Annotated in this window: 57 protein-coding genes and 1 tRNA gene; 23 read left to right on the top strand and 35 right to left on the bottom strand. The window is 30.2% G+C overall.

Annotated features, from left to right (window positions below; translation table 11 throughout):
- Window positions 1-279: 279 nt before the first annotated feature.
- The 18 genes from cas2 to BUB65_RS08010 all read right to left on the bottom strand — a co-directional run bounded on the left by cas2 (window position 280) and on the right by BUB65_RS08010 (window position 18,168).
- Window positions 280-555 (bottom strand): CRISPR-associated endonuclease Cas2, encoded by a 276-nt coding sequence (gene cas2 / locus BUB65_RS07925; RefSeq protein WP_073073941.1) that lies wholly within the window; start codon window positions 553-555, stop codon window positions 280-282.
- A gap of 5 nt (window positions 556-560) precedes the next feature.
- Window positions 561-1,541, bottom strand: coding sequence for a type I-B CRISPR-associated endonuclease Cas1b (gene cas1b / locus BUB65_RS07930; RefSeq protein WP_073073942.1), 981 nt, complete (start codon window positions 1,539-1,541; stop codon window positions 561-563).
- Between the two features lie 3 nt (window positions 1,542-1,544).
- Entirely contained in the window at window positions 1,545-2,045 is a 501-nt protein-coding gene (cas4, locus tag BUB65_RS07935; protein WP_073073943.1) for a CRISPR-associated protein Cas4, read from the bottom strand.
- Window positions 2,042-4,240: a CRISPR-associated helicase/endonuclease Cas3 gene (locus tag BUB65_RS07940; RefSeq protein ID WP_084728084.1), complete on the bottom strand. Its 2,199-nt coding sequence runs from the start codon at window positions 4,238-4,240 to the stop codon at window positions 2,042-2,044. The genes cas4 and BUB65_RS07940 overlap by 4 nt, the downstream gene beginning before the upstream one ends.
- Before the next feature lie 7 nt (window positions 4,241-4,247).
- On the bottom strand, window positions 4,248-5,000 hold the full coding sequence (gene cas5b / locus BUB65_RS07945; protein ID WP_073073945.1) for a type I-B CRISPR-associated protein Cas5b: 753 nt from the start codon (window positions 4,998-5,000) through the stop codon (window positions 4,248-4,250).
- Window positions 4,981-5,859, bottom strand: a complete 879-nt coding sequence (gene cas7i / locus BUB65_RS07950) for a type I-B CRISPR-associated protein Cas7/Cst2/DevR (RefSeq protein ID WP_073073946.1) — start codon at window positions 5,857-5,859, stop codon at window positions 4,981-4,983. The genes cas5b and cas7i overlap by 20 nt, the downstream gene beginning before the upstream one ends.
- Complete coding sequence (gene cas8a1, locus BUB65_RS07955) at window positions 5,856-7,484, bottom strand: type I-B CRISPR-associated protein Cas8b1/Cst1 (protein WP_073073948.1); 1,629 nt, start codon at window positions 7,482-7,484, stop codon at window positions 5,856-5,858. The genes cas7i and cas8a1 overlap by 4 nt, the downstream gene beginning before the upstream one ends.
- Before the next feature lie 9 nt (window positions 7,485-7,493).
- Complete coding sequence (gene cas6 / locus BUB65_RS07960; RefSeq protein WP_073073951.1) at window positions 7,494-8,201, bottom strand: CRISPR-associated endoribonuclease Cas6; 708 nt, start codon at window positions 8,199-8,201, stop codon at window positions 7,494-7,496.
- A 387-nt stretch (window positions 8,202-8,588) separates the two neighbouring features.
- Window positions 8,589-10,121 carry a ribonuclease Y gene (rny, locus tag BUB65_RS07965; protein WP_073073953.1) on the bottom strand — a complete coding sequence of 511 codons (1,533 nt, stop codon included), beginning with the start codon at window positions 10,119-10,121 and terminating at the stop codon, window positions 8,589-8,591.
- Between the two features lie 2 nt (window positions 10,122-10,123).
- Entirely contained in the window at window positions 10,124-10,525 is a 402-nt protein-coding gene (locus tag BUB65_RS07970; protein WP_073073955.1) for a regulatory protein RecX, read from the bottom strand.
- Entirely contained in the window at window positions 10,491-11,549 is a 1,059-nt protein-coding gene (gene recA / locus BUB65_RS07975) for a recombinase RecA (RefSeq protein ID WP_073073957.1), read from the bottom strand. Before recA ends, BUB65_RS07970 begins: the two co-directional genes overlap by 35 nt.
- On the bottom strand, window positions 11,539-12,111 hold the full coding sequence (thpR, locus tag BUB65_RS07980; protein WP_073073960.1) for an RNA 2',3'-cyclic phosphodiesterase: 573 nt from the start codon (window positions 12,109-12,111) through the stop codon (window positions 11,539-11,541). The genes recA and thpR overlap by 11 nt, the downstream gene beginning before the upstream one ends.
- A gap of 4 nt (window positions 12,112-12,115) precedes the next feature.
- The gene (gene pgsA / locus BUB65_RS07985; protein WP_073073962.1) at window positions 12,116-12,640 is read right to left on the bottom strand and encodes a CDP-diacylglycerol--glycerol-3-phosphate 3-phosphatidyltransferase; all 525 of its coding nucleotides are present in this window, start codon (window positions 12,638-12,640) and stop codon (window positions 12,116-12,118) included.
- 4 nt (window positions 12,641-12,644) lie between these two features.
- Entirely contained in the window at window positions 12,645-13,934 is a 1,290-nt protein-coding gene (gene rimO / locus BUB65_RS07990) for a 30S ribosomal protein S12 methylthiotransferase RimO (RefSeq protein WP_073073964.1), read from the bottom strand.
- Window positions 13,931-14,491 carry a DUF4416 family protein gene (locus tag BUB65_RS07995; RefSeq protein WP_073073965.1) on the bottom strand — a complete coding sequence of 187 codons (561 nt, stop codon included), beginning with the start codon at window positions 14,489-14,491 and terminating at the stop codon, window positions 13,931-13,933. Before BUB65_RS07995 ends, rimO begins: the two co-directional genes overlap by 4 nt.
- Window positions 14,479-15,045 (bottom strand): helix-turn-helix domain-containing protein, encoded by a 567-nt coding sequence (locus tag BUB65_RS08000; RefSeq protein WP_084728085.1) that lies wholly within the window; start codon window positions 15,043-15,045, stop codon window positions 14,479-14,481. The genes BUB65_RS07995 and BUB65_RS08000 overlap by 13 nt, the downstream gene beginning before the upstream one ends.
- A 43-nt stretch (window positions 15,046-15,088) precedes the next feature.
- A complete protein-coding gene (locus BUB65_RS08005; protein WP_073073966.1) occupies window positions 15,089-17,194 on the bottom strand; it encodes an efflux RND transporter permease subunit in 2,106 nt (701 codons plus the stop codon).
- Window positions 17,195-17,196: 2 nt separating this feature from the next.
- Entirely contained in the window at window positions 17,197-18,168 is a 972-nt protein-coding gene (locus tag BUB65_RS08010) for a DNA polymerase III subunit delta (protein WP_073073967.1), read from the bottom strand.
- Between the two features lie 134 nt (window positions 18,169-18,302).
- On the opposite strand from BUB65_RS08010, the gene BUB65_RS08015 reads away from it, so the two are divergent.
- The 14 genes from BUB65_RS08015 (at window position 18,303) to BUB65_RS08080 (ending at window position 31,676) form a co-directional block, all read left to right on the top strand.
- Entirely contained in the window at window positions 18,303-19,163 is an 861-nt protein-coding gene (locus tag BUB65_RS08015) for a radical SAM protein (RefSeq protein ID WP_073073968.1), read from the top strand.
- The gene (locus BUB65_RS08020) at window positions 19,154-19,942 is read left to right on the top strand and encodes a radical SAM protein (protein ID WP_234946854.1); all 789 of its coding nucleotides are present in this window, start codon (window positions 19,154-19,156) and stop codon (window positions 19,940-19,942) included. The genes BUB65_RS08015 and BUB65_RS08020 overlap by 10 nt, the downstream gene beginning before the upstream one ends.
- Complete coding sequence (locus BUB65_RS08025) at window positions 19,939-20,877, top strand: ROK family protein (RefSeq protein WP_073073969.1); 939 nt, start codon at window positions 19,939-19,941, stop codon at window positions 20,875-20,877. The genes BUB65_RS08020 and BUB65_RS08025 overlap by 4 nt, the downstream gene beginning before the upstream one ends.
- Window positions 20,849-21,700: a carbohydrate kinase family protein gene (locus tag BUB65_RS08030; RefSeq protein WP_234946858.1), complete on the top strand. Its 852-nt coding sequence runs from the start codon at window positions 20,849-20,851 to the stop codon at window positions 21,698-21,700. Before BUB65_RS08025 ends, BUB65_RS08030 begins: the two co-directional genes overlap by 29 nt.
- Window positions 21,701-21,712: 12 nt before the next feature.
- A complete protein-coding gene (locus BUB65_RS08035; protein WP_073073971.1) occupies window positions 21,713-22,555 on the top strand; it encodes a sulfide/dihydroorotate dehydrogenase-like FAD/NAD-binding protein in 843 nt (280 codons plus the stop codon).
- Window positions 22,546-23,919 (top strand): NADPH-dependent glutamate synthase, encoded by a 1,374-nt coding sequence (gene gltA / locus BUB65_RS08040; RefSeq protein WP_073073973.1) that lies wholly within the window; start codon window positions 22,546-22,548, stop codon window positions 23,917-23,919. Before BUB65_RS08035 ends, gltA begins: the two co-directional genes overlap by 10 nt.
- A 141-nt stretch (window positions 23,920-24,060) precedes the next feature.
- Window positions 24,061-24,885, top strand: coding sequence for a DUF4382 domain-containing protein (locus tag BUB65_RS08045; RefSeq protein WP_073073975.1), 825 nt, complete (start codon window positions 24,061-24,063; stop codon window positions 24,883-24,885).
- A 246-nt stretch (window positions 24,886-25,131) separates the two neighbouring features.
- Complete coding sequence (locus tag BUB65_RS08050; RefSeq protein WP_073073978.1) at window positions 25,132-25,512, top strand: GntR family transcriptional regulator; 381 nt, start codon at window positions 25,132-25,134, stop codon at window positions 25,510-25,512.
- A complete protein-coding gene (locus tag BUB65_RS08055) occupies window positions 25,496-26,278 on the top strand; it encodes an ABC transporter ATP-binding protein (RefSeq protein WP_073073980.1) in 783 nt (260 codons plus the stop codon). The genes BUB65_RS08050 and BUB65_RS08055 overlap by 17 nt, the downstream gene beginning before the upstream one ends.
- Entirely contained in the window at window positions 26,275-27,018 is a 744-nt protein-coding gene (locus BUB65_RS08060) for an ABC transporter permease subunit (RefSeq protein WP_073073983.1), read from the top strand. Before BUB65_RS08055 ends, BUB65_RS08060 begins: the two co-directional genes overlap by 4 nt.
- Window positions 27,019-27,073: 55 nt before the next feature.
- Complete coding sequence (locus BUB65_RS08065) at window positions 27,074-27,397, top strand: YbjQ family protein (protein ID WP_073073985.1); 324 nt, start codon at window positions 27,074-27,076, stop codon at window positions 27,395-27,397.
- Between the two features lie 159 nt (window positions 27,398-27,556).
- Complete coding sequence (dnaK, locus tag BUB65_RS08070) at window positions 27,557-29,356, top strand: molecular chaperone DnaK (RefSeq protein ID WP_073073987.1); 1,800 nt, start codon at window positions 27,557-27,559, stop codon at window positions 29,354-29,356.
- A gap of 44 nt (window positions 29,357-29,400) precedes the next feature.
- Complete coding sequence (locus BUB65_RS08075; RefSeq protein ID WP_073073990.1) at window positions 29,401-29,829, top strand: Hsp20/alpha crystallin family protein; 429 nt, start codon at window positions 29,401-29,403, stop codon at window positions 29,827-29,829.
- Window positions 29,830-30,035: 206 nt separating this feature from the next.
- On the top strand, window positions 30,036-31,676 hold the full coding sequence (locus tag BUB65_RS08080) for a phosphoenolpyruvate carboxykinase (ATP) (protein ID WP_073073992.1): 1,641 nt from the start codon (window positions 30,036-30,038) through the stop codon (window positions 31,674-31,676).
- Window positions 31,677-31,685: 9 nt separating this feature from the next.
- Here BUB65_RS08080 and BUB65_RS08085 read toward each other — a convergent pair whose 3' ends face one another.
- The gene (locus tag BUB65_RS08085; protein ID WP_073073994.1) at window positions 31,686-33,320 is read right to left on the bottom strand and encodes an alpha-amylase family glycosyl hydrolase; all 1,635 of its coding nucleotides are present in this window, start codon (window positions 33,318-33,320) and stop codon (window positions 31,686-31,688) included.
- 121 nt (window positions 33,321-33,441) lie between these two features.
- Between BUB65_RS08085 and BUB65_RS08090 the strand changes: the two genes are divergently transcribed.
- The 7 genes from BUB65_RS08090 to BUB65_RS08120 all read left to right on the top strand — a co-directional run bounded on the left by BUB65_RS08090 (window position 33,442) and on the right by BUB65_RS08120 (window position 39,443).
- Complete coding sequence (locus tag BUB65_RS08090; RefSeq protein WP_073073996.1) at window positions 33,442-34,182, top strand: protease complex subunit PrcB family protein; 741 nt, start codon at window positions 33,442-33,444, stop codon at window positions 34,180-34,182.
- A 14-nt stretch (window positions 34,183-34,196) separates the two neighbouring features.
- A complete protein-coding gene (locus BUB65_RS08095) occupies window positions 34,197-35,072 on the top strand; it encodes a pseudouridine-5'-phosphate glycosidase (protein WP_073073999.1) in 876 nt (291 codons plus the stop codon).
- Between the two features lie 86 nt (window positions 35,073-35,158).
- Complete coding sequence (gene yfcE, locus BUB65_RS08100; RefSeq protein ID WP_073074002.1) at window positions 35,159-35,713, top strand: phosphodiesterase; 555 nt, start codon at window positions 35,159-35,161, stop codon at window positions 35,711-35,713.
- Window positions 35,710-36,306, top strand: a complete 597-nt coding sequence (locus BUB65_RS08105) for an IMPACT family protein (RefSeq protein WP_073074004.1) — start codon at window positions 35,710-35,712, stop codon at window positions 36,304-36,306. The genes yfcE and BUB65_RS08105 overlap by 4 nt, the downstream gene beginning before the upstream one ends.
- Window positions 36,307-37,500, top strand: coding sequence for a pyridoxal phosphate-dependent aminotransferase (locus BUB65_RS08110; protein WP_073074006.1), 1,194 nt, complete (start codon window positions 36,307-36,309; stop codon window positions 37,498-37,500).
- A 14-nt stretch (window positions 37,501-37,514) separates the two neighbouring features.
- Complete coding sequence (locus BUB65_RS08115; protein ID WP_073074009.1) at window positions 37,515-39,026, top strand: sensor domain-containing diguanylate cyclase; 1,512 nt, start codon at window positions 37,515-37,517, stop codon at window positions 39,024-39,026.
- 340 nt (window positions 39,027-39,366) lie between these two features.
- Window positions 39,367-39,443 (top strand) — tRNA-Pro (locus BUB65_RS08120).
- A 120-nt stretch (window positions 39,444-39,563) separates the two neighbouring features.
- Here BUB65_RS08120 and BUB65_RS08125 read toward each other — a convergent pair.
- The 6 genes from BUB65_RS08125 to BUB65_RS08150 all read right to left on the bottom strand — a co-directional run bounded on the left by BUB65_RS08125 (window position 39,564) and on the right by BUB65_RS08150 (window position 45,027).
- Entirely contained in the window at window positions 39,564-39,896 is a 333-nt protein-coding gene (locus BUB65_RS08125) for a hypothetical protein (RefSeq protein WP_073074011.1), read from the bottom strand.
- Between the two features lie 38 nt (window positions 39,897-39,934).
- A complete protein-coding gene (locus BUB65_RS08130; protein ID WP_073074014.1) occupies window positions 39,935-41,257 on the bottom strand; it encodes a hypothetical protein in 1,323 nt (440 codons plus the stop codon).
- A complete protein-coding gene (locus BUB65_RS08135; protein WP_073074016.1) occupies window positions 41,254-42,378 on the bottom strand; it encodes a type II secretion system protein GspD in 1,125 nt (374 codons plus the stop codon). Before BUB65_RS08135 ends, BUB65_RS08130 begins: the two co-directional genes overlap by 4 nt.
- Complete coding sequence (locus BUB65_RS08140; protein WP_073074019.1) at window positions 42,375-43,784, bottom strand: hypothetical protein; 1,410 nt, start codon at window positions 43,782-43,784, stop codon at window positions 42,375-42,377. The genes BUB65_RS08135 and BUB65_RS08140 overlap by 4 nt, the downstream gene beginning before the upstream one ends.
- 150 nt (window positions 43,785-43,934) lie before the next feature.
- Window positions 43,935-44,402: a hypothetical protein gene (locus tag BUB65_RS08145; protein ID WP_073074021.1), complete on the bottom strand. Its 468-nt coding sequence runs from the start codon at window positions 44,400-44,402 to the stop codon at window positions 43,935-43,937.
- Between the two features lie 40 nt (window positions 44,403-44,442).
- Window positions 44,443-45,027, bottom strand: a complete 585-nt coding sequence (locus BUB65_RS08150) for a hypothetical protein (RefSeq protein ID WP_073074023.1) — start codon at window positions 45,025-45,027, stop codon at window positions 44,443-44,445.
- Window positions 45,028-45,620: 593 nt separating this feature from the next.
- Here BUB65_RS08150 and queD point away from each other — a divergent pair.
- Together queD and BUB65_RS08160 are read left to right on the top strand one after the other, a co-directional pair.
- Window positions 45,621-45,992 (top strand): 6-carboxytetrahydropterin synthase QueD, encoded by a 372-nt coding sequence (gene queD / locus BUB65_RS08155; protein ID WP_073074025.1) that lies wholly within the window; start codon window positions 45,621-45,623, stop codon window positions 45,990-45,992.
- Window positions 45,985-47,130 (top strand): MalY/PatB family protein, encoded by a 1,146-nt coding sequence (locus BUB65_RS08160; protein ID WP_073074027.1) that lies wholly within the window; start codon window positions 45,985-45,987, stop codon window positions 47,128-47,130. The genes queD and BUB65_RS08160 overlap by 8 nt, the downstream gene beginning before the upstream one ends.
- 2 nt (window positions 47,131-47,132) lie before the next feature.
- Here the strand turns inward: BUB65_RS08160 and BUB65_RS08165 are convergent, their stop codons facing one another.
- From BUB65_RS08165 to BUB65_RS08215, 10 genes are all read right to left on the bottom strand, one after another.
- Entirely contained in the window at window positions 47,133-48,644 is a 1,512-nt protein-coding gene (locus BUB65_RS08165; protein ID WP_073074030.1) for a TrkH family potassium uptake protein, read from the bottom strand.
- A 1-nt stretch (window position 48,645) separates the two neighbouring features.
- Window positions 48,646-49,305 carry a potassium channel family protein gene (locus BUB65_RS08170; RefSeq protein WP_073074033.1) on the bottom strand — a complete coding sequence of 220 codons (660 nt, stop codon included), beginning with the start codon at window positions 49,303-49,305 and terminating at the stop codon, window positions 48,646-48,648.
- On the bottom strand, window positions 49,302-49,742 hold the full coding sequence (locus tag BUB65_RS08175) for a potassium channel family protein (RefSeq protein WP_073074035.1): 441 nt from the start codon (window positions 49,740-49,742) through the stop codon (window positions 49,302-49,304). The genes BUB65_RS08170 and BUB65_RS08175 overlap by 4 nt, the downstream gene beginning before the upstream one ends.
- Window positions 49,723-50,331, bottom strand: a complete 609-nt coding sequence (locus tag BUB65_RS08180) for a response regulator (RefSeq protein ID WP_073074038.1) — start codon at window positions 50,329-50,331, stop codon at window positions 49,723-49,725. The genes BUB65_RS08175 and BUB65_RS08180 overlap by 20 nt, the downstream gene beginning before the upstream one ends.
- A 47-nt stretch (window positions 50,332-50,378) precedes the next feature.
- On the bottom strand, window positions 50,379-51,125 hold the full coding sequence (tpiA, locus tag BUB65_RS08185) for a triose-phosphate isomerase (RefSeq protein ID WP_327192021.1): 747 nt from the start codon (window positions 51,123-51,125) through the stop codon (window positions 50,379-50,381).
- The gene (locus tag BUB65_RS08190; RefSeq protein WP_073074040.1) at window positions 51,122-52,330 is read right to left on the bottom strand and encodes a phosphoglycerate kinase; all 1,209 of its coding nucleotides are present in this window, start codon (window positions 52,328-52,330) and stop codon (window positions 51,122-51,124) included. The genes tpiA and BUB65_RS08190 overlap by 4 nt, the downstream gene beginning before the upstream one ends.
- A gap of 65 nt (window positions 52,331-52,395) precedes the next feature.
- Window positions 52,396-53,394: a type I glyceraldehyde-3-phosphate dehydrogenase gene (gene gap / locus BUB65_RS08195; protein WP_073074042.1), complete on the bottom strand. Its 999-nt coding sequence runs from the start codon at window positions 53,392-53,394 to the stop codon at window positions 52,396-52,398.
- A gap of 113 nt (window positions 53,395-53,507) precedes the next feature.
- The gene (locus BUB65_RS08200; protein WP_073074045.1) at window positions 53,508-54,836 is read right to left on the bottom strand and encodes a hypothetical protein; all 1,329 of its coding nucleotides are present in this window, start codon (window positions 54,834-54,836) and stop codon (window positions 53,508-53,510) included.
- A gap of 89 nt (window positions 54,837-54,925) precedes the next feature.
- Entirely contained in the window at window positions 54,926-55,219 is a 294-nt protein-coding gene (locus tag BUB65_RS08205) for a DUF4405 domain-containing protein (protein ID WP_073074048.1), read from the bottom strand.
- A 205-nt stretch (window positions 55,220-55,424) separates the two neighbouring features.
- On the bottom strand, window positions 55,425-55,991 hold the full coding sequence (locus BUB65_RS08215) for a hypothetical protein (protein ID WP_073073020.1): 567 nt from the start codon (window positions 55,989-55,991) through the stop codon (window positions 55,425-55,427).
- Window positions 55,992-56,013 lie beyond the last annotated feature (22 nt).

Here is a 56,013-nt window from a genome sequence, read left to right on the forward strand (position 1 = left end):
GGGCTTTACATTCCACTATGGATAATTAATAACGAAGAGTGGGGGCGAAGAGACCAGCTTGGTATTGAAGCTTTACATTCCACTATGGATAATTAATAACCCCATTAAACTCTAAAATAAGAAAAATGTGTAAAACTTAAACATGTTTTGTCTATCTCAAATATTGTAATTCAAATTTTTTAAAAAATGGAACAAAATTCCGTGTTAAAGTTTTCGAAGTTATTTTAAATATGCTGTTTGTCTATCTCTAATTATTATTTTGTAAATAAACATCGACAATTATAATAAATTATCAGTTGAGGTTTCAGATTTTCCTAAAAAATCTTTGCTCAACCATTTTTCATTTCTGCTTTTAAAAATTATTATTGAATCAACATCTTTTCTAATAGTGTTTTCTAATTCTTTTTTTAATTTGAAAAGTTGTGATTTTGTTAACTCCCCTTCAAATACTGATTTTTGAACATGGAATAAGTACTTTTTACAAATTTTGAAAACTTTTGATAAAACTTTTTGATTTTTTTCAGTATTGATATCGTAAATTAGTATTACATACATGTTTTTCACCACCAAAGTTTAAAAGCTTCATATTTTTTCTCTTCTAAAAGGTGTTTAACCAGCTTATAGCATTCTAATCTGATCAATTGCTTATAAGAAACATTCTTTTTCAAGGTTTTATGGTAAACCTTATTTTTCAATCTTTCATCATACATTCTTACAATTGTTTTCTTTGCATCTTCTTTAATGTGCGTATAATCAAGTTCCTTTTTTAAATCTTTTTCTGTTATTATATTTTTGTTTAGAAGTGTAAATATAAGCCTATCAACTATCAATGGTTTGAAAACTTCTGAAATATCCAAACTTAAAGAAAATCTTTTTTTACCAGGTTCGTGTAAGTAACTTATTGTAGGATTTAAATATGTTTTGTAAATTTCAGTGAGAGTGGTAGTATACATAATCGAATTAAGAAAAGAAATAAGCGTATTGACAAGATTGCTTGGAGGTCTTTTTACACGTTTTTCAAAAGTGTATTTTGTAATTTTTTCCCAAGATTTGTAGTATGTTTCTCTTATATTACCTTCGATTCCCATAAGCGCTTGTATGTTTTTTTGAAAACTTATTTTATTACGAAAATTTTCAATTTCTAAAAGGAATTCTTTTAATCCTTTTTTTCTGGAATTATAATATCTTAGATTTCTAAACATGTTATAAGCTGCTGAATCAACTAGTTCTTTTGCTATTTCTATTCTTTTCTGAGAGTTTATGTAATGTTCTACTTGTTTTACAAGTAAATTTCCTGATACGTATTTTTCACGAGGATAAAAACTTCCACTGTAAAAACCATAATAATTAAAAAAATGAATAGGTATACCATTTTGTGATAAAAAATCTATTAATTTGGAGTTTATTTCTAATTCTCCAAAAACAAAAATATCGTATACATTTTCAATTGGGATATACGATTTATTTTTAGATTCAAAAATTAAACTGTTATCTTTCCTTCTTAACTTACCACTTGAGAACAAATAAAATGATTTTTTCATAGTTTATACATAACAAAACTCGTAATATGCACACTTTTTACAAAATTTTGCATTAAGAACTTCTGGAATGATCTTTGAGTTTTTTATCTTTTTTATTTCATCAATTACAAATGTTATGTATTCATCATCACTCTTTTCATATTCTATCAATGTTCTTATTCTTAAATTTGGATAATTTATTATTCCTTGTTTTATATCCACACCTAATTTCCTCAAATAGTAAATATAGTACTTTATCTGCCAAATATTTGCATTTTCAAACGTTTTTGATTTTTTTATTTCATATACTATCTTATTTTTCTTTACAAAGTCTATTCGAATGTCATTTATTAAAATGCCTTTTTCAACATTTCTATAAGAGAATTTTTCAAGATTTTTTCCGATTTGTACATCCTCGTTTTCCTCTTCCAACCCTATTTCATGTACAAAAAACCATAGCTTTCTTTTGCAGATGTGGTAATAATAAAATTCTATACCACTAACCAATTTAAGACCTCTCTTCATATAATGTTATCTAAATCTTCATTTGTTTTAGTAGCTGTAATGGCTCCAAGCTCGGAGGAATATTCACAGTCCACTATCGTAATGGTTTCTCGATCGTTTAATTCTATATATTCCTTTTTGTATTTTCCTATTTCATAAATTCCAAGAGAAGTAGTGTATTTGTATAAATTCATTTTGTTTAAATATATCTCTTTTAGAATGTTTTTTCTTTCTTCATTATCTTTTGACTCTTTAATAGATTTTGTCAATAATTTGTATTTTTCTATTATATTTTTTATTTTATCCTTGAATTTATTATATACTGGTTTAGGAATTATGGTTATACTGTCAATATCTCTGAATATTTTTCTGATTTCATTTTTATCTGCCTCATATTCTTTAAACGATTTGACATAATTTAGGTTTTTTTCAAGATTTTCAAGATATTTTGTTTCTTTTAATTTAGCTTTTGAATATACTTTTTTTACTAAATTCATTTTATCCATTTCATGCAAATATCCATCTATTTTTTTTATTTCTGATCTTGATAATTTAAATATATCTTCATCTATTATTGTTCCAACTCCTGAGGGATTGTTGGATTCGTCTCCGATAAATATGAATGCGTTATAATCCCCCTTGAATGCCCTTTTTCTATAAACTCTTCCTAACCTTTGAAAAAGACTGTTTATATCTGAGAGTTCAGTTACTAAAATATCAAAATCAATATCAAGAGAAGCTTCTACTATTGGTGTAGTAATCCAAATACCTTTTCCATTATAATTTTTCCCTAACTTTATAATTTCATTTTCTTTGCTGTCCCTATCCATCTTTATAAATTTGCTATGCAGTAATTTTACTTCACATTCTGGAATTCTTTGTCTTAACTCATTATAAATTTGCTGAGCTTTTCTCACTGTGTTACAAATAACTAGTATTCTATTTCGGTTGTACAATTTTAAAATTAAATCTGGATTTAATACATCCTCTATAACTTTTACACTATGCCTTAGCAGGTTATTAGTGAAAGGAGGTGAAAGTTCGTATTCTATTTTGTATTTGTTTAAGTAATCCAACAAAACTTCTGGTAGAGTAGCAGTTAATATTGCAAATTTTCCACCAAAATCCGTTATCATTTTTAATCCAATAATCAAATATGCTAAAAGCTGTGAAGAGTACATTTGAACTTCATCAATTATGATTTTTGAATACGATAATGTAGCTAATTTCACCTCAAATCCTCGATATCTATAAACTATGTCAAAAAGTTGATCAAGAGTGGAGATTGTCAAGGCAAGTGATAGTTGTTTGGTTTTAGTGTAGTAGACATCTAAAGGCGTATTTTCAAATAAATTTTCCCTTTTAACATACTCAAAAAAACTATCTGAATGCAGGATGCCTACTTTTTCTTTATTTTCTCCTTTTAATATCTTTTGAATAATTCTATCGTATATTGCATTGATTGATACTTTCAAAGGTAATGTGTAGAATCCCTTGTTGTCTCCTATCCAAAGTAATCCAGCTTCTGTCTTTCCCATGCCAGTTTGTGCTGTAACAATAATATTCTTATTTTCATTTTCTATTGCAAATTTTTGTAAATCATTCCACTTATAACCCAGGTTATTTAAGGATGTCCGTAAAAAATCATTTTTTTGTTCAACTTCTATATGAGCACTTGCAGCATAGTCCAATTTATTTAATAATCCTTTTACTAAGACATAATTCTTGAAAGTTTTTTGTTCTCTCTTATAAATTCTATCTCCTAACGTGAAATAATAATCTTCTATTGATTCTTGTACTTCTAACTTAGGAAGTTTATCATATACAAATTTATCGATATTTCTCTTAAGTGATTCCACTTCATTTTCTATATCTTCAATTTCAATGTCAGAAAAATCTCTTTCATGATGGTAAGCTATAGAATGAAATAAAATTACAATTTCTTCTTCTGAAAGATCTAATTTATCAGGATCTATAAAGAGTAAACTTAAAAGAGAATGCGGAATTTCTTTTGGATCTCTTTTCCCAAATTTTATTTTTTTCTGAAATTTTTCATTAATTTTTCCTAGATCATGCAAAACACATGCATACTCTAAAAGCTTCCAATTTATCGGTATGTTAGGATATAAAGTTCTTAAGGTATTTAGTTGTTTTAATAGATTATCAGTATGTTCTTGAATAGTTTCTTTTGGGTTTGATTTAGCTAAGAATTCCATAATATCACTATACTAAAAATACAGGATTTTCATCTTGATCAATTAAAAATTCATACCCTTTTAATAACGACAATATATTAGAGCTGTATAATACTTTTACTTTTTTCCATTTTCTATAAAATTTATTTTTTCCAAATTTTTCTAAGATATAGTTTTTATTTAAATCATAATAAGTCCCAACTATACTATATTCTTCCAGTTTGTTTCTAAATTTTATTGCATTAACATAATTTGTAGGAATATAATATGAATAATTTTTTAACTCATCTTTTAATCTTAATGATTTTTCCAACATTACTTTTTCTATATCTACTATTTTAACTTCTCTTATTATAGCTAAGTCTTCCCTTCTTCCTAATGAAGGATACTCTTTAGGAAACTTTAAAGCAGTTTCAATCACGCTTAAAAGAGTATCATCCTCAGGAACTATATGAATGATTAATTCGACATTAACTAGAACTTCTGTTGTCCCTATTCCTTTTGTTATACCGTATCCATTGACGATTAATTGATGCCTCTTTTCTTCGAATCTATTTTCAGGAGAAAATTCGTATCTTGTGAACATATCGTAGAATTTCGAATAGTGCCTTCCACAAATACTTAATTTCATTTTTTTGTATTCTTCAAAATTACATAGATTGTGAATCATTCCGATTACTGTTGAGTATGGTGGAAGTGGATACGATTCTCTTAGAGAAAATGCTACTGGTATCTTGTAATTTGCTGTTTCTTGTTCAATTTTAACTCGCACTGCTTTCATAATATTTCTTTACCCTCTCTTTCAAAAATTCAAAAAATTCTTTAATACTTACAGCATTTAATTTTTCAAAAATTTCATGTTCGTTTTCAAATATTCCACGCATAAGTCCACTTTTTGTATTTTCTTTTATATTTTCATTAAGATTTAAAATCTCCAGAATAGGCTCCAATTTTAATTTTCGATTTTCGATCATTACAATATTCTGAAAAAACGGATTTTTTATATCATAAACCCCACCTATTACAAATAGTGGCGCCAAAGATTCCCGTCTTCCTTTAATATCTCTATACAAAAACATTATTACATCAAACAATTTATGTATCCTTCTAATTTTTTCATCGGGCGAAAGGTTTACATTGTCATTTTCATCAATGCCTATTTGATCTAAATCAATATTAACAGTATATCTATAAAATGCTCTGTGCATTTCTGATTGTGCAATGTTAGGATCTGCATTTATTCTATCAGCAAGTCCCTTATTTGTGAGAAAATCTATATCTCCTTTAAATTCTTCTAAAGAAATTGCGTTTGAAATTCTTACCTTTGCACTTCTTGTTAAGGCTTGCTTACTTTTCTTAGTTTTCATATAACCAAAAAAGTCTATCTCAGGATATTTTTCAATAGTTGCATCTGGTTTGAATTGAATAACACTTTTGTTACCTTTCTCTTTTTCCACTGGTGTTAGTTCTTCACCAAATTGATTAACTATATTGTATCTAATTGCTTGTCTAGAAATATAGCTTAATTGTTTACCCTCTCTAGACAATTTTTTTAGCGTTGTTACATTACCAATTCCTTCTCCATAATTAAGACTTTCAGCTTCAAAAATAATTGTCATCGTTACCCCTTTTACTTTCATACTATTTCCTCCTTTTCAACTTTTTCATTTATCATACCGGCTATAAATGAATAAGCTACTATTTTGAATAATTCTTTATCATATAGGGTATCTATTATAAGCTTTGGTATATCTTTGTTTACATATAAATAACAATTTAGAAGGATATCCAAAAACTGATCGAACTTTTCAACTTTCAAACTGTTTAAAAGCCTGTAAGCAATTCCAGGAATTTTGTTTACTGAATCTCTTTTTTTGTATTCTTCCCAAAGTTTATAACCTGCATAATTAGCTTTTCTAACTAATTCTTCTTTACCATTCAATTTTCTCACCTCGCTTGTTATGTAATACATAATGTTTAACAGATTATTTATAGTATTATAATTAAAACCTTCATTTTCCGAATTTATTCTTAAATACAAAAGTTTATAAATCAATGGCTCTAAAGGACTTTTATTAATTATTTTGTATAAAGCCTCTTCGTATATTGAATTGGTAATTTTTTTGTTATCACTGTTTGAAATTACATAATAATTATTTAGAAGAGCATTTAATCTTTTCTCGTTATTTTTAAGGATTTTCAAAGTTTCTTTAGAAATAAAATTAAATTTGTAAGCGTCATTATCAAGTTTAACAATTTGAATTTCTGAATACTCTAGCCTAGCTGTTTTATTTAAATTTTGATAAATATTTTTCAACAGCGCAAGGTATGAAGCCTCAAACCTTTCTCTATATTCTGAAAATACTTCCATCTTGATTCTTAAATTTGTCGTATACATATCTTCTATTGATGTGTTTATATTAACAAATATGCCTTTTCCTAAAGTATATATAAAACCAGCAGGTATATTTGAATACACAAAAGTACAAACAGGGCATAAAAATATGTCGTTATTAAAATTCCAAACATTTGATGTTTTTCTTGTAATATCAAAACCAATATTATTTATAAACGAAATTGAATTGGAAAATTGTTTATTTATCTTATTGTTGCAAACAAAACAGTTATGTTTATACCCTGATTTATCACTTTTTATGTACTCAAAAAGAGGTTCTATAAAATACTCTTTATAAGCTTTGTAAAAATCCAATTCTTTGTTGTTTTTGTTTAAAAAACTTACATTAGACCAAAATTTATTTATAACATTATAACTTACATCAGCTACTGGTAAATATTTTTTCACAATATCATTATCGAGAAATTCAAAAATAAATTTTAAAATACTGAGATTTTCTTCTTTACTTACTTTTAAATCTAACTTATCTAAGTGTTCTTCAATAAAAAACTTTTTACCAGTTTTTTCTTCTATAAGAGGTAAAAGTTTTCGATAACTACTTCTTAGCAAACCACTGTTCTTATCTTTAATAAGTCTTATAAATTCGTTAATTTCACTTGCGCTGATTTCAGCAGCGTCTTTTTTTTCAATTATTTTTTTCTTTTCAATTAACCTGTTAAAAAATAAGTTTTTATAAGTATTTATAAAATAATTAAAGTATAATTCATCATAATTTTCCAGCTTATCTAAATCAATAATTAGCTCTTCATCATTTAATTCAACATTATCTCTTCCTAAAACATTTATTATCCCTACCAACCCTGCATTATATAACCAATTCGAGAGTTTTAACGTAATTGTTTTTGCCATTTTATCACCTCATAATATCTCTATCATTCCAAAGCCTGAACTTCTTTTACTTCCAATGCCTGATCTATATAAAAATTCTAATACTTTTTTCTCGCTCTTTATTCTGAAAATTCCTAAATTTGCTCTCAACTTTTTATTGTAATTCATAACTGTCACTTTTTTCAGTTTTAAAATTTCTATATCAAACTCTGAATTATCCATCACAAAGATTTTTTTCAGCTGATAATGTGTGTTTTTTTTCAATATATCAATTGCTCCTTCTTCTGAAAAATATAAATATTCGTCACTTTGTCTTGTGTGATTTCTAATTAAAATTGGTGATAATGTTTTTACAGTTATAAGATTACTTTCTATATTTTTACTTGGAATTTTTAGAATATTATAAAGTTCAAGCCTTGTTTCTTTATAATTAAATTCATGACTTATCATATTTACAAATGCATTGTAAAAATAGATTAATGTTTCATAACTGTATGTTGAAAAAAATAAATTTATAAAATTAGTTTCAAGCTGAATAAAATTTTTATGAAATTCACAATTCTTCATGAACACAGAAAAAGTAAAATCCTTTAGTATTGGATCTTTCTTTTTGTAATATTTTTCTAAAACTTCTTTATCGTAGTTTCCTAAAGAATATTTAAAGAAACTTATAAACATTCTTCTATAATCTAATGGAATTATTTTTGAATTAACTTTAAACATTAACTTTAATCTCATAAGACATCCTCCCCAACGTTTTTAGTATATTATAATAAAATTAATCTTAATTAACAAAATATTAAAACCTACAATTTTTTCTGTTTTTTCAGATTTATCTAATTTTAATTGCAAAATAGTTAGGTTTTTAAATGTTATTACATAAATAATAATTTTTCATGATTACCTTAAAATTTTTCTAATTAACTGACAAAAGCCCAACATTAATTGCGATATAAAAATAAAGCGATGTTATTAATTAGGAATATTTTTCCATTTTAAATTTATAATAATCTATAGCTCTTTTTTACCTAATTACAAAGTATTAAAAAAATGAAAAACCCTCCTCAAATATTTTGAGGAGGGTTAAAGCTAATAACAAATTTTTATTATTATTATTTTCAATCCTTATTTTGCATATGCAACACTTCTCTTTTCTCTTATCACTACCACTTTTAAAACTCCCGGGTATTGTAATTCTTCTTCTATTTTCATTGCTATATCATGCGAAAGTTTCTCTGCCAAAGTATCATCAACTTTATCAGGTTGAACTATTACTCTTACTTCTCTACCAGCTTGAATAGCGTAAGCATTTTCAACATATTTAAAGCTTTTCGCAATTTCTTCAAGTTTAAATAATCTCTTGATATAATTTTCTACATCTTCACGCCTTGCACCTGGTCGAGCAGCAGATAAGGCATCTGCAGCTGCAACTATAACTGCTTCTGGAGTTATTGGTTCTTCTTCGCCGTGGTGTGCCATAACCATATTGATAATTTCTTTACTTTCACCATATCTTTTTAAAATTTCTGCACCAATTACCGTATGTGAACCTTCAACTTCATGATCTAAAGCCTTTCCTATGTCATGTAATAATGCTCCTCTTTTTGTTTTTTCAACATTCAAACCTAATTCAGAAGCAATTAACCCTGCAATCAAAGCTACTTCTATAGAATGTGCCAAAACATTTTGACCATAACTTGTCCTAAATTTAAGTCTACCAAGCAATTTAATTATTTCAGGGTGTAATCCTCCCACACCTGTGACAAAAGTAGCCTCTTGACCTGCTTCCTTAATAATCTTTTCTACTTCCGCCTTAGATTTTTCATACATTTCTTCTATACGTGTTGGATGAATCCTTCCATCAGCAACTAACTTTTCAATTGTTCTTCTTGCAATTTCCCTTCTTAAAGGATTAAAACAACTGACCGTAACCATTTCAGGTGTATCATCAATAATCAAGTCAACACCTGTAACTTTTTCAAATGCTCTAATATTTCTACCTTCTCTTCCAATTAATCTTCCTTTCATATCATCGTTTGGAAGCATCACAGTGCTAATTGTAATTTCACCAGAATATTCTGGTGCATATCTCTGAATTGCATCAGCAATTACTTTTTTAGCATATTTTTCGGAATCTTCATCATATCTTGCCTTTATTTGAGAATAAACCTTTGCAATTTCGTATTCATATTTCTCTCTCGCTTCTTCTAGAACCATTTCTTTAGCTTGTTCTGAAGTTATTCCCGCAAGTTTTTGGAATTTTTCTTCAAGCTCCTTCTCTTTTTCTAATATATTTCTTTGCTTTAATTCAAGTTCATGTCTCAATTCTTCAATATAAGTTTCTTTTTTGTCAAGAAGCTCTTCTCTCTTTGCAACCATTTCTTCTCTCTTTATCAATCTCTCTTCGGAATGTCTGATTTCTTCTTCTCTTGCTCTTCTTTCTCTTTCCCATTCTTCCCTTAACTTATGAATCTCTTCCCTTGATTCTATAATCGCTTTCTTTTTTATTTCATTTGCTTCTTTCTCTGCTTCTTTTATTATATGTTCTGCATCCTTTTTAGCTTTAAATAGATCTTTTTCTATTTTCCTTTTTGAAATTACATATCCTAAAGTTAAACCAAATAGAAAAGCAATGCCACTAATAATATATGTCAACATTACTATTCACCTCCAAATCCTTTTCTATAAAGTAGTTCTCGTGCTTTTTTTTCATCCATACCTTTTGTAATTTCCTTCTTTATTTCTTCCAGATCAACTTCCTCTAAAACTTTTTTTATTGCATCTTCTATAATATACTCATCAACTCCAAGCTTTTTCAACTCTAACTTGATCCTAAAAGGACCTTTTTTGTGTAAAGTCAATGAATCGTAAACATATAGATATGCAAATTTTTCGTCGTCTATAAATCCTTTTTCTTTTAAATAACTTATCGTTTTTTCTATTTCCTCACTCTCGTATCCTTTTTCCTTCAATCTAAATCTAAGCTCATTTTCAGATCTAATACGATACTTCAAAAGCCTTAAAGCATCATTTATTGGATTTCTTTGTTTCTTTCTTTTCACTTGATTCTTCTCCTTTAATTAATCCATGTTTTTCTCTAATCCTTATCTCAATTTCATTTAACAATTCTGAATGATTAACAAGATACTCAATCGAATTATTCTTCCCCTGACCTAAGGAATGTTCAGTACCATTCAAGTCAACATAAGAGAACCAACTCCCACGTCTCGTAACTAAACCTTCATCAACCGCTAGATTGAATAATTCGTATTCTCTTACTATTCCTTTTCCATAAATGATATCTACAATTGCTTCTTTAAATGGTGGGGCAACTTTATTTTTCACAAATTTTACTCTTACTTCATTTCCTATATGATTCTGTCCTTCAGTCAACTTCCCTATGTTTCTAACTTCAAGACGCATTGTTGAATAGAATTTTAATGCTACTCCACCTGTTGTTGTTTCCGGATTTCCATACATTACCCCAATTTTCATACGAGTTTGATTTATAAAAATAACAACAGATTTCGATTTATTAATATTCCCTGCAAGTTTTCTTAAAGCTTGAGACATTAATCTTGCTTGAAGCCCCACCTGTACATCCCCCATAGCACCTTCTATTTCAGCTCTTGGTACCAATGCCGCAACAGAATCAATAACTACTAAATCAACAGCATTACTTCTTACTAAATCATCCACTATCTCAAGAGCTTGCTCTCCATAATCTGGTTGAGCAATTAATAAATTCGATACATCAACACCTAAATTTTGAGCATAAACTGGATCAAGAGCATGCTCTGCGTCAATGAAAGCAGCTATTCCTCCATTTTTTTGTGCAGACGCTATTGCATGGAGCGCTATTGTGGTTTTACCACTTGATTCTGGACCGTATATTTCAATAATTCTTCCTCGAGGATAGCCACCTACTCCTGAAGCAATATCAATAGCTACCGAACCACTTGGAATAACTTCTATATTTTGTACATGCGAATCCTCACCTAAAAGCATTATAGCACCTTTCCCATAAGTTTTTTCAATTTTATTAATCGCTTTTTTAAGAACCTCCATCTTTTCATTATTGCTCATTTTTCATCAAACCTCCTTCAAATTTAATCCTGTAAAGCCATTTATAAATAGGTCCAGCGGGTGTTAAAGTTGATGAATAAATAGTCACACTATCAACCGGTACTGTGATCTTAGGTGTTGTAATGCCTTCAACCAAACTCTCCCATTTTTCCGGGCTAAATTTAACTCTTCCAAGAGTTATATGAGGAACAAAATTTCCTTGATCTTCAAAAGACATTCTAAGTTTCTTCATTTCAGATCTCATTTCAAGATACAATGTCTGCAATGCTTTATTTTGAACAACTTTCAGAAAAAAGACCCTTGGTCTATTTTTAAACCTAAAATAACCAAAACCCGAAACGTCAAAAGAAAAAGAAGGAAATCCAGCAAGCCTTTTTTGCAAACGATTTGCAAGAGTTTCAACCAACGCTTCTTTTACATCTCCCAAAAAAAACAGTGTTAGATGCATATTTTCAGGCTTCACCCATGAAGCTTTGAAACCCATTCTCATAAGCTTTGAAATTGTTTCATTAGCAATTTCATTAACCTCCGAATTTATATCTAAAGCAATAAAAGTTCGCATTCACTCACCCCTTTAAAACTTCCCTATTCTGCACCATATAAATTAACCCAGAAAGGATTGTCACAATTACCACCAAATACCCTATAACATTATTAAAACTCTCAAGATTTTTGAAATACAGTACCTGCAAAAACAAACTAATAACCCATACTATTTGAGAAACTGTTTTCAATTTTCCAAAATAATTTGCTGCTACAACTGTGCCCAAATTCACTGCAGCCATTCGTATTGTAGTCACAAGAGTATCGCGAAAAACAATAACAACTAATATCCAACTTGGTATGAGATTTTGCTGAACAAATACAATTAAAATACTAGTAATCAAAATTTTGTCACTCATTTGATCAAATATCTTTCCAAAATTACTAACCTGATTTAATTTTCTTGCAAAATAACCATCCAAATAATCGCTGAAAGAAGCAATTAAAAATAAAATAAACGCAACTATATAATTCTGCTGGATAAGAAAAGCAACCAGAATCGCCGTTAAAACAACCCTAATCCAAGTAATAATATTGGGAATATTCACAAGATCACTCCTCTATTAATTCCCCTTCAAGATCATACAAATCGGCAAAGGTGATTCTCACTCTATGAAATCCCTTTTTAAACTTTCCTTTTACAAAAACATTACCATCAATTTCTGGACTATCCATATAAGTTCTACCCACTAACACCCCATATTCCTCGTCGTCAAACAAAACATCAAAAACCTTTCCTATAAGTTTATTATTTTTCTCAAAAGAGATTGTTGATTGAATTTCCATTAGTAAATCTAATCTCTCCTGCGCCACATCTTCGGCTACCTTGTTTGGTAAATTATACGATATAGCTTCCTCTTCATCTGAATACAAGAATGCTCCTAATCTGTCAAACCTCACCTCCTGAACAAATTTAATTAACTTTTCAAAATCTTTTTCCGTCTCTCCTGGAAAGCCAACAATAATACTTGTTCTAATAACAGCATTTGGATATTTATCTCTTATTTTTAATATTAACTTTTTTAACTCTTTCGAATCTTTTGTTCTGTTCATCAACTTCAAAATTCTATCGCTTCCATGTTGTACAGGAATATCGAAATATTTTAAAACTTTTGAATAAGAAAAAGCTTCAATGATTTCGTCAGTAATATGATCCGGATGCATGTACAATACTCTAAGCCAAAAATCACCTTCGATATCATTTAAAGATTTTAACAGTTTTGAAAGTGCTTGTTCACCATACAAATCTACTCCATATCCTGTAGTATCTTGTGCAACTAAAATAATTTCCTTTTTTCCACGTTTTACTAAAGTTTCTACTTCTTTTACTATATCTTCAATCTTCCTACTTTTAAAACTCCCCTTAAATAAAGGAATAGTACAGAATGCGCATGCCCTATCACAACCATCAGCTATTTTCACATATGCGTATTGGACGTCCTCATCAATCCTATCTTCAAATTCATATACTGGTTCTGGATTTTTTGATATTAAACTTCTCTTCCCAATGTTTTTTGCAATTTCTTCAGGAGTGACTACTCCAAACCATCCGTCAACTTCTGGTATTTCTTTCTCTAATTCCTTGCCATATCTTTGAACCAAACAACCTTTTACAAAAACTTTGAATTCTTTGTCGAATTTTTTTCTTTCAATATTTACAAGTATTTCTTCTATTGATTCTTTTTTAGATTCTAATATAAAACCACACGTATCAATAATAATCGCATCAGCACGTTCTATATCCTCCACCACGTTATGACCATATTTTTTTAACTTTGCCTTTAAAATAGCACAATCGGCAATATTTTTCGGACACCCTAAAACTTCTACGTAGAAATTCATTTATTTTTTCCCTCACTTAGTTTTAAATACCTTTTTCTTTTTTCCAAGTACATTGTTCTTATTTTCTCCAGTTCTTCTTTATATTCCTTTTCTTTGTAATTGGGATAAGTAAAATCATAATCTTTCCATACGCCGTTGATATACATGAGTGTTGGTTCAGCATAGATTCCTTTCCCTATATAAATTCTATGTGGCCACATTTTCGTAGTCGCAAGAACAAACTGCATATGATGTATATAACCCGGATCAATGTTAAATCTTCTATTTCCATTTACCGCAAACTTTTGTTCGATGTCGTTTGTGATATTTTTTATATCAGCTAATTGATATGGATGAATAAGTCTTTCAAAACTTATTAATATCCCTTTTACTCCTTCTCCCATCTCTTTGTTGTAGTATAAAGTATATTTTTCAAAATCTAAAATATCAGAAATATAATCAATAGGGCCAAAATTTCCTATCAAAGTATCTTTCACTTCATCAAACCAATATTCCACCTGAGATGAAAAAAAGAACATCACCAAATTTACCAAGTCTACTCGTCTTATTTTCCCCATTTTATCACCACCCGGTACTCGTCCATTAAAACCTTCTTTATTTTTTTATCAATTTTTTCAAATAAAGCAGGACCTTTTATATAATACTCTCCTATATCTAAACTGGTTTCTTTTAAAGGGGTTCCATTTATTTCAACATAATTTTTAATTGCTTTTACTTTGACAATTGGAGTATTCTGCACTTTAAAAAATATAACTAATGACAGAACAAACAAAAATACAGAAATGAAAAATATTAAATAAGGAACTAAATAAAAACTTACAACTTTCTTTTTCTTCTCATCATCTTTTGCTACATTCTCGCTCTTTTCTTTTTTTCCAGCTAGATATAAAGACTCTAAATTCTCTTCAATTCCCAAAAATTTTTTCAACTTTCTCAAGTGATTCTTGACATATATTTCTGGTCCAGAAAAGTCTCCACTTAAATACTTAGCTAAGGTATTTTTATCTATACCTAGTTTTATAGAAATATGCAATAAAGATAAATTAGAGGATTCTACCTCTTTTTTTAAAATACTTGATAAAATTTCCCATTCACTTTTTTCCATAATCAATTTATATTATACTCTAAATATACAACTATATGCAAGTAATTAATTATTCTCTATAAATATACTTTAGTAAAGTTGGGAGAAGACTCAAACTTAAAAACGAACTTGAAATCATCGTAACCCACATAATCATGACAAGATATTCATGTATTTTAAATGGCGATAAAACGAGTACAGATAACCCTATTGCAAGTCCCAATGCATTTGCAAGTATAGGTTTAGATGTAGTTTTATACGTTTCTTCTATCACAATATTAATATCTTTAAATTTTTTCAGATTATAACCAAAGCTTTCGACAAAATGTATTGCATAATCTATACCAACTCCTACAACAATACTCCCCATAGTTGCTGTTATAATACTCAATTTTATTCCCGTAAATCCCATAAAACCAAATAATATAACTAATGTCAAACTAATGGGTATAATTGAAACAAAAGCTTTCACAAAATTCTTGAACCTTAAAAGAACAATTAGAAATACTATCAGAACCGCAACAAATAAAGATAAAATTTGTTGGGGTACAATGATTTCATTCATCTCCTTCATTATATAAGGAACTCCTGTAACTTTAATAGGAGGTTCCATTACTTCTTCTATTTCATTTAATTTCTCTTTTGTAATTTCGTTTGGAAATATCAAAATTCTTCCAGCTTTTTCGTCTCTGTTTAGAAAATTCGTATATATATTTGGAATTAAATTTAATAAGATTTTAACTTGTGCAATATTTTCAGGATAACCTTTTCTTTTCAAAATTTTTTCATTAATGTTTGTAACAAAATCATAAAAAGAAACCACTTTGTTTCCATCTTCCCTTAATTGTTCTTCAATTCTTAAAACTTTATCAGCAAATTCCGGAGTGATAGGATCAAAATCCGTTTCGAAATAAGCAAAAACTGGCACAGTCATACCATAAACATCCTGCACAACATCTATGTTTTTCTTTACTTGAGTCCTATCTTTGTACATATCTATCATATAAAACTCTGTATTAATTCTAAATATTCCTGGGAAAAATACTAAGAACAACAATAGTGAAATTACTACAGATTTTTTTCCAAGAAATCCTTCAAAAAACATTGCTATTTTACTTCCCTTTTGTTCAACTTTAATCTCACTGTGCAATAAAATTATCGGAATGAAAAGCCAAGTAGCTATCCCTGCAAATGCTATACCTATACTACTCAAAATCGCAAGTTCCGCAAGTGCTTCAGAATTTATAAATGCTAAAGACAAAAATCCGGCAATAGTTGTGACTGTTGTCAAAATCATAGCAACACCTGTACTCAATAAAGTTTCTGCAAGTGCCTCGTCTTTTGTACGATTCTTTTTTAAATCTATATAGTGTGAAACAAAATGTAATCCATCAGCACTTCCCATTACTATAGTAAAAATAGGTGCCAAAATAGTTAGAATAGATATCTCGCCTTTATACCAACCAATAAAGCCCATTGTCCATAAAGCACCTATTCCCGCGGGAAAGACGGAAAAAAACGTTGCCTTCAAACTACCCAATCGCCATCTAAAAACCAAAAATACAGTCAAAATTGCAAGTGGAGGCAAAGAAAAGATAAAATATAACATATAATCAAATATTTTTTCTTCAAGGTATTTCGTTCCTGCAAAATAGTGGGGAGTATCTTTTAAAATATTTTCTAAACTTTCGATTATTTTCCCATTCTTGGGGATCACATAAAACATTACATAATACTTTCCATTCTTTTCCACGATATTTTCAGTATTTATTTGCTTTAAAAAATTCAAAACGTACTTATAGTTATCTTCATTGATTTCCGAAACATTAATTTTTCTAAATCCCACAGGGATCTCATCTGGTATTGGGGAAATAACACTTAAAACATTAGATAACTTTCTGATTTGCTTTTCTATTTCTTTAATTCTTTTTAACCCATCTATTGAATATGGATTAGTATTTAGCTCTAATACGACATTGACCTGATCATTTGATTGAAATACTTTTTCCATTCTGTTCAGAATTTCCATATATTCTGAATTTTTAGACATAAACAAAGTAAAATCTGGATTTATTTTGACTCTAAAAAGACCTATAAAAAAGAAAACATTAAGTAAAACTAGGACAATCATTAAAATCCTGCCATATTTTTTAAAAAAATCTACATAGGTTTTCATGACTATTCCTCCCTAATGTATTTTATAAATTCAATTAATTCAACTTTAAATATCCCTCCACTTTTTAGTGACCTCTCCATTACGTACAGTTTTTTAATTATATCCTTTAAAGTAGTTACACCGTAAATTTTAAGGTGATTTTTTGGTTGAAAATCTTGTCCGGAAAATTTAAATCCTAAAAATCTAGAAACTTTTGATAAACTTATTCCAAGTTTTTTTGAAATACTTTTTATTTCAGGCCAAATATACTTTTCTTTGTACTCTACATTCAACATAATGTTAAACAATTCTATAAAATGTTTTGAAAGTACAAACATAATTATTTTTGGTTCAAAATCTTTTAAAATGTCGTCTAAAACACTATAAGCGAAATCACTTTTTTCAGAAATTAAAAAGCAAAATTCGTCTAATTTTGAAACAGCATACTTATGAACAAATTTCTTTGCCAAATCTATATTTATTTTCTCATCCAACACTTTTAATTTTTTTATTTCATTGTATATTGCTAATTCATTAGCACCAATAACTTCGAACAAGTATTCAGGAACGTTTGATTCATACTCTATTTTTTCTCTCGTTAATAGTTCTTCTATATACGAAATCCATTCGCTTTTTTTCCATGGCTCCGGAACTGTGAATTTTTTTGACTTAATATTTTCACTCTTCTCAGACTTAATATTTTCATTCTTCTCACTTAACTGTTTTTCTGTTCTTACAAAAACTGTCACATTCTCAGGAATGCTTAAACTTAATAAATTTTTCTTTTCAGCCGATTTCCACTTGTCAAAATCTACTAAATCAATAACTGTTTTTTTCGAAAAAAGACTAATATTTCTTGCTTTTCCAGATATAATTTCTATTTTATCTCTATCATCTGAATAAAGCCTTATATATTCCGTGTTTTGATTCAAAAAACTTTTAATGTAAAGTTCCTTTTTTAAAACTGAATTGCCATACAAATTAATAAGAGGCACATTTTCACCTCTCCAATCTTAAACAATTATTTTAATGACTAACAACCCATGTTTTTTATTTTATCATAAAATAACTTTTTGTTGTATAATTTAAAAAAGTGGAAAATAAATGACAAATAAATAAGGAGGAAGATATGTTAGAAAGATGCACCCTCTGTCCAAGAAATTGTAAAATAAACAGGTATAAACAAAAAGGAGTTTGTGGAGTTAAAGATCAAATATTAGTTTCTAATATTTTACTTCACAAAGGTGAAGAGCCACCAATTTCAGGTAAAAATGGAGCAGGCGTTGTATTTTTTTCTGGTTGTCCTATGAAATGTGTTTACTGTCAAAACATGGGATTTTCTCAAAAAGGTGTTGGAAAAGAAATCTCTGTTGAAAAACTTGCAGAAGCATTTTTAATCCTTCAGGAAAATGGGGCCCAAACTCTTGATTTAGTTACTCCGACTCCTCATGTTTTAGGTATAATTGAAGCTTTAGAAATAGCTAGAAAAAGAGGATTTAACCTTCCTGTAGTATACAACACTTCCAGTTATGAAAATATCGAAACATTAGAGTTAATGAGAAATTACGTAGATATATACCTTGCAGATATAAGATACACAAATTCATATTATGGTGAGATTTACTCTAAAGCACCAAACTATTGGGAAATAGCTCAAGTTGCTATAAAAGAAATGTACAAACAAGTGGGACCATTCAGTGAAGAAAAAGGAAAAGGCTTAATCATAAGAATTCTTGTCCTTCCTAATAAAATCTCAGGACATTTTGAAGCTATGAGATTTGTAGCAAATCTTGATATTGAAATCCCTATATCATTGATGTCTCAATATATGCCTGTTTTTGGTGCAAAAAACGATCCTTTACTTAATAGAAGAATTACAAAAGCAGAATATCAAGAGGCTATTGAATATATGGAACTTTTAGGCTTAAGAGGATGGGTTCAAACAAATGAAAAAGAAAAACTTACAACAAAGGGCGTGAAATGGTTATGAAAATAGTTAATCCCTCTGCTACTCTACCTATCTCAGTTACTTATTCTTGCGCCATGAACTGTAAACATTGCGGTGGAGTATATATAAAAAGTATGGTTCACATTTCAAATATGGAAAAATATGTAAAAAGATATAATTCTTTCCTAATTAGTGGCGGAATGACAAAAGATGGGAAGATACCATTTAAAAGTTATCTTCCCAAACTTTTTGAACTAAAACAGAAATATCATTTGACATATAATTTTCATATTGGTTTTCCAAAAGCCCCTCCTTTCGAAATCGATAAAATAGCTGATGTAATTAGCTTTGACTTTTTTTCTGATCCAGAAATTTTAGAAGAAATCTATGGAATTAAAAGAACTCCAAATGATATTTTAAATTCTGTATTGCCTTTAAAGACACGAAAAGTTCCACATATAACAATAGGAATTTTATGCGGCAAAATAACACACGAAATAGAAAGCATCAAAATTTTAAGTAAATATTTTGATACAATAGTATTGAACATACTTATCCCAACAAAAAATACTATATATGAAAAATGTACTCCTCCAAAGATTGAAAATGTTAAAGAGGTTTTTAAAGAAGCAAATAAAAGATTTAAAAATGTAATTTTAGGTTGCATGCACCCTCATGGAAAATATCGAGAAAAACTTCTTTTAGAAATTTCCGACTATCTTAACATCTTTGTTAATTCTGCAAGTAAAGAATATGATTTTAAGGGATGTTGCTCACTCTTCGAAGTAAAAAAGGAAAAAAACAAGGAGGTTAAATTGTGAAAATAATAGGAGTAGATCTTGGTGGAACTTTCACAAAAATTGGCCTTGTAGATTCTAATACAGGTAAGATCATTAAAAAAAAGGAAATAGAAACAATGGTAGAGCTTGGAGGAGATGCTGTAGTTAAAAGAATATCAGAAGGTATTAATGAACTCGTTGGAAGCGAAACATATGAAGCTGTTGGAATTGGTTCACCAGGCTCAATTGATATAGAAAACGGAATTGTTCGATTTTCACCAAATTTTCCAGATTGGATAGACTTTCCACTTGGGCCTAAGCTATCGAACTTATTAAATAAAAAAGTTTACGTTGAAAATGATGCAAATTCATTTGCTTTGGGAGAAAAGTGGTTTGGCGCTGGCAAAGGAAAAAAACATATAATTGTATTGACGTTAGGAACAGGTGTGGGTGGTGGAATAATATCTCATGATATTCTTATCACCGGTGCAAACGGTATTGGCGCGGAACTTGGGCATGTCATAATTAATCCTAAAGGTCGATTATGTGGGTGTGGAAATTACGGTTGTTTGGAAGCTTATGCTTCTGCCACTGCAATTATCAAAATGGCATACGAGGGACGCAAAAAATTTCCTGACTCAATCATATTCAAAAACGATAAAGTTACAGCTAAAGCTGTCTTTGACGCCGCAAAATCAAATGATAGGCTTGGGTTGATAATAAGAGACGAAGTAGTCGAAGCACTTGCTGTTGCAATTGCCAGTTTTATTCACACTTTCAATCCAGAAGTTGTCATAATCGGTGGTGGAATTTCAAAAGCAGGAGAATTTTTATTTAAGCCATTAAAAAGTAGAGTTAATGAACTTGTTATGCCTTCTTTTAAAAATTCATTTGAAATAATACAAAGTCCTTTAGTAGAAAATGCAAGTATATTGGGGGCTGCTTCAATTGTTTTACAACGAAGAAAAACAACTTGAAAAATTTGATATTTATTGCATTGGAAAAACAAATCTCGACATTTTTTATTATGTTAATTCTATTAAACTTGAAGAAAATCACATTGCAAATGAATTTTATTATTATGTTGGCGGAAAAGCTACCAATGTTGCCATAAATCTTTCCAACCTGGGATTAAAAGTAGCTTTAATTTCAGTAATTGGAAAAGATATTTTTGGAAATAAAATCCTTGAAATATTGAAAAATAAAAATATTACATTTTTAGGTAAAACAATTGAGGAAGATACTGCTATAACAAGTATAATAGTAGACAAAAATGGTAAAAACACAATGTTTCACAACCTTGGAGCAAACTCGAAATTCTCTCCAGATTTAATACCAGATAAATTGGATTTTTCATTCATACAATCAGGAATTGATTGTAATTCAATTATAAAGACCATAGATGCTTCAAAAAATGTTTTCTTAGAACTTTCCGAAACTTCTCAATTTGAAAAATTGAAATATCATCTTAAAAAAATTAAATACGTTTCGTTAAATGAACATGAAATAAATAGTATTTTTAGAACTAATAATACTGAAAAAAATTTGGAACTTCTCTCAAAATTCGCTAATAATATATTGCTAAAAGTGGGGGAGAAGGGCCTAATTTACCTAGATGAACATGGAAAATTATACACCATCCCTGCCAAAAAAATAAATGTAAAAAATTCTACGGGTGCTGGTGATGCCACATCCGCAGCTTTTATCTACGGGATTCTTAAAAATTGGCACATTGAAAAAGTTCTTTCGTTTTGTATTGAGTATTCAACTCAAATTTTAAGAAGTAAATTTTCAACTTAAGGGGGGAGAAAATTGAAACTTTCTAACAAAATCACCAGAAAAGAGAAGTTAGCGTATGGAATACACATGCTTTGGATAGAAAATGAACTAGTTGCAAAAAATGCAAAAGCAGGTCAATTTGTAATATTCAGAATTTATGAAAACGGAGAAAGGATTCCAATAACAATAGCTGGTACTAAAAACAATGAGTTTAGAGTAATTGTTAAGGCTGTTGGCAAAAGCACATATGAACTATGTCGTTTAAGAGAAGGAGATTACATTCAAGATGTAGTAGGACCGCTAGGTCAACCAAGCGAAATAAGAAAATACGGTAATGTTTTAGTTGTTGGTGGAGGAGTAGGTATAGCAACTATCATTCCTATTGTCAATGAATTGAAAAAACATAACAACAAAGTAGATGTAATATTAGCTGCAAGAAACAAAAATTATTTTATTCTTGAAGAAGAATTTCATGAAGTTGATAATCTCTATTTTGTAACTGATGACGGAAGTAGGGGATTTAAAGGTTTTGCTCATGAAATGATGGAAAAACTACTAAAAGAAAAAAATTATGACGTAGCTTGGGCAATTGGTCCTTCTTTGATGATGAAAGCTTGTTCTGATATAAGTAGAAAATATAATTTAAAAATTTGGGTTTCGCTTAACGCTATAATGGTTGATGGAACAGGAATGTGTGGAGGATGTAGAGTAAAAATAAATGATGAATTAAAATACACTTGTGTAGATGGTCCCGAATTTGACGGAAGATTTGTTGACTGGGAAAGCTTCAACACTAGATTAACACAATATAAAGAAGAAGAAAAGCTTGCACTTAAAAAATATCTTGAAAAGGTAGGCGATCCTATATGGCTATAAAAGAAAGAACAAAACCAATTGAAAGAAACCCTAAGGAAAGAGCAAAAGATTTTGATGAAGTTTCTCTAGGCTTTGATGAAAAAAGAGCGGTTGCTGAAGCAAAAAGATGTTTACAGTGTAAAATCCCTACCTGTATAAAAGGGTGTCCTGTAGGCATAGACATACCTGGTTTTATAAAACAAATTGCCGAAAAAAACTTTGAAAAAGCTTATAAAATTTTAAAAAAATATAATTCTTTACCAGCTATCTGTGGAAGAGTTTGTCCACAAGAAGTTCAATGTGAAAGTGCTTGTGTTTTGAATAAAGTCAACCAACCTATTTCAATTGGGAACCTTGAAAGATTTGCAGCTGATTGGGCTTTTAAAGAAAATATTAATGATGAGATAAAAATTGAAAAGAAGAAAAAGCAAAAAATTGCTGTAATAGGATCGGGGCCAGCTGGGCTCACCAATTCAGCTGAACTCGCCAAAAGAGGTTATTCTGTTGATTTATATGAAGTCTTTCATACCGCGGGTGGTGTGTTAGTATACGGAATCCCTGAATTCAGATTACCCAAAGAAATCGTTAAAAAAGAAGTAAAATTTTTAGAAATGCTTGGAGTTAATATCTTGTTAGATATTCCTGTGGGATTTGCAATACATCCAAGAGAATTACTTGAAAATTATGATGCAATTTTTATTGGTGTTGGAGCTGGTACACCTAAATTTATGGGAATAGAAGGAACCGAACTTAACGGCGTTTATTCTGCAAATGAATTTCTCACAAGAATTAATTTAATGAAGGCATACAAATTTCCCAACACAGACACTCCTGTAAAATTTGCCAAAAAGGTTGTAGTCATAGGTGGTGGTAATACTGCAATGGATGCTGCTAGAAGTGCGTTAAGATTGGGAGCAGATGTGACAATTGTCTATAGACGAAGTGAAAAAGAAATGCCTGCAAGAAAAGCTGAAATACATCATGCGAAAGAAGAAGGAATAAAATTCTTAACTCTTACTCAACCAATAAGGTATATTGGCGAAAAGGGAAAACTAGTTGGAATTGAATGTGTAAAAATGAAACTTGGAGAGCCCGATGAAAGTGGCAGAAGAAGACCCATACCTATTGAAAATAGTAATTTCATTATTGAAACAGAACTAGCTATTGAAGCAATTGGTACACAATCAAACAAGTTTCTTTTATCTCAATTCAAAGGGTTGAACTTAAATAAATGGGGCTATATTGTAACAGATGAAAACGGACAAACAAGTCTTCCAAAAGTATTTGCTGGAGGTGATATTGTAACTGGTTCTGCAACAGTAATACTTGCAATGGGAGCTGGTAAAAAAGCAGCATATTCCATTGATAAATTTTTAAATTCATAAAAGATTAGAAAAAAGCTTTTTTACATTTAATTAATAGTCCTTAATATTTAATTGCACTAAATTTGATAAAATTAATAGTAGGTACAAAAAAGAAGTAAGAAAATGAAATTGAGAAACCTGATATTAAAAGGAGGTGGGAAAATGAGATTAAGAAACGTAATATTTCTTGTAACTGCTTTACTTTTGGTCTTATTCGGATGTATGCTAAATAACCCTCTACAAAACCAAACATCAACTGTTGAAGTTCTCCTTACTGACAAACCTGTATCAGATGTTGACAAATTATTAGTACACATTGTAGAGTTTTCCTATCATTATTCATATGAGGATGCTTCTGGAAATGAAATAGGTGTTTGGGCTACACCTACTAACGTAGCAACAATTGTAGATATACTCTCTCTTGCTGGCACTGAAGTTTCTTGGTTAACAGTTGACATACCAACCCCAGCTACAATTACCCAGTTAAGATTTTATATAGACAACGCAACTGTAACTGTTAGCGGTGTGGATTATCCTGTAACCATACCAAATCCTGAGGTTAAAATTCCGCTCATAAATATATTTGTTTCTGATAGTGGTCAATTAATTCTTGATTTTGATGTTTTAAAATCGTTAAATTACGTACCAGGTACCGGAGAATATAGACTTAAACCTGTATTTAGACCCACATTTAGAAGGGGAGAAGTATATAAAATTTCTGGACTCGTAACGGAAAGTTCAATGCCAGTTACCTCTGCATATGTGGCATTATTTGATACAAATGAATCTACCGTTTTGAGAACAACCCTAACAAAATCTGATGGTCACTTTTGTTTAGGTAAATGGAAAAATGGAGATTACGTAATTAAAGTTTACAAAATTACTGATTTGGGCACTAACATTACAAATATAAGTGAAGATGCTTCACAAACTGTTACTATCAATGGAGAAGATGCTTTTGTAACGATAGATATCCCCACAATTTGAACCTTGGAGTTCTCCAAATAGTAGAATAGTACATACGTAATTAATTAAGTTGGCTCCAGTGCTTACTGGAGCCTTATTTTTTTTTATTTTAAAATTTTTTCATATTATTTCTTAACCTCTATCTCTATATTATTCCCCTAAATCTATTAAAAGCTGATTTTTCAAAACAATTCAAGTACAGTCTTTTCGAAAAATTTGACAAATTTATACTGTAATATTATAATAGTACAGTAGGGAGGTTAAATTGTGTGGTTTTCAATTGATTTTTCATCACATGTACCAGTATATAAACAAATTGTAGAAAAAATTAAAATAGAAATTATTCAGGGAAACATTAAAAAAGGAGAATTTTTGCCTTCTATAAGGAAGATGGCAGATACCTTAGGAGTTAATTTAAACACAGTATCAAAAGCATATCGAGAGCTTGTTAATGAAGGTGTTGTCGAACCAGTTCGTGGAGAGGGATATATTGTAAAAAAGGAACATTTTGAAAAATTCAATAAATTACTTTTGATGGAATTAGAAGAAAGCATAGAAAAATGTATTAAAGCAGGAATATCATATGAAACAATATTGAAAGTTTTGGATAAAAAACTGGGGAGGTTAAAAAATGATTCTAAAAGTTAAAAATCTAAAAAAATATTATGGGAAAAATAAAGCTGTAGATAATATTAGTTTCGAAGTGCAAAAAGGTGAAGTATTTGCACTTTTAGGACCAAATGGCGCTGGTAAAACTACTACATTAAAATGTATTCTAGGGTTAAGAAAAAAAAATGAAGGAAATATTACTTTAAATGGAACTTATGCATATTTACCAGAAAAAAAAGAACTTTATCATCATTTAACGGTTGAAAAAATGTTAAATGTTACAGAAGAACTTTCAAAATATTTTTCAAAACAAAAAGCTATAGAATTATTAGAAGATTTTAAAATAAATTTAACCGAAAAAATTGCAAATTTATCCCATGGAATGCTTACTCAACTTTATATTTCTATAGTATTTTCAGAAGATGTAGATATTTATTTTCTTGACGAACCAACTTGGGGGCTTGATCCTTTAATGAGAAATAAAGTACTCAATTTAATTCGCATTATGTCAAATAAAGGAAAAACAATAGTTTATACGAGTCACATCCTCTCAGAAGTTGAAAAGATAGCAGAAAAAGTAGCCATAATGTCTAGAGGAAAAATATTAGAAAATGATTATCTTGATAATATTAAAGAAAAATATGTAGCATGTATTGTAACAAATGAAGATGTAGATGGTTATTTATACAAACAAACAGAAAATGAAAAAATTTATATAACCACTAGGGAAAAGGCAAAAGGAAAAATAGAACCAGTCACATTTGATCTAATATTTGAAGCACTTGTAAAAGGGGTGAAAAAATGAAAAAAGAATGGGAAGAAATGAAATTAAGGGCTATAATAATTTTTATAATTCTGTTTGGAATCTTTATTTCACTTGCTCCTCTTCAAAACTGGACTATAAATATTTTAAACGAATATTCCTCAGTAACCCAAAAGTATGTAAATAAGGATTTTGTTGAAGCACTTAAAAAATGGGACTTTTATATATATTCACAATGGTTTGGCAAAAATTTTGGACAATTCATTCCTATTATCGCCATTATATTTGCTTTTCCTCTTTTTTCTAGGGAATATGAAAATGGCACCATGGATTTCCTATTGACAAGAGCTTCTAGAAAAAGGGTATTTTTAAATAAATTCTCAACGAGTTTTATCGTTCTTTTAGTGGAAATAACCATACTTTCACTTTTACCATTAATATATTCTATTTTGTTTTCTAAGGAACTTAACAGTAGTTATACCTCAAAATTTTTAATCCACTCATTAATTGGGGCTATTTTTTGGTATTCATTAACTTTAGTATTTACAGTACAATTTAACGATCAAGTAAAACCTATTTTATTTCCAGTAGCTATTTTAGCAATTTCAACTGCTTTGGGAATTTTAAGACCTTTAAAAATACTCAATACGTATAACTACATTCTTGGAAGTACCATATTTAAAACTGGTTCTATAGACTGGAAATATTCGATTACACTTGCTTTACTAAGCGTTATATTGATAATCTTTTCCTATATTGTGTTTAAACGAAAAGAGATATAATTCAATGTCAAATAATGAAAATAATAGTAGTTTTTAAGAAAGGAGGAGGTATATTATGATAGTAACAACTACAGAAAAAATTCCAGAATATGAAGTTGAAAAAACATTAGGTTTAGTAATTGGCAATATTGTTCACTCAAAACATTTAGGTAAAGATATAGCTGCAGCTTTTAAAACATTAGCAGGTGGCGAAATTAAATCATATACTGAAATGATGACTGAAGCAAGAAACAAAGCACTGGAAAGAATGATAGATGAAGCAGAAAAATTAGGTGCTGATGCGATAATCGGAGTCAGATTTGGAAGTTCAGCTGTTATGTCTGGCGCTGCTGAAATGCTCGCATATGGCACAGCTGTAAAATTAAAGAAAAAAGACTAATCACAAACATAAATTACGATTGCTATAATTTTTAGTTAACTTTATATTAAACACTTAGATAGCCGTTTATTTAAATGGCTATCTTTTTTTGGTTAACTTCATTTATCACTCTTGACAAGAGAGTGCTAATATCTTATAATATAATCGGGAGGTGAAAAAATGGCAAAAAGAAAAGAATACGTTGTAGGAATAGACCTGGGAACAACAAATAGCGTTATTGCATGGATGAAACCTGACTCCAGCGTTGAAGTTATTCCTAATGCAGAAGGAGCAAGAACAACACCTTCAATAGTAGCCTTTACAAAATCTGGAGAAATACTTGTTGGTGAACCTGCAAAAAGACAGTTAATATTAAACTCTGAAAGAACTATAAAATCAATTAAAAGAAAAATGGGAACAGATTACAAAGTAAAAATTGATGATAAAGATTATACTCCCCAGGAAATCAGCGCATTCATTCTCAAAAAACTAAAGAGAGATGCTGAGGAATACTTGGGTGGTGAAATTAAAAAAGCAGTTATTACATGTCCTGCATATTTCAATGATGCTCAAAGACAAGCAACAAAAGAAGCTGGTATAATAGCAGGATTTGATGTATTAAGAATTATTAACGAACCAACTGCTGCAGCTCTTGCATATGGACTTGATAAAAAAGGTAAAGAAGAAAAAGTTCTTGTATACGACCTTGGCGGTGGAACATTTGATGTTTCAATTCTTGAAATTGGAGACGGTGTAATTCAAGTTATAGCTACATCTGGAAATAATCATCTTGGAGGAGATGATTTTGACCAAAGAATTATTGACTGGATGGCCGAAGAATTCAAAAAACAACATGGTATTGATTTGAGACAAGATAAACAAGCTCTCCAAAGGTTAAGAGATGCTGCTGAAAAAGCTAAAATAGAACTTTCAAGCAAACTTGAAACAGATATTAGCTTGCCATATATAACTGCAACTGCAGAAGGACCTTTACATTTAGAGATGAGACTTACAAGATCAATGTTTGAATCATTAACCAAAGATCTTGTTGAAATGACTAGAAAACCAATTGAGCAAGCTTTATCCGATGCGAAACTTAAACCAGAAGATATTGACGAAATTATATTAGTGGGTGGAATGACAAGAGTTCCAATGGTACAAAAATTCATAATAGATATTTTCGGAAAAGAACCAAACAAAGGTGTAAACCCAGATGAAGCTGTAGCAATGGGAGCAGCAATACAAGCAGCAATTCTTGCAGGTGAAGAAGGTGCTCAAGGAAAAGATATCGTGCTAGTAGACGTTACTCCACTAACACTAGGTATCGAAGTAAAAGGTGGATTATTTGAACCAATTATTCCTAGAAACTCAACAATTCCAATTAAAAAGAGCAAAGTATTTACAACAGCTGAAGACGGACAAACTGAAGTTGAAGTGCGAATCTTCCAAGGTGAAAGGCCTATAGCTGCTGACAACATTCTACTCGGTAGTTTTAGACTTGTCGGAATTCCACCAGCTCCAAGAGGAGTTCCACAAATTGAAGTTACCTTTGATATTGACAGTGACGGTATAGTACACGTTTCCGCAAAAGATCTCGGAACAGGAAAAGAACAATCTATGGTTGTATCTGGAAGACATCAACTAAGCGAAGATGAAATTAACAAAATTATTGAAGATGCTAAAAAATTTGAAGAACAGGATAAAAGAAGAAAGGAAGAAGTTGAACTCAAAAACAAAGCAGACGATCTTGCCTACTTCATTGAAAAATCTTTGAAGGAATACGGTGACAAGATACCTGAAAATGAAAAGAACAAATTACAAACCCTTATTAACGATCTAAGAGATGCTATTAACAAAAATGATATTCCAAGAATAAAAATGCTCTTTGACGAACTTGATAAAGAAAAGACAAAAATTGGTGAATATATTTACAAACAACAACAACAAAACCAAGGCAATCAGGAGGCAGGTAATCAATAATTGAACAATTAAAAAAGTAAAAATTGAAACGGGGAGGTGAGAGTATGTTAGCAAGAAGAAATTTCTTCGATCCATTCGTAGAACTTCAAAGAGAGATTGATAAATTATTTGAAGACTTTATCTCACCTACCAGAAGAGAGTACTCCTTTGTGCCAAGAGTAGATGCATATGAAACCGACAACGAAATTGTAATAGAAGCCGAATTACCTGGTTTAAAGAAAGAAGATGTTAAAATTACAATTGAAGATGGGGTTTTGACAATAAAAGGAGAAAGGAAATTTAACAGAGAAGACAAAAAGAAGAATTACAAACTCATCGAAAGAATCGAAGGAAAATTTGAAAGATCATTTACTCTTCCTGAATATGTCGATGTAGAAAAAATCAAAGCAAAATTTGACGATGGTATCTTAAAAATAGAAATTCCTAAAAAAGAAGATAAAACTAGAAAAGTAATAGATATAAAAGTCGAATAACAGCAGGCGGCCTCTAAAAAAGGCCGCCTTATTTTTATCTTAATCTTTTTCTTTTAAATTGATTGAATAAGTCGAAATATAATTTTTAAATCGTTATATAATCATCTATATAAGTTTATGCTTTTGTATGCTATACAATCTGTTCCTATGAAACTCCCCCATTCATTGATAAAATACAAAGTGTGTGAAAAAAAGGGGGGAGTTTAATGGCAACGAAAGAATTTTTTAATATTTCTGAAATTTCAAAAACTAATCCTTTGTTTTCCAAAATAAGAGTAACTATTGAAACTGCTTTTTATAGAAACAATGTTGAATTGGTAACAACTCCAAGGGAAGCATACAAACTTGCCAAAAATTCAATGGGTACAATAACAACAGACTGGGAAGTATATAAACCGGAATTACTTGGGCTTGACCAAGGAACAAAAGTCCTTCTATTCAATGATGGGGCAGTTACAGGGAGATATGCTGCTGGAAGAAGAATTATTGGCACTCCTGGAATTGATGAAAATAGTTTTGCTGAAATAATTAGAGAAGCTGTTTATAAAAGTAGATATAAAAAAATGTATCATGCAGTATCCTTCACTGGGCTTTCAAAAGAATTCATAGTAAAAAATCATATTCTTATTCCCGAAGGACACGAAAATTTATTGTACAACTGGCTTTTAAATTTTCAATACCCATCCATCGAATATGAAAAAATGTATAAAGAATCTTCTCAATTAAACGAAGGAGATATATACATTTTTTCGGATCCCGACTGGTATCATCCAGATTATCCTCTAGGATTGGCAATTTTTGATCCAGAACACAACTGCGGTGCAATATTAGGAATGAGGTATTTTGGTGAATTCAAAAAAGGAACTTTAACACTTGGATGGAGCATAGCAAACAGAAATAACTATGTTTCATGTCATGGTGGATTAAAAAAATTTGAAAAAAATAATACTTATTTCGTTGCGGCTTTTTTTGGCCTTTCAGGGTCTGGAAAGTCAACTCTAACACATGCGAAGCATGGTGGAAAGTACAAAATTACCGTTTTACATGATGATGCTTTCATAATATCACTGAAAGACTTATCTTCAATAGCTCTTGAACCTTCTTATTTTGACAAAACTGCAGATTATCCTTCCGATTCACTTGATAATAAATATCTTCTCACAATACAAAACTGTGGTGCTACAAAAGATAGCAATGGAAAAATTGTTCCAATTATGGAAGATATAAGAAACGGCAATGGTAGAGCTATTAAATCTAGATTGTGGTCACCTAACAGGGTTGATAAAATAGATGAACCTATTAACGCAGTATTTTGGCTCATGAAAGATCCCGTACTTCCACCAATACTAAAAGTTGAAGATCCTATCTTAGCTTCCACGCTTGGTGCTACTTTGACCACTAAAAGAACTTCTGCAGAAAAACTTGACAGCAACGTGGATCCAAACGCTCTTGTATTTGAACCATACGCAAATCCATTCAGAACTTATCCCTTATCGGATGATTTTAACAAATTTAAAGAACTTTTCCAAAAAGACGTGATGTGCTATATTTTAAACACTGGTTACTTTTTGAATAAAAAAGTACCTAAAGAATTAACAATTTCCTTAGTCGAGAAAGTTATTGAGAAAAAAATTGAATGGGTCCAATGGTTTAAAAACTTAAGTTATGCAAAAATCGATGGATTCATCCCCCCAAAAGACGAAAAATATACCCATCTATTAAAAGAATCCTTATTAAAAAGACTAAAATTCATTGTTCTTAAAAAATCCGAAAATGGTGGAAGAGATAAACTTCCCAACGAAGCCGAAATTTCTCTGCAAAATCTAATCGAAAGTATGAATATATAGTTTTAATTCTCATTCATAAACAAAGATATAAACCTGCCTTGGCTTAACTGTGTAAGTTATACTTTGTTTTATTATTTTCTCTTCAGTTGAAAATATAAAACCATTTGCTGGTGAGTTTAGATCAGCATAAAAAACCTGCTTGTAACCAGTAGGAATTACGTAATAATTTTCTTTGAATGGATCCAAATTTATCAAAACTAGTGCCTTTTGATTATAATAGCTTCTTTCAATTACTACTAAATTTTTTTGATCCGATTTTATACTCATTTCACCAATTGAAAGACTTTTATATCTTTTTCTTATATTAAAAATAGTCTTAAAATAATTAAGTAAAGAATTACTAATTTTCTCTTGTTCCTCAACCGATATCCCATCATCTGGATCATCATACATTGCTCCATCTTGATTAGCATTCCCAAATGTAATTTTAGCATTGCTATATAATAACTTTGTCCAATAAGTTTGTCCTGAATCTCTTTTTGAAGCATACCATTGGAAAGGTTCTCTCATCGGGACATCATAAGGATCTGTATTCCATTTAAAACCCTTTTGTCCTATTTCATTTCCATAATAAATAACAGGTATTCCTTTCATAGAAACCATCAAAGTATTAAGCAAAGCAAATTGTGCTTTTGCATAAAAACGAGGAGAACCAGAATTTTTATATAAATTTTCTTCAAGATTACTTATAAATCTATCACTTAAATCATGATTATCAATAAACAGAAAATTTTCTGAATCATACCATAAATAGCTGTTACTCACTAACCAATCTGCACCTTCAGGATTACTTCTAACATTGTACATAAAAGTGAAATTAAATACCGGCATAGGATAAAAAGATTTTAAAACGTTTTGATCACCTGAATAAACTTCTCCAACAATTATAGCATTAGGTTTTTTTGAATACACATATTGGGCCAACTCTTTTGCAAAGGTAGCTGATTCAAATATTCCATCATCGTAATCATACCCATAGATATTTTTCAAAGCGTCAAATCTGAAACCATCAACCCCTCTTTCAAGCCAAAAATCTATAACTCTTCGTATTTCTTCACGAACACTTGGATTATCATAATTATAATCGGGCATTGTTTCAGAAAAAAGGCCAAAATACCATACCATTTGTCCTTTGGAATTTATCATATAATGCCAGTGATTTTGACCTGAATGATCATCAAGTGACATAATAAACCAATCCCAATACTTTGAGTTTGTTGTGTTTTCTATAGCATCTAAAAAGTATGGATTCTTATTTGAAGTATGATTTATCACTAAATCTAAAACTACTCTTATCCCATTTTTGTGTAACATACTTACCATATAAAAAAAGTCATCAAAACTTCCATAATCACTTTCGATCGAATATAAATTAATTGGATCGTAACCATGATAACTTACTGCCTCGTTTATAGGCATTAACCATACTATATCTATTCCCAATTCTTTAAGATAAGATGCTTTCTCTCCCACACCTCTTAAATCACCTATTCCATCACCGTTGGAATCATAAAACGAACGGACAAAAATCAAATACATTATATTACTACTTTGCTCAGGTGAAGAGGAAAACCAAAAAGGAACACAAGAAGTTAAAACTAGAAGTATTGTCGCAAAAAGAATTACAATTAACTTTCTTGCCATCTTGATCCTCCTTTGTAAAATCTACCAAGTATTTTATCATAAATATTCAACATATAATTTACTTTTGGAATTCTTTCAATAACAATGTGCTATAATTAACATGTAAAAAAGGAGTGAAAATATGAAAAGACTCTTCATATTTTTAATTGTTTTTATAGCTTTTATATTATTTGCGGATACAATATATATCCACAAAGTCGAAGCAAAAATCCCTCAACAGCTTTTTGATTATATTGGTTCACGAAGTAACATGATCTACTACCTTGAACTGTTCAATGATGGGAAAGAAAAAGGTTATCTTGTTACAGGATGGTATTTTACACCCACAAAACCTGTAAAAAATACGCAAATCATCGTTGAATACGACAATATAAAAATTCAATATTTGGTAACAAACGAAATCGAAAAAGTCTACTCCACTATTCCTTTACATTTAATTATTTGCCCTTCAGAAGCAGTAATATCAATTGGAAATTTGAAAATTCCTTCAAGAAAATTCACAGTTATAGATATTCCTTTTCCAAAGACAACAGAGATTGGTTTAGAAACATTCACAATATTAGACAATAAAGTAATAATTAAAGATGAATTTACACCTGAAGAAAATGTCCTTATTAGAATTAGCGCCGGTTTAAAGAAAACTGGTGGTTTTTCTATAGAAATTGAAGATGTTATCATCTCTGAAAAAGAAATTTTAATTAATGGTAAGCTAATCGAACCAGAAAAAGGAGAACCTGTAACTCAAGTATTTACTAACCCAGCTATACAAATAAACATAGGAAAATTGAAAAAAGGAATCTATACTATAACTGCGAACTTTGAAAACCTTGGTACATTTACAAAAACCATTACAGTTAAATAAGCGAGGTGTTAAAATTGATCATCACAAATGAGGTAAAAAAAGCGTTAGAAGAACAAATTCCCATCGTTGCACTCGAAAGTACTGTATTAGCCCACGGACTTCCGTTCCCTCAAAATATTGAAGTTTTCGAAAAACTTGAAAACATCGTACGTGAAAACGGATGTATCCCCGCAACCATAGGAGTATTAAAAGGTGAAGTAAAAATTGGACTTACTAAGGATGATGTAAAAAAGCTAATAGAAAATGATCCTTTGAAAATTGGTACCAGGGAATTACCGTACGCCATCGCAATGAAAAAATATGCTGCAACTACAGTTAGTTCTACAGCTTATATTGCATCTACAATCGGTATAAATGTTTTTGCAACCGGTGGTATTGGAGGAGTTCATAGAGGAGAATGGGATGTCTCACAAGATATTTTCGAACTTTCCAAAACAAATATAATAGTTGTTTCTGCTGGATGTAAGTCTATATTAGATATAGAAAAAACACTCGAATTTTTAGAAAGTTTTCAAATATTAGTGGTCGGATACAAGACAAATAAATTCCCTGTTTTCTACAACGGTCTTTCCAAATTTAAAATTTTTGAAACCAACACTCCCTTAGAAATAGCAAATATTTTCAAGGCCAAAAATAAATACAATTTAAACAGTTCAATACTTGTCGCAAACCCTGTACCAAAAGAATACATTATTCCAATTGATGAAACTGAAAAATACATAAAATTAATTGAAAAAGAAATGACAGCAAGACATTTAAAAGGCAAAGAAGTTACACCATATATGCTTAAGAGACTTGTCGAGCTTTCAAATGGTAAAACACTTAAATCTAATATTGCACTTTTAGAAAATAATGTGAAATTAGCGTGTAAAATTGCAAAACTTATATAAACAATATTTTTTGTTATTGATGACAAAAAATAATTTTTTTGATATATTTTAATTGAACAATTAATCTCAAGTGAAGAGGTGGAATCGTGAAAGTTCTAATAATTTCTGATACCCATGGTTCATTATTATTCTGGAATAAAATTAAAGACGTTGCTAACAAGGTAGATGAGATATTTCATCTAGGAGATATTCTATATCACGGGCCTAGAAATCCTTTACCTAATGGATATAATCCAAAAGAATTGGCAGAAGAATTAAAAAAATACAACATTCATTATATTAGGGGAAATTGTGATGCTGACGTTGATTTAAAAGTACTTGGTGTACAAGAAATGCCCAAACAAATTTTCGAGTTTTTTGGGGATTACTCTATATTCATGGTCCATGGGGAAATTGTAGAAAATGATAATGTTAATCTTGTAGATATTGCAAAAAAGCATAAAGCAAATGTATTATTGCATGGACATACACATATCCCAAAAATTGAAGAAAAAGATGGGGTTATTATTGCAAATCCTGGGAGTCTTTCTTTACCAAAAAATAATAATGTTCCAACATATATGATTTTGAATTTCTCAACAAAATTAAAAATATCGATTTACACTTTAGATAATGATGAGGTGATTTCAAAAGTCATATGAAAAATTACAAAACAATTTTTGGAACACATGAAAATAAATTAAACATTAATCGTTCAATTTTCATAGCCACAATCACCCATGTTGAGAATATAAATGAAGCAAAAGAGTTTTTTAAAGGCATTTCAAAAAAATATAACAATGCCACTCATAATTGTCCGGCTTATAGAATACTTGAAGACAAAAAAATTGTTGAATACTTCTCTGATGCCGGCGAACCTTCTGGTACAGCTGGTAGACCTATAATTGGAATATTGAAAAAGTATGAACTTTTAAATGTTGCTGTAGTTGTTACAAGATATTTTGGAGGAATTAAATTAGGAATCAGAGGATTGATTGACGCTTATTCCAAAAGCGTGGAAGAATTAATTCAAAACCTAGAAATTGTGAAACTGATAGCCGTTCCATATTATAAAATTAAATTAAACTATGATAAATATGGAAAGGCCATGCAAGAACTACATTATAAGGGATTTACAATTTTAAATTCTACTTTTGATGAGGAATATGCTTACATAGATTTAATAGGCAATGGTAATTTAGAAGGCTACGAAATAATTGAGAAAGCAACAAAATATATTAAGGAGGCGACCTAAATGATTTCTAGTAGGGCACTAAGAGTCCCAGCAAGTCCTATAAGAAGACTTGTTCCATTTGCTGACAAAGCAAAGAAAAAAGGAATACATGTATATCATTTGAACATTGGTCAACCTGATATTGAAACTCCTTCCGAATGGTATAAATATATAGAAAAATTCAAAAACAAAGTAGTCGCTTACACTCATTCACAAGGGATCTTACCTTTGAGAGAAAAATTTGCCGAATATTATAGAAAATGGAACATAGAAGTTATGCCCGATGAAATTATTGTGACCAATGGTGGCAGTGAAGCAATAATGTTTGCTCTCGGTGTTGTTTGTGATCCCGAAGATGAGGTAATTGTAATAGAACCTTTCTATGCAAATTACGCTGGCTTTGCAGCTTATCTCAATGTAAAACTTGTTCCAGTAACTGCTACACCAGAAAATGGATATAGAATGCCGAAAAAAAGTGACTTTGAAAAAGTAATTACTCCTAAAACAAAAGCTATTCTTTTCTCAAATCCTTCAAACCCTACAGGAGTAGTATACACAAGAGAGGAAATTCAAACAATCGTTGAAATTGCAAAAGAAAATGATCTTGTAATTATCTCTGATGAAGTATATAGAGAATTTGCATTTGATAACAAGAATTCAATTTCTGCGTTCGAATTTAACGAAATTCATGATAGACTGATCATTGTTGACAGCGTATCCAAGAGATATAGTGCTTGCGGAGCAAGAATAGGGACTTTTATAACCAAAAATAAAAATTTTTATTCAGCAGCATTGAAATTGGCTCAAGCCAGGCTTTCTCCCGCAGAGATTACCCAATATGGGACTATTGGTCTTTTAAATTCTAGTGAAGAATACATGAAAAAAGTTATGAAAGAATACGAAAAAAGAAGAGATGTAGCCTACGAAGAAATTAAAAAAATACCAGGTGTAATTGCTCATAAGCCAGAAGGTGCTTTCTATCTTTCCGCAAAACTCCCAGTAGACAATGCAGAAAATTTTATAAAATGGATGCTTTCAAAATTCAATGTTGACGGTAAGACTACAATGGTAGCTCCTCTTTCTGGTTTTTATGCGACCCCAAATTTTGGACTTAAAGAAATCAGAATAGCGTACGTTCTTGACTCGGAAAAGATAAAAGATGCAATAAAAATTATGGCAAAAGGGATAGAAGAATATAATAAACAAAAAAATTAGTTGGAGGAACAAAATTGAAATTATTTAAGCAATTTTTAATGATTCAGCTAATTGCTCTGGTTATAATTCTAACTATGATTATTATCACATTAAATTTTCTTGAGCAGGATTTAGATGCTTCCATTAGAAAAAACCAACAAGTTTTTCAAAATAGTGCGGAAAGGCTTTTCAATAGCGAAATTGAGCCAATTGTTGATTTTTGTCTTGATTATTCTTTATGGGATGATACCGTTAATTTTGTTAATTCTTTAGATATGATGTGGGCAAAGAAATATCTAAATATAAGTTACTTTAGCAATTTCAATATAGATTTTTTAGCTGTCTATACCCCAGAAGGATACAATATTTATGCTGATACAAAATACGATTCTTTATTACAATTTTTGAAAAACATTAATGCAAAAAAACTTTTTTCACATTTGGAAATAGGAACTCCTATTTACAAGTACCTTTCTAAAATAAATTTAGTTTTAGTTTTAGTGTATTCTACTATACAACCCACAGATGATGAACAAAGATTAACTCCTCCAGCTGGATATTTGGTAATGGGAATGATCTTGTCAGAGGAAAAATTTAAGAAAATTCAAGAAATATTATCATCAAACGTTAAAATTTACACAAACTTAGCATCTTTTTATATCCCAAAATATGATAAATTTACTCTCTTATACCGTAAATATCTTAAAGATGAAAACGGAAATAATGTTGCCATTTTCGAAGTTTCAAGAAAATCATTTGGACTATTGAACATTCACAATTTGATAGCTAAAATATCGTTATCTTTTGTTTTTGTTGTGTTTATAATTTTTGTTCTTTTTACCTTTTTTATAATAAGCAGAACTATACTTCCAATACAAAAAATCACCAATGGAATATCAAAACACAACATTCAATACTTTGAAAAATTTTTTAAAAGAAAAGATGAGATTGGGCAACTTGCAAAAACTGCAAGAGATTATATTATTCAATCTGATAAGATTAAACAATATGTAAAAGAACTAGAAAGCAAAACTGAAGAATTAAAAAATGTCAATATGAAAATTAGAAAACTACTTGAAACTGATCATTTAACTAATTTATTAACACGACATGTACTTGCAGAGCAACTTGACAGACTTATAAAACAGTCAAGAGAAAAGTCTATACCTCTCTCAGTTATATTTATTGATCTTGACAACTTTAAAAATGTCAACGATACCTATAACCATTTAGTGGGGGACCAGATTCTTAAAAAAATTGGAGAAATTATAAACTCATCAGTAAGAAAGTCGGATTTTCCAATAAGATATGGGGGAGATGAAATAATCATACTTCTTACCAATACTCCAAAAAAAGAGGCTAAAATGATCGCTGAAAGAATTAGAAAAAGAATTGAAGATGAATTATTTGAAAAGTATGGTATCACTGCAAGTATTGGAATAACGCAATTAAAACCAGAAGATGATTTTGAATCTTTTATAACAAGAGTTGATGATTTAGTTTATAAAGCAAAAAAAGCAGGAAAAAATCAAATCTTCATTGATTAGTTATAATCTATGAAAATGATTTATAAATGATATTTTTGAAATAAGGTGTATTGCGGTAAACAATTCCTATTTAGGATTATTATCCAGATTAATTTTCTCAAATCTTCATTATAATCTTTTGTTGACTACTATCCTTCCAAGTTTTAAAATTCTAAATTTGTGATAAAAAACAAATTGTTATATACCATAGCTTAAATTAAAACTTGTGTTTGTTGCTTCTCAAGCCAATTTTTTAAAATCCACTAAAAAGCTATATCTACGTATAAATTTTAAATAGAAAAATGTACAAATGATTGTATTGCCTAAAAATTTTAACTATGTTAAAATAATAATGCATGTTCTGGGCGTAGTTCAGTTGGCTAGAACGCCAGAATCGGGATCTGGAGGTCGTGGGTTCAAGTCCCACCGCCCAGACCATTTTCGTAAATCTAACAAATTAAATCAAAAATGCCTCCCATATCTAGGGAGGCTGTTATTTTATTATCACATACATTATATTTATTTAAATTTATTTTACAAATTTAGCCAAACTTTCAACTAAAAAATAAGAATACCAACTATTAAAAACGGTAATCCCGACACTGATATAGCTAACAATTTATTGTGACCTGCTGTAATACCCGCAAAAACACATAGAAAAAGTGCTCCAATTATTACAATTGTAGCACCCAATCTTTTATATTTAAAATTAAGGAGAAAACCTACTATTTCGGTAAAAATCAACAAAGTAAGTATCACACCTTCCATTATTGCAGTTTCTGTAAACTGTAAATGTTCATTTGCAGCTCCAAAAATATGACCTAAAAGGATAAACACCCAGAAGGAAATTACAATAAAACCTAAAATTTTACCAATTTTGTTTCTGGTCATAATGTTTACCCCTCCTTAAAATTTTAAGTAAACGTATTTTACCAATGCATTTCCACAACTATTCCAAAAGTCAATAAACTATCTATATATAGTTTTAAATCATAAATTGAATACTTAATACCAATCTCACCTGATATCTGTAGATCATTATCAACACTTATTTTACCACTAAATGATAAATCATAATTGATTTTGTGTATCATACCAATTCCTAAACCAAATTTTAAATTTTCACTTAAATACTGACCGTCGATTCCATCTAAATTGGAGAGATCAACAGGAAAAGAACTCCTCAGTTCTATAAAAAACGGTTCAAAATAGTAACTATCTTCTGCTGTTATAATTAAATTTGTTGCATTAGTAAGTTCAACCATTGCACCAACATTAAAATAATCAACTAACTTTAATTTTGCCCCTACGAAATAACTTTCATCTTTTAAAATAAACGCTCCTATTCTTTCATCGGATAGATAAATTTCGAAATTATTTGTTGAAAAATACTTTAATCCTATAGTTTTTGTTGGAACATAGTTAACATCAGATACTTTTTCTTCAATCTTACTCTTTAATTCTCCTATTTTAATTAAAACTACAAACTTCCCAAAAGAACCATTTAATATGTTTTTATAAACTCCATTTGAAAAAGGCACTTCATATTTTGCAGAATCTATTCCCTTTTGAAAATTAAATTTTAGTTTACTAGAAGCAGTTTCTATTGTTATTGAAATTTCACCTTGTATATTGATTTTCACATTATTTCCAACAAAAAAACCATTCGTATTTAAAACAAATTTTGCTTTCTCAAGAACAGGAAATAAATCAATCAACTTTTCAGGCTTCAAATTATACTTTGTGGCATCAGTATTCTTTACATAATATACCACGTATGAAACTACCATATTTTTCATTTCAGTGTCAATTTCCTGGAGTCGCTTCAGATATTCAGGCCATAAACTATCAGGACAATAAACTATTACATTATCACCTACTGCGTATATAGGAAGAGTATCTAAAACTTTTACAATTGAACTTGCAGAACGATTTTTTGGTTCATAGACATGAGGAACATAGTATGAGAGAGAATCTTCAGAAAAAACCACAAAAATATCCTCAACTTTACTATATGAAAAATTAAAAGGTGATAAAATCACTTTCAACGCTGTCTCAAGAGAAACATTATATAAAATCACATTAACATTGCCACTAATAGTGTTTGGATAAATAATTGTAGCATTAAACATCGTACCCAGTTGAGTTAGAACATCTTTGATATCCACTTCCTGGAATACTACATCATTTGTTTGAGCAAACAATGCTGTAAAAAGTAACAAAATAAACAAACCTATAATCATTTTTCTCATTTTCGCTCACCTACCAATTTAGCTTGTATAACAATAATTACATTTTTTTTGTGTGTTTCATATTTTGTTTGATAAAACAACTTTCCAATTATTGGAACGTCCTTCAACCCTGGAATACCAATATTTGTTTTTAATACAGTTTCAAAAGATAATCCAGCAATATAATAAGGTTCTTGGTACTTAACATCAACACTTGTTTCAAGTAAAGAACCCACAGGATTATCGTTTATTCCATCATTCATGACAGATTCAACAATTGTTCTAACATTTAAACTTATATGTTTTAGAAAAACATAACCCGTTAAAATTACTTCTGTGGTTAATCTTTTTTCAACATAATTATTATTTGCATCAACAAGTTTTAAACCTATAGTCGTATAACCTGAAATCCTTGAAACATTCCCTGACTTTACAAGAAGTGTTCCTTGACCTAATATTTTCGCGTTCCCAGAACGTATAAGTGAATCTAACAAGAAACTTAACTCATATGATAGGGGATTTATAATTGCCTGTAATCCATTCGGTGAATAATTGAAATCGAACCCTTGACCTCCCTCAGAACTTATTGCCCAATTTATTCCGAACTTTTCAAAATCTTTTTCATCCACTTCAATTATCTTGACTTCGACTTCAGCAGTATAAACTGGTATATCGATATAGGTAATAGTCTCCGCTATTTGAGAAGCTATTTTTGGCGGAGCATATATTAAAACCTGATTTATGTTAGGAGTTCTATAAATATAATTTCCAAAAATTTTTGGTAGTGCATTTACAACGTTATCATACGTTATGTTATACAAATTAATCAGATATTTTTCAGATATAAGACCAAATCCCGAACTATCAGGATCAGCAACCCCTACAAAATACACATTATCTACTTTGGTCCAATAATAACCTAACGGGAGCAACATCAAATCCAAAGCTTTTTCTAAAGATACGTCGTATACCTCTACCGTTATAAATCCAGAAACAAGGGGATCATATAAAATGGAAACTCCTTCCTGCATTGAAATTTGACTTAATGCATCTCTGATATCTGTTTGATAAAAATACACATCCACAGAAAACACAAAACTAATAACCAATAAAAAATAAATTATAATTAAAAATTTTCTCATTTTTTCACTTCCCCTATAATCTTTTTTTGATCTAATTTCTTATCACCATATTTTTTAAATAAAATAAATGTACTATTCTTTACTATCTCATTATATGCAGAAGAAATTACAAATTTCTTACTTTCATTTGGAAACAATACAAACTCCTCTGTAAAATCTATAGTTTGTAAAGGATCCTGCCGAATAATTTTTCCTTGTAAAATAGTATTACCTGTATTTCTGACGTTAATACTGAAAGTATTAGTAGCCACGTCAGTTACAAATGTTTCACAATCAACAGTTAATTCCCCTGACCGCAAAACAATCACAGGATTTTTAAAAAGGAAAATTTTCTCTTCAGAAGTAATATCTATTTCAAAAATATTATCTCCATCATTTAAACTTGAATTTCTTGAATCATATTTTATAAATCCATTAATTTTTGTATATGGAGACAAACGAATTGTCGAAGGAAAAATTTCTATACTATCTGAGTTAGTTTTTAAACTAAATCTAAGAGATTTGGGTGAAAGATTCTGTATATTAATTTTTGCATTCTCTATTGTTCTTTCTACAGGAATCAATATAATAAAAGGATCAATTAAAACGGCTGTTTCTTTAGGTTGTTCACCCGTGATATTTATCCTCTTAAAATTTGTCACCCTCATTCCTTGTGAAATTCCATCCATCTGAACTTCAAACTTTCCCCTTGGAAGAACAAAAGGTACAAAATATTCGAAGGAGACAACTCTATTTGGAAAAACAACAAAAGAGTTACTTGTAAGTGGAATCGAAGTTATAATTCGATTGATCTCTCTTGAAATAAGTCTCAATTCTCCATTAACAGCTAAAACCGCATTTCCGTTATTTTTGATTTTTAATTCAACAACTGCTCCAAAATTACCATATTTATTTATTAAACTTTCAGAAGCAATTGATGTAAGATCAACAACTTGAGCATCTATAATTTCTGTCCTCATATTTTTTTGAACTGGAAAATCCAGAATTATTAACGAAACATAATCAAACACTGTCTCAAAAACATCGGTTTTCCCGCCTTTTTGTTTAAAATGTACAGCTCCAAAAGCTTGAGCACCTCTAAAATCTCTGGGAATATTTAGTTTTATTTCGTAATCTATTGATTCACCTGGTTGTAATATTAGATATGTACTCTCACTGGTCATCCAATTTTTTATACTATACGAATATTCACCAACATCATATAAATATTTATTTCCCTCTATCACAAAATCGCTAAATTCCACTTCAACCTCAGCAATTGCTGGTGCCGAATTTGCAACATTAATTATTATTTTAATCTCATTTGTTCCAGAACTAATATCAATTCTATTTACTACAGGATAAATAGTAATCGTAAAAGAAACAACACTAAAAAATAATAAAATAACTAAAATAATCTTTCTCACAATCTCACCTCAAAATTCAATTTAATACATTAATAATATGCCATCTATACCATTTAATTAGATAAACACTTGTATTTATAAACATTTAAAAACTCGCAAAAATTGGCCCCAAAAGGGGCCAATAGTTTTTTACCTATATCTTTACTTTACTTAAAATGTTACTGTTGGTTCAAATGTTATCGAAAGTACAACTGTATAATCTCCAGCAGGTGTATTAGGATCTATATTAGTAATTGTTACTCCTATCAAATAATCTCCATCACTTATTGGTGATGTTGGCATAAAGGGATTACCGTCTTTTAAAACATATACTGTTCCACTAATATAAGCATCAAGTCCTCCCCAATCTGCATCTACACTCACTTCTACGTCAGCATTTGAATCAAGTGAAAACCATAAAAGGTCAACGTCTTCAGGTACATTTTCATAATCACAAATATCAAAGAAGCTATCTATCATCCATTCATATTCTAGATCCATCCATTGATGTACATACACTGTTATAGTTGAATCTAATGTCAAAGTATCAAACTGACATCCTGGTACATGTATAAAGTTTCCATTTGCGAAAATAAATAAACCAAATAATACTAAAATTCCAACCAATAATTTTCTCATAAATTTACCCCTCCTTCAAATTTTTCTTTCCAATCTTTTCTTACCAACTAACTGTTGGATTAAACGTAAATCTAACCGGTAAATAATACACTCCTGCAGGTGTTTCATATGGTCCAGGATCTGATGTTAAGACGTTTATTGTAAAAACAATGTCTCCTATACTAGCCTCTGGTAACCATACAGGAATAGTAGTATCTGTTCCCATCCTTGTTAAATCGCCCATGTTGTAGTTAAATTGAATATAGCTGTCTTCATTACTTTCTGCATCTGTAGATTTCACAAAAAAGTAAATTGAAATATTTTCAAGCACTCCTCCCCATTCATCCCTAAAATATGGATCTGGGAAATCAATTGAAACTTGCACATCTGCATTTGAAAAATAAGACATTTGAAGCAAAACAAATCCATCTTCTAGATAAACATCATTTGTTTCCTTATCACATACATGATATGGTGTGGCATCCCATGTTATGTCTATCCATTGATGTACTCTTGTGTCAATCTCATGGGTAAGATCGGTACTTTCCCAGTCACAACCAGGAACATGAAGAACATTAACTTGCGAAACCCCAACTAAAGCTAAAATCAAAACAAATGTCAAAACTAAGATTTTTATAAACCTCACTTTTACGCCTCCCATCTTTTAAAAAACAACACAACAAAAAGTAACAACAAACAGAAAATCTTCTAAATTCTACAATCTTTCTTTCGTTACCATTTTTTAAATGAAATAACTCTTTCCTTTGTTGAAAATGTTTATTTGTTAATAATATTTATTTAAAGATATTTAAAATTACTTTATATAAAATTTTACATAAACAAACAAACTTTACTAATTAACTAAGTATTAATCACATTAAACTCCATATTCTCTTCGTATATATAATATTACTGTATTATTATTATATCATCATGTTAAAGAAAAATATTAAAAAAATACAAAAGTTACATATAAGTTACTCAAAATTCATAATGGAACAGTTAAAGTAGATATAACATCAAACTATAAACGTTGAAAAATATTTCTACTTCATTTTCTTAAGAATTTTATTCAACTAAATTTGTAATAGTCAATTAAGGATTAATCTAAATTAAAAAAAACAGCAAAACAAAGAAGAACAGCTTTGCAATTTTTTAAATTTACTAGAACATATTTTCCTTTTAGCTTTACCTTATATGCTAAAATAAGAGTAGTACGAAATATTGGGAGGTGTTCAAATGTTTTATGTATCCAAAGAATTTACATTTGATGCTGCACATAACTTAGTAAAGTATCATGGTAAATGTGAGAATTTACATGGACATACTTATAAACTTGTAGTTACAGTGGCCGGCGAAAAAAACGAAGAGGGAATGGTAATAGATTTCCTCGAATTAAAAAAAATAGTTCAGGAAAATGTTTTAAATATTCTTGATCACGCATATATTAATAAAATTATTAAACAACCAAGCGCTGAAAACATAGCAGAGTGGATTTGGGAAAAACTTTCTAAAAAATTGTCTTCCGATAGATTTTTTTTGTACGAAATTAAACTTTATGAAACTCCAACTTCTTATGTGACCTTGAGAAAGGATGATAAGCATGTTTAATTTTGATAGTATCATAAATAGAAGGGGAACAAATTCATATAAATGGGATTATGGCCTAAATAAAAATAACAAAGATATACTTCCTTTATGGGTAGCAGACATGGACTTTGAAGCACCTATAGAAGTCATCGAAGCAATTAAAAGTAGAGCATCACATGGAATATATGGTTATACTTTTCGCCCAGACTCGTATTATAATGCCATAATTTCTTGGTTTAAAGATTACCATGACACAGAAATAAAAAAAGAGTGGATAGTTCCAATCCCGGGTGTTGTACCCGGCATTGCATTTGCTATTCAAGCTTTCACAAACCCTGGTGATAAAATCATTATTCAACCTCCAGTATACAGACCATTTTATGAAGTTATAAACGAACTTGGTAGAAGTATTAATCCTAACCCTTTAATTAACAAAAATGGATATTATGAAATGGATTTTGAAAACCTTGAAAGAATAATTGATAAGAGGACAAGAATGTTGATTTTATGTAGCCCACACAATCCTGTTGGAAGAGTTTGGAAAAAGGAGGAACTTGAAAGACTTGAAGAAATATGTTCTAAAAAAGGCATTCTAGTAGTTTCCGATGAAATACACGCTGACATAATTTACAAACCAAATAAACATTATGTCTTAACTTCTCTCTCCGAAAAATTCCATAATAATATAATTGTACTTACTGCACCAAGTAAAACATTCAACATCGCAGGACTTCAAATAGGAAACGCATTTATTCCCAATAAAGATTTAAGAAGTAAATTTAAGTCTATAGTTCACTCGCAACACTTAAGCATGTCAAATATTTTTGGTATTGTTGCTGCTGAAGCAGCATATAAATATGGGAAAAATTGGCTTATCAACTTGCTGAATTACCTAAAAAACAATGCAGAATATGTGAAAAAAAACTTGGAAAGTAACTCTGAAGTGAAAACACAAATACCAGAAGGTACATTCCTTATGTGGCTTGATTTTAGAAAATACAACTTTGATATACACAATACTCTTCTTCAAAATGGTCTATGGTTAAACGAAGGAAAAGAATTTGGAAAAGAAGGAATAGGTTTTGAAAGAATGAACATAGCAACATCAATAACAATAATTAAAAAAGCACTAGAAATTATATTAAAAGTAACAAAATGATTCTACTTCTTTACAATACTTTTTTTATAACTTATTTTTTTTACATTATCATACATGTCTATAAAAAGTTTAGATAAAGCATAAATTACGACGAGAAATTCCAATCTTCCCGTAAACATAGCTATTGTTAAAGTCCACATAGCACCAAGAGGCATGGTTGATGATGTTATCCCCACTGATAAACCTACTCCATTCATTGCAGACGAAAATTCAAACATAGCTTCAGTAAGGTTATATCCATAACAAGAAAGAATAATGCTTCCAACAAAAAAAGTGGAAAAGTACATAGAAAACACTAATAAAATTTCTTTTAAATCTTCATTGGAAATAAATTTTCTAGTTTGTCCCTTCCACACAGAAATTTTAGTAACACTTCTTGAGGGTAATAGAAATTCTTTTATAGAATGTATTATAACCCTTATTGTTACCCAGATACGATATTGTTTCAAACCTCCAGCTGTAGAATCCATTCCACCTCCTGCTAGCATTAAAGAAGTCAAAATAAACATAGCAACCCCAAAATTTATCCACACTGGACTTGAAAGATCAACTGTTGAAAAACCCGTTCCAGTCAATGCAGAAGTAGTTTGAAAAATTGCTTGCCTAAAACCTTCAGAAAAATTTGTGAATATCTTTCCCACGCCATTGAAAGTAATAATAAGTGTAGTTATAAAAATCGTAGAAAGCATAAGCCAAGGTTCGCCATTTTTAAATAAAGCTTTAAAATTCCCACGCCACAAAGCATAGTGAACACCAAAACCCGTTCCACCTAAAAACATTAATATCATCGTAACAATTTCAACAGAAACACTATTATACTCACCTATACTTCCATTTTTTACGGAAAATCCTCCCGTTGCTAATGCAGTTAATGAATGATTAAATGCATCAAAGAGAGGCATTCCAGCAATATCTAAAACTATTACTCCAATCACAGCATATATGACATAAATCAAAGAAATAATCCGAGCAGACCTTTTAATATTCGGAGCTATATTATCAACTCTTCCTTCAGCATGATATAATCCAAAACCTCTGGGACCTATAACCGAACCCATCATTATAAGAGCAAAACCTGCACCACCAATAAATTGCATTAAACTTCTCCATACAAGTATTAATTTTGAAACATCTTTTACATTTGAAAACATTGTCAACCCTGTTGTTGTAAATCCACTTGTTGCTTCAAATACTGCTTGTGAAAAATTTAAGTGCTCTATCATTATAAAAGGAATAGCTCCAATTACAACCACCAAAGTCCAAGTAAACAACACAATAACTGCCCCTTCTCTTACAGTGACTGTATGAGAAGAGTTTATTCCTGAAACCTTCTTTAAAATTAAACCTAAAATTAAAGAAATTACGGCAGGTATCAAGAATGCATACATATGTATCCATTCAAAAGGATAGAAAAAGGTAAAAACCAGAGGAATTAAAATTATGAAAGTGTAAAATATCAAAACACTTCCGACATTAAAAGTTATAATCTTGTATTGTTCAACTTTTGTTGGCATTTTACTCACCCGTTAGTAAATTTGCAATTTCCGTTTGAACAGTAGGAACCGCTATAATAAATAATCTATCTCCCACTTCTAGTATTGAATCACCGTGAGGAATTATTACCTCACCTTTTCTTAAAATTCCACCTACGACACAATCATGTGGCAACCCAATATCCTTCAATTTTTTACCAACCACTTGTGCATTTTCTGGTATTTCAATCTTTAAAAATGCTAATTTCCCCTCTTCAAGTGAGAGAAACTCTTCAAGTTCCTTGCCAAATAACAAGTTTTCTAATGCTCTTTGTAACATCGTAGTAGTACTTACTACAGCAGTAATACCCAATTTATTAAAAAGTTCTATATTATCGGGATTGTTAACCAAAGTAACAATATTTTTTACACCAAATATTTTTTTGGAAAGCTGAGTAATAATCAAATTTTCTTTATCTTTATTTGTTAACACAACAACGATGTCATCCTCTTCTATGTCTAATTGCTCTAATACTGACCTTTTACTAGCATCTCCATGTATAACAATAGCCTTTAAATCTCTTGCAAAGTCTTCGCATAATTTAGCATCTTTGTTTACAAGATAAATTCTATACCCCTTACTAGTAAAAGACTTTGCTAAAAAGTATGCTATTCTTTCTCCACCAATTATGACCACTTTCATTTAATATCACCAGCCACAATATTAGATAATTCATTTATTGCAAGAACTGTAGGAGAAACAACCTTTACATTGTACTCTTCAAATAATTTTATATTATCAGGTTCGTATACTCTGGCAATAACATTCTGTGCTGCAAAATAATATCTACAAGCCATAGAAATCAAAAAATTAGTGTTGTCATCTTCAGTTAGAACAAAAACATAGTCTGCTTTATCTACTTTAGCCTCTAAAAGAACATCTTTTTCCGTAGCATCTCCTGAAATTGTAAATCCAGTAAAATCTACGGAAAGATTTTCAAATGATTTTTCATTTTTATCAACCACAACAACATTATGACCTTGCGATGATGCAATGCTTGCTACATTAGCTCCCACTTTTCCACAACCAATCACAACTAAATATAAATTTCTTCTGCTATTACTGTTTTTCACTTTCATCCACCTTCTCCTTATTTGGATCTAAAGCTTTCGCGGCATTCAAATGTTTTTGTGCAAGCTCTTCGTTTCCACGTCTTTTTAAGAGTTCAAACATTAAATAATGTGGAATAGGTGAAGAAGGGGCATATTTAAACATCTGCCGTATTGATTTCTCTGCTCTGTTCAAATCCCCCTTCTTAATATTTTCATTTGCTTCTCTCAATAATCTATCAAAAGTCTCTTTTGGTTTTTCAAGCAAGCTCTTCACTTTAGCAATTAACTCCTCTCTTGTAAATGGTTTAGATAAATAATCAACATTCTCAAATTTAAAAAGCTCTGTTAAAATTTCAGGCTTTACATATGCAGATATAATCAGAATAGGGATATCAACTGCTTCTTTTCTGATCTCCTTAATCATTTCAAGACCAGATTTTCCTGGAAGTTTAACATCTGTAATAATTAGATCATACTTTCCTGGATTCTTACGAAAAGCTTCTAAAGCTTCTTCAGCACTAACATAAGTATCTATTTTAGTTGTTTCATCGCTCAAAAATCTCTCAATTAAAAATCTTACATTTCTTTCATCATCAACAACTAAAAAATTTGGCATAGTTACCTCCTCATAAAGAAAAGTTAGGGGGAACCCCCCCTAGCCTATTATATCACTATTGAAATAATCTTTCCAAGTTCTATAAAACTTTCTTTTAAACTAGCACCTCCAACTAGTCCTCCATCAATATCTGGTTGAACTATCAAGCCAAAGAAATTTTCAGGTTTTATACTTCCTCCGTAGAGTATCCTTACTTTTTCTGCTTCCTCTTTTGAATACATTTCCGCTAAAAGATTTCTTATAAATTTATGGACTTCCTGAGCTTGTCTAGGAGTAGCAACCTTTCCAGTCCCTATTGCCCACACTGGTTCATATGCTACAATAACTTTTTCTATTTCATTTACTCCTTTTAAACATTTTCTTAGTTGAGTTTCAATTACTGTAAATGTTAATCCATCTTCCCTTTCTTCTAACTTTTCGCCCACACACAAAATTGGAGTCAGTTCGACCTCTAAAGCTTTTAAAACTTTCTTATTTATTAACTCATCAGTTTCATTAAAAATATTTCTTCTCTCACTATGACCTAAAATTACATATTCAACTCCTATTTCTTTCAACATCTTCCAAGAAATTTCTCCGGTAAACGCTCCTGTATCTTCATAATACATGTTTTGAGCAGCAATTTTTATATTAGAATCCCTTAAAACTTCAGCAACTCCCGGAATAGAAACAAAAGGTGGTGCTACTATAATATCATACTCTGTCACACCGGCAAATCCATTTAATAAAAGACCAGCAAACTGTGAAGCTTCAACTGGTGTTTTATTCATCTTCCAATTTCCAGCAAGTATCAATCTTCTATTTTTTTTTTATTTAAAATAGATGAAATCCCCGGTAATTCTTTTCCTTCAAGAAATTCTAAAGATGCTCCTCCACCAGTAGAAACATGTGAAAATTTATCCTTCATACCAAATTTTGCTACAGCTGCAGCACTATCACCACCGCCTATAACAGATGTTGCCCCTTTTGAAGTTTCCTCTGCTATTGCGATTGCTATTTCTTTCGTTCCAGTAGAGAAATCATCTATCTCAAAAACTCCCATCGGTCCATTCCAAGCTATTGTTTTCGTTCCTGACAATTTTTCTTTGAAAAGTTTTATTGATTCAGGACCAATATCAAGACCCATCCAACCTTCTGGAATTCCATCATCTAAACTAAAGATCTTCTTCTCGACACCTGATTCTATTTTTTGAGCACAGACAGCATCAACAGGCAATATAAGTTCTACTCCTTTTTCCTCTGCATTTTTTAATAATTCTCTTGCAAGATTGATCTTATCTTCTTCAACTAAAGACGAACCTACTTCTTTTCCTAAAGCCTTCAAAAACGTAAACATCATTGCTCCACCAATTAAAATCTTGTCTGCCTTTTCAAGTAAATTTGTAATTACACCTATTTTATCCGATACTTTTGCTCCTCCAAGTACAACAGCGTAAGGTTTTTCAGGATTTAAAGCAGCTTTAGATAAAAACTTTATTTCTTTTTCCATTAAAAAGCCTGCAACACTTGGAATATATTGGGCAATTCCTACGTTGCTTGCATGTGCTCTATGTGCGGTACCAAAAGCATCGTTTACGTGCAAATCAGCAAGATCTGCCCATTTTTTTGCAAGCTCAGGATCATTCTTTGTTTCTCCTTTATCAAATCTTGTGTTTTCAAGAAGTATAACATCTCCTTGTTTAGCATTATTGACAACTTTTTCAACTTCTGGACCGTACAAATATGGTACAAATTTAACTTCTTTTCCAAGTAATTCCGAAAGTTTTTCTGCAACTGGCTTAAGAGAAAGTTCCGGTTTAGGTTCACCTTTAGGTCTACCAAGATGTGATAAAAGTATTACAATTGCTCCTTGTTCAACAGCATAATTAATTGTGGGAAGCGCTTCAACGATTCTTGTAGTGTCAGTAATTACACCATCTTTGATGGGAACATTAAAATCTACTCTCATTATCACCTTTTTATTTTTTAGATCTACATCTTTAATTGTTAATTTTTCCATTATTACACCTCCCTATTTAAATAACGGGGGCACACTGCCCCCATCTAAATTATTTGTATAAAACATTAAAGAAGTTTCTCAACCATTTCAAGCGTATCAACAACTCTGTTAGTATAACCATACTCATTATCGTACCATGAAAAGACGTTAACTAATGTTCCACCCATAACTTTTGTAAGTGTTGCATCGAAAATACCAGAAAATCTTGTTCCTACTATATCACTGCTTACAATTGGGGCAGTGTTGTATCCAATAATGCCTTTTAACTTTCCTTCGGTTGCTTTTTTAAGTACTTCGTTAACTTCTTCAACTGTTGTTTCTTTTTCTACAACTACACTCAAATTGGTTATTGAACCATCTGGAGTTGGAACCCTTATAGCCATTCCGTCAAGTTTTCCTTTAAGTTCAGGAACAACTAATGCTACTGCTTTAGCTGCACCTGTCGTAGTTGGAATTATATTCATTGCCGCTGCTCTTGCTCTTCTTAGATCTTTATGTGGAAGATCAAGAATTCTCTGATCATTCGTATATGAATGAACAGTAATAAGGTGACCAGTAATAATTTTGAATTCATCGTTTATCACTTTCGCAATTGCCGCAATTGAATTTGTTGTACAAGATGCACATGAAATAATGTTATGTTCAGGCTTTAACTGCTCTTCATTACATCCTATAACTACAGTAATATCTTCTCCTTTTGCAGGAGCAGTAATTATTACTTTTTTAGCACCTGCTTTTAAGTGTTTTTCAGCACCTTCCCTTTTTCTAAATACACCTGTTGATTCAACTACTACATCTACTCCTAAATCTTTCCAAGGAAGATTTTCTGGATCTTTTTCAGCAAAAATCTTAATTTCTTTACCATCAATAATTATAGAACTTTCTGTTGCCTTGACTTCATTTGGTAAAACCTTATGTACAGAATCATATTTAAAAAGATGAGCTAATGTTTCTGCATTAGTTAAATCGTTAATGGCAACAACTTCTATATCACTTTCGCGGCGAATAAGTTCCCTTAGTACTAACCTTCCAATCCTTCCAAAACCGTTAATGGCAATTCTCATGTTTATCCCTCCTTCATCTTTTGTCCTCGTGAAAAATTTTACTATCTTTTCTTAACAAGCATTGGTGAATTTTGATGAAATTTTCGTTACAATTTAAATATTCAAGAATAACTTTAAAAATTGAACTTTATCTTTAAAAATATCTTCAAATCAATTAGTCTTTCATTATTGCTTGAAGGAGCATAATACGGTTTACCAACTAAGTCATAAGCGTCTACTAATTCTAATTTGTTGTAAATCATCCCAGTCAATAATTTTGTTCCTAATGTAATTATACCAAAATCTTTTTCTATACCTATTTTAAATAACATCGTTTTTTCCAGTGAATCCTCATTTAATAAGTTAAACCCAGGTTCATAACTATCTCGTTCAGTCCAAGGATTTACTGGAGACTTTGTTCCAGATATTATGAATTCTAATTCAGAATTTAATTTAAAGTTTCCAGGAGTCCATAATAAATTTAACAATAACGCTAAATTATTTTCGCCGTATTTATAACCTATGTAATTCTCTTGGTAATCTATAACATAGTCCCCGAAAATTGTTTCATTGTAATAAGTATACCCGTATAGCAATTGATTACCACTATTACCTGATGGTTGAAAAGTATACTTTGTCGCACCCGCATGATACAGACCTATTTTCAAGTCACGTCTTAGCAATTTTTTAAATCCTAAAGACCATGCAACTTTATCTACCGTAGGATTTTCAGGATTGAAAATCCTATTTGCATTAAAATCATCAATCAAAATTTGAACATACCAGTACTTCTCCATGTCTTTATAATCTATAAAAAAACCCATCAATGAATTATCATTAAACATTCCATCTTTGTAAAAGGAACTTTCTCTTACATATTGTAAAAAGAAATTTGGAACAGGGTTTAAAAAATATTCTAGATCAAAGTATGTTCTTGAAGCATATACAACTGATTCTTCATATCCGATCCTAAAATTTCCAACTTTGATTGCATAATATTTGAAATTCATCCCCTTGTTTACAAAGTTTCCTCCATCATCATACGAAATGAGCACATAGCGAGTTTCATATTCAAATTTTTCATCTAAATACTTCATTGAAATCGTTGGTTTAGCGTAACCTAAAGATGAGAAATAAAGAGAATAAGGTGAGTCGATCACATCGTAATTTGAAAGATTTCCAAAAGAAAACTTTAAATTATCAGCAGAAAATCTTATTCCAGAATCAGTTAAAACTACATAATAATTTCCGTAAAAAGGGGCTAAAAATGGTGGAAATTTACCATCATTTGAAAATAATAACGATGTATGAAATGAAAAATCATTTGATTTATACCAGATCTCCAGCTGAAAAGAATTATAAAAATTATCTAATATATTCTGTTGATATGTTAAAGAAAATGTCGTACCAAAAATCATTATCGAAAATAATATAATTATAAAAACACAACAAATTCTTAACATGTACACCCCCCTTTAAATTAACTTATCTATTATATATTTATTATACACTAAAACTAGTTCAGAATGTTTTATTAAATAATTTCCTTGATTTATTTCAATGAAAAATTTTTATTCTCCCCCCTAAATAAATTCCTTATTTCACATGCAAAAAGTTTATAGTTTAAAACAAAATGGAATACTATTAACGCACCCAAAATATATCCAAACCACGTATGTATTGTACTCAGTAATTGCTTACTAAAGCCTATAAACTCCCATCCAGTTACTCTTGCAATTTTACCCGACGGAGCAATACTTAATCCTATACTACTTACAAATATTACAATAAATAAACCTATTAGTACCAAAGAAGTTATCGCTTTAACCTTTACTAAATTTTTCATTAATATCACCTCTTTCATAAATTGATTTTATTTGCGCGCTAGTTATTTGTACTTTCAAATTTTTTATGTTCTGTTTAACTATTTGCTTTTTTTCATAAATATAAAATATAATTTTAAAAATTACCTTGCCCGCATTATATCTATCATAATTAAATCCCCTCAACTTCGTATCTTCACATTGGGGGGATTCATCTACATACTTATTTTAATCAGCGTCATATACACATGTTCCCATTCCATAACCATATGCATGTTCTCTAACTTTGTTTTGTGGTCTGTTCATCATTCTACCTCTTACATTCCTTCTTTCCATTTCTGTATATGTATTTCCTCTGTTATTTTCCATTCCTCTTCTTGCAAATACTGGAAATCCGTTTTCTCTTACCACTATTTCTTTTCCATCTATTACTGCTTTGTCTACTACAATGTATGTTTCATCTTCTGTTGAAATTATTCTACCACTGATTTCTATATTTACTCCTACTTCTAAGCCATCATACAACCAAATTGGTCCTGTGTGTACTTCATATTCTTCTCCTTCAGCATCAATGATTACTTCCATCCCTTCTCCTGGTATCATTTCAATTTCCTTTACTGTACCTGATATGGTTGTTTCAGAAACTGTTGCTCCTTCAGGTAAATTTTGATAAAGTGGTTGTGTTCGACTTGTTGTGTTTGTCTGTACATAATTGCTCCTCCATGGTCCTACTGCAAATATACTTGCTGTTAACACTAATACTGTTAATAAAACTACACTAATCTTTTTAAACATAATTCCACCTCCTGGTTTTTTT

Origin of the sequence: Thermosipho atlanticus DSM 15807 (genome assembly GCF_900129985.1) — a bacterium.
Classification (GTDB): domain Bacteria; phylum Thermotogota; class Thermotogae; order Thermotogales; family Fervidobacteriaceae; genus Thermosipho_A; species Thermosipho_A atlanticus.

Coding starts and splice junctions, on each gene's coding strand:
- cas2 (WP_073073941.1), bottom strand. CDS start 555: ATGTATGTAATACTAATTTACGATATCAATACTGAAAAAAATCAAAAA.
- cas1b (WP_073073942.1), bottom strand. CDS start 1,541: ATGAAAAAATCATTTTATTTGTTCTCAAGTGGTAAGTTAAGAAGGAAA.
- cas4 (WP_073073943.1), bottom strand. CDS start 2,045: ATGAAGAGAGGTCTTAAATTGGTTAGTGGTATAGAATTTTATTATTAC.
- BUB65_RS07940 (WP_084728084.1), bottom strand. CDS start 4,240: ATGGAATTCTTAGCTAAATCAAACCCAAAAGAAACTATTCAAGAACAT.
- cas5b (WP_073073945.1), bottom strand. CDS start 5,000: ATGAAAGCAGTGCGAGTTAAAATTGAACAAGAAACAGCAAATTACAAG.
- cas7i (WP_073073946.1), bottom strand. CDS start 5,859: ATGAAAGTAAAAGGGGTAACGATGACAATTATTTTTGAAGCTGAAAGT.
- cas8a1 (WP_073073948.1), bottom strand. CDS start 7,484: ATGGCAAAAACAATTACGTTAAAACTCTCGAATTGGTTATATAATGCA.
- cas6 (WP_073073951.1), bottom strand. CDS start 8,201: ATGAGATTAAAGTTAATGTTTAAAGTTAATTCAAAAATAATTCCATTA.
- rny (WP_073073953.1), bottom strand. CDS start 10,121: ATGTTGACATATATTATTAGTGGCATTGCTTTTCTATTTGGTTTAACT.
- recA (WP_073073957.1), bottom strand. CDS start 11,549: ATGAGCAATAATGAAAAGATGGAGGTTCTTAAAAAAGCGATTAATAAA.
- thpR (WP_073073960.1), bottom strand. CDS start 12,111: ATGCGAACTTTTATTGCTTTAGATATAAATTCGGAGGTTAATGAAATT.
- rimO (WP_073073964.1), bottom strand. CDS start 13,934: ATGAATTTCTACGTAGAAGTTTTAGGGTGTCCGAAAAATATTGCCGAT.
- BUB65_RS07995 (WP_073073965.1), bottom strand. CDS start 14,491: ATGGGGAAAATAAGACGAGTAGACTTGGTAAATTTGGTGATGTTCTTT.
- BUB65_RS08005 (WP_073073966.1), bottom strand. CDS start 17,194: ATGAAAACCTATGTAGATTTTTTTAAAAAATATGGCAGGATTTTAATG.
- BUB65_RS08015 (WP_073073968.1), top strand. CDS start 18,303: ATGTTAGAAAGATGCACCCTCTGTCCAAGAAATTGTAAAATAAACAGG.
- BUB65_RS08020 (WP_234946854.1), top strand. CDS start 19,154: ATGGTTATGAAAATAGTTAATCCCTCTGCTACTCTACCTATCTCAGTT.
- gltA (WP_073073973.1), top strand. CDS start 22,546: ATGGCTATAAAAGAAAGAACAAAACCAATTGAAAGAAACCCTAAGGAA.
- BUB65_RS08045 (WP_073073975.1), top strand. CDS start 24,061: ATGAGATTAAGAAACGTAATATTTCTTGTAACTGCTTTACTTTTGGTC.
- BUB65_RS08055 (WP_073073980.1), top strand. CDS start 25,496: ATGATTCTAAAAGTTAAAAATCTAAAAAAATATTATGGGAAAAATAAA.
- BUB65_RS08060 (WP_073073983.1), top strand. CDS start 26,275: ATGAAAAAAGAATGGGAAGAAATGAAATTAAGGGCTATAATAATTTTT.
- BUB65_RS08065 (WP_073073985.1), top strand. CDS start 27,074: ATGATAGTAACAACTACAGAAAAAATTCCAGAATATGAAGTTGAAAAA.
- dnaK (WP_073073987.1), top strand. CDS start 27,557: ATGGCAAAAAGAAAAGAATACGTTGTAGGAATAGACCTGGGAACAACA.
- BUB65_RS08075 (WP_073073990.1), top strand. CDS start 29,401: ATGTTAGCAAGAAGAAATTTCTTCGATCCATTCGTAGAACTTCAAAGA.
- BUB65_RS08080 (WP_073073992.1), top strand. CDS start 30,036: ATGGCAACGAAAGAATTTTTTAATATTTCTGAAATTTCAAAAACTAAT.
- BUB65_RS08085 (WP_073073994.1), bottom strand. CDS start 33,320: ATGGCAAGAAAGTTAATTGTAATTCTTTTTGCGACAATACTTCTAGTT.
- BUB65_RS08090 (WP_073073996.1), top strand. CDS start 33,442: ATGAAAAGACTCTTCATATTTTTAATTGTTTTTATAGCTTTTATATTA.
- BUB65_RS08105 (WP_073074004.1), top strand. CDS start 35,710: ATGAAAAATTACAAAACAATTTTTGGAACACATGAAAATAAATTAAAC.
- BUB65_RS08110 (WP_073074006.1), top strand. CDS start 36,307: ATGATTTCTAGTAGGGCACTAAGAGTCCCAGCAAGTCCTATAAGAAGA.
- BUB65_RS08125 (WP_073074011.1), bottom strand. CDS start 39,896: ATGACCAGAAACAAAATTGGTAAAATTTTAGGTTTTATTGTAATTTCC.
- BUB65_RS08130 (WP_073074014.1), bottom strand. CDS start 41,257: ATGAGAAAAATGATTATAGGTTTGTTTATTTTGTTACTTTTTACAGCA.
- BUB65_RS08135 (WP_073074016.1), bottom strand. CDS start 42,378: ATGAGAAAATTTTTAATTATAATTTATTTTTTATTGGTTATTAGTTTT.
- BUB65_RS08145 (WP_073074021.1), bottom strand. CDS start 44,402: ATGAGAAAATTATTGGTTGGAATTTTAGTATTATTTGGTTTATTTATT.
- queD (WP_073074025.1), top strand. CDS start 45,621: ATGTTTTATGTATCCAAAGAATTTACATTTGATGCTGCACATAACTTA.
- BUB65_RS08160 (WP_073074027.1), top strand. CDS start 45,985: ATGTTTAATTTTGATAGTATCATAAATAGAAGGGGAACAAATTCATAT.
- BUB65_RS08165 (WP_073074030.1), bottom strand. CDS start 48,644: ATGCCAACAAAAGTTGAACAATACAAGATTATAACTTTTAATGTCGGA.
- BUB65_RS08170 (WP_073074033.1), bottom strand. CDS start 49,305: ATGAAAGTGGTCATAATTGGTGGAGAAAGAATAGCATACTTTTTAGCA.
- BUB65_RS08175 (WP_073074035.1), bottom strand. CDS start 49,742: ATGAAAGTGAAAAACAGTAATAGCAGAAGAAATTTATATTTAGTTGTG.
- BUB65_RS08180 (WP_073074038.1), bottom strand. CDS start 50,331: ATGCCAAATTTTTTAGTTGTTGATGATGAAAGAAATGTAAGATTTTTA.
- BUB65_RS08190 (WP_073074040.1), bottom strand. CDS start 52,330: ATGGAAAAATTAACAATTAAAGATGTAGATCTAAAAAATAAAAAGGTG.
- gap (WP_073074042.1), bottom strand. CDS start 53,394: ATGAGAATTGCCATTAACGGTTTTGGAAGGATTGGAAGGTTAGTACTA.
- BUB65_RS08200 (WP_073074045.1), bottom strand. CDS start 54,836: ATGTTAAGAATTTGTTGTGTTTTTATAATTATATTATTTTCGATAATG.
- BUB65_RS08205 (WP_073074048.1), bottom strand. CDS start 55,219: ATGAAAAATTTAGTAAAGGTTAAAGCGATAACTTCTTTGGTACTAATA.
- BUB65_RS08215 (WP_073073020.1), bottom strand. CDS start 55,991: ATGTTTAAAAAGATTAGTGTAGTTTTATTAACAGTATTAGTGTTAACA.